The organism is Collinsella sp. AF04-24, from assembly GCF_003465685.1.
Classification (GTDB): Bacteria; Actinomycetota; Coriobacteriia; order Coriobacteriales; family Coriobacteriaceae; genus Collinsella; species Collinsella aerofaciens_AP.
The window spans coordinates 137,942-195,171 of record NZ_QSBK01000001.1 but is presented as its reverse complement, the minus strand read 5'-3'; the positions used below and the strand labels follow the sequence as shown (position 1 = coordinate 195,171).

Sequence of the window (57,230 nt, the reverse complement as noted above, 5' to 3'; positions counted from 1 at the left end):
AGAACCGGGTTTCTTTAGCAATGCTTGCTTTGCTCAGGCAGTAACTAAAAGCTACTCAGCCAGGAAGTCACGCTGAACAGCGGGATCGACCTTGACGCCAGGGCCCATGGTGGAAGACACGGAGATGGACTTGACGTACTTGCCCTTAGCAGAAGAAGGCTTGACGCGCAGGATCTCGGTGTACAGGGCAGCGTAGTTCTCGACGAGCTGCTGCTCAGAGAAGGACTTCTTGCCCAGGGGCACGTGGCAGATGCCGTAACGGTCGGCGCGATACTCAACGCGGCCGGCCTTGAGCTCGGAGACCATCTTGGCGACGTCCATGGTCACGGTGCCGAGCTTAGGGTTCGGCATGAGGCCACGGGGACCAAGGATCTTACCGATGCGGCCAACCTTGGCCATCATGTTCGGCGTAGCGATAGCAGCGTCGAAGTTGATCTCGCCCTTCTGGATCTGGGCGACGAGCTCGTCGGAACCGATGATGTCGGCGCCGGCAGCCTCGGCCTCGCGGGCCTTCTCGCCCTCGGCGAAGACGGCAACACGAACGGTCTTGCCGGTGCCGTGGGGCAGGGAGATGGAACCACGGATGTTCTGGTCAGCCTTACGAGTATCGATGCCCAGACGGAAGTGGGCCTCGACGGTCTCGTCGAACTTGGCGGTGTCGAGCTCCTTGATGAGCTTGGCAGCCTGAAGGGGGGTGTAGAGCGTGGCGCGGTCGATCTTCTCGGCAGCGGCGTTATAGCTCTTACCATGCTTAGCCATGTGCATTACCTCCTGTGGTTAAACGGGCGTGAGCCCTCCCACATCGTATCGTGTGCCCTATTGCACACATATAACGGGCGCCCCGGTCGGAGCACCCGTCATTACCTAAAGAAATCGCTACTCAGCGATGGTGACGCCCATGGAACGGGCGGTACCGGCGATGATCTTCTTGGCGGCGTCAATGTCGTTGGCATTGAGGTCCGGCATCTTGATCTCGGCGATCTTGGTGAGCTGCTCCTGAGAGAGCTGACCAACCTTGTCGGCCTGGGGCTTAGCGGAACCAGACTTGAGGTTCAGCTCCTTCTTGATGAGGTGAGCCGCCGGCGGGGTCTTGGTGATGAAGGAGAAGGACTTGTCCTCGTAGACAGAGATCTCAACGGGGATGATGTCACCCTTCTTGTCCTGCGTCTCGGCGTTAAAGGCCTGGCAGAACTGCATGATGTTCACGCCAGCGGCGCCCAGGGCGGGGCCGACGGGAGGAGCGGGGTTAGCTGCACCAGCAGGAATCTGGAGCTTAATGACGTTGGCAACCTTCTTCTCAGCCATGGTCATTCCTTTCGAATCACGAGTGTGAAGTACTTGCTATATCGTAAGCACGCACGTGTTAGAAGCACTCCTGAGATGAGCAGTCACAGAAGAAGCACGCTCGCGCGAACGGACGAAAACTTAAGCGATGACAGCGACCTGGTTAAAGTCGAGCTCGACCGGCGTCTCGCGGCCAAAGATCATCAGCGTGACCTTGAGCTTGCCAGCCTCGGTGTTAACCTCGGAGACCTTGCCATCAAAGTCGGTAAGCGGGCCATCGGTGACGCGGACGGACGTGCCGACCTGAATATCAACCGAGGTGCGCTTGGGCGAATCGCCCTTACCGGGACGACGAGTCATCTTGTTGTACTCGTCGCGGGAAAGCGGAGCGGGCTTGCCGTTGCCGCCCAGGAAACCGGTGACGCCAGGCGTGTTACGAACGCACGTCCAAGCATCGTCATCCATCTCCATGCGGACCAGGACATAACCCGGGAAGATCTTGGAATCCTTGGTCTCACGCTTGCCACCCTCTTTAATCTCGGTGACGCGCTCCATAGGAATCTCGATATCAAAGATACGGTCCTGCATGCCCATAGTCTCGATGCGATGCTCGAGATCGGACTTAACGCGGTTCTCGTATCCAGAGTAAGTGTGAACGACGTACCAACGCTTAGACATGGTTTAGCCCCTCAATCCAGAGAACAGAGCAAGAGCCTCGCCAAAGCCAGCATCGAGCAGAGCGATGACGACGCCGACGACGATCAGAGAAGCGCAAACGACGACCGAGTAGTTCACGAGCTCCTTCTTATCGGGCCACGTGACACGCTTCATCTCGGACTTCACCGAAGCGAAATACTTCTTGGTGCGGGCGAAGAAACCAGGCTTCTCGTTCTTCTTAGACTTCGCAGCCTTCTCGCTCTTCTTGGCAACGGCCTTCTTGGCCTCAACCTTGGAGTTGGCGGCAGCGTTGTTGGCAGGCGCCTGCTGCTGTGCCTTCTTCTTGTTCTTCTTGTTGGCCATTTGGGTTACCTCCGCGCAATGCGCTTATACATGAGTAAACCGTAAGCCCCCAAGTGGGAGCTTACGGAATAATGACTGGCACGCCAGGAAGGACTCGAACCCTCAACACTCGGTTTTGGAGACCGATGCTCTACCAATTGAACTACTGGCGTATATGACTAGAGACTAGCGAGTCTCTTTGTGCAGCGTGTGGTGACGGCACCAGGGGCAATACTTCTTGATCTCCATACGATCAGGCATGGTCGACTTGTTCTTGGTGGTCGTATAGTTGCGGCGCTTGCACTCAGTGCACGCAAGAGTAACTAGAGTACGCATGTATCCTGAACCTTTCATTTCCGCCCCGTACGGGCACGAGTTGTTACTTTATCAGCTCCACGTAAGTGCTGTCAATGAAAACCTCGAGTCAATTGGTTCTCGGTGGATCCATTCATATTTGGAACACATCAATGAAGCCATCGAGATCTAATCGACGGTGCATCCAGGACCATTATCGATCCTCTCGACACCAGCAACGGCTCAATATCCATTGCAGAAAAGAACCCGGCACCCAAATAAGTGCCGGGTTCTCTAAGTCAGCTATATCAAAGAGCTAATTTACTCAATGATCGTGGAGACGATGCCCGAACCGACGGTGTGGCCACCCTCGCGGATAGCGAAGCGCAGGCCCTCCTCCATGGCGATCGGGTGGATGAGGTCGCCCTCGATGGTGATGTGGTCACCAGGCATAGCCATCTCGGTGCCCTCGGGGAGCTTGACCGTACCGGTAACGTCGGTGGTACGGAAGTAGAACTGAGGACGATAACCATCGAAGAACGGGGTATGACGGCCGCCCTCCTCCTTGGTCAGAACGTAGATCTCACCGGTGAACTTGGTGTGCGGGGTAACCGAACCGGGCTTGCAGAGAACCTGGCCGCGCTCGATGTCCTCGCGCTTGATGCCGCGGAGCAGCAGACCGACGTTGTCGCCAGCCTCGCAGAAGTCCATGGACTTACGGAACATCTCGATACCGGTAACGACGGTGTTCTGGGTATCCTTGATGCCGACGATCTCGACGGGCTCGTTGAGCTTGAGCTCACCGCGCTCGACACGGCCGGTAGCAACGGTACCACGGCCGGAGATGGTCATAACGTCCTCAACGGCCATCAGGAACGGGAGGTCGTTGTTACGAGCAGGCGTCGGGATGTACTCGTCGACGGCGTTCATGAGCTCGCGGATAGCGTCCATCCACTTGGCGTCGCCCTCGAGAGCGCCCAGAGCGGAACCACGGATGACGGGGATGTCGTCGCCGGGGAAATCGTACTCGGAGAGGAGCTCACGGGTCTCCATCTCGACGAGGTCGATAAGCTCGTCATCGTCGACCATGTCGCACTTGTTCAGGAAGACGACGATGTAGGGAACGCCGACCTGACGGGCGAGCAGGATGTGCTCGCGAGTCTGAGCCATGGGGCCGTCGGTAGCAGCGATGACCAAGATAGCGCCGTCCATCTGAGCAGCGCCGGAGATCATGTTCTTGACGTAGTCAGCGTGGCCCGGGCAGTCAACGTGAGCGTAGTGACGGGAAGCGGTCTCGTACTCGACGTGGGAGACGGAGATCGTAATGCCGCGCTCGCGCTCCTCGGGAGCCTTGTCGATGTTCTCGAACGCAGTGAAGTCAGCCTTGCAGCCCTCGGTCTCGGAGAGAACCTTGGTGATGGCAGCGGTCAGCGTGGTCTTGCCGTGGTCGACGTGACCAATGGTGCCGATGTTAACATGCGGCTTAGTGCGCTCAAACTTCTCTTTGGCCATAAAGCCCTCCTCTTAACAGGTCGTCCCCGGACGGGACTTTGCCTTTATACCATAGTGGCCTCTCAACATACTATTGAGAAGCCACCGTGTTACCTATGGTAGCGGTGACTGGATTCGAACCAGTGACGCCACGGGTATGAACCGTGTGCTCTAACCAACTGAGCTACACCGCCGGATGGAGCCTGCAACCAGACTTGAACTGGTGACCTCTTCGTTACCAACGAAGTGCTCTACCGACTGAGCTATACAGGCACTTGACGGGTGGGAGCTATAGGATTCGAACCTATGTAGGCAGAGCCAACGGGTTTACAGCCCGTCCCCATTAACCACTCGGGCAAACTCCCAATCGTTCAAGTATCCGCAGGTTCTTTGGTCTTTTGGACCGCCGCCCCCGCGAACGAAAAAGATAATACGATGCAACCTTGGGGGCTGTCAACGAAAACCTCTAGATACACGGTTCCGGGCGTATCTATATACCTTTGACCTGCGGTTTTGTTGAGTTTGATTATGTGGAGTGATGAATTTGGCAATGCCGGCGTCATTTCCCAAGGGAACACTTTGGCGTAATGGAGTATGTCTGCAGTCTCGACCCTCGATAACGGATCCCTTGCGCTTATTACATAGGTCGTGATCGGGCTTCACCGGCACAATCGAGCGTGGATTTTCTCCCGTTTGACATCGAGCGTGGATAATCTCCCACTTTTGGCGTGTTTCTGAGGCCAAAGTGGCAGATTATCCACGCTCATTCTCCAGGCGGGAGATTTTCCACTCTCGTGTGTCCGAAAATCCTCGCTCGATGACGATGACCAACCTCACCCTGGCTTCTGTCTCGATCTGTAACAGTAAGAGGGTTATTCCTCCTCTATCTGTTACAGATCGAGATGTTTCCCTGGCGGCTTGTCTGTTTATCTAAATCTATAACAGCAAGAACGGCTTTCAGCCTCTTCGTGTTACAGATCGAGATGTTATCGGCCGTCCCTTGGCAATGTCTCGATCTGTAACTATAAGGAGGGTCTTCAGCCCACTCGTGTTACGGATCAAGACAAACCTGAAGCTTGGTTGGCGCCAAACACGCTGACTTATCGACATAAATAGAAACGGGCCCTGTCCCTCGGGGGGACAGGGCCCGAAACTCTCATGGAGCCAGTGACAGGAATCGAACCTGCAACCCACTGATTACAAATCAGTTGCGCTACCGTTGCGCCACACTGGCACACTTGGCGCTTTCGCGCGAAGCCAGTTAAGAATAAAGGAATTGCGGACGAGGCGCAACAGACCCTTCGACCGACCATATCTCAAAACTATTCGTCAGAACGAATAGTTTTATCCGTTCGCCAAAACCAAAAACTATTCGTTTTGGCGACGGCAACCCACAGTCCGTTGATTACAAATCAACGGGCCGGCCAATTGGGAAACGGGTCTCTATAGATAATCCCCTACCGTCCGCGCAACGCCTTGAGCTTGGCCAGGGCATCGGGGCTCAGGCGACTGCCCAGAGTCATCTTGATCTGCGGAGCTTCCTCTGCCTCGTGAACGTCGTTATCGATCTGCTTGATCTCGTCCACCAGCATGCGGCTCGAGATGCGCGTAACGCCCTTACCCATGACAACGGCCTGGATCGTGCCGTCGCTCGACACCACGGAGCACGCGCGGCCTTCCTCGCGCGCCTCGATGCAGAGCTTCTGCACCACGGTATCGGCAGAGACGCCCGTCGGCGAAAACTCAATGCGCACGCCGCGGGCCGGTAGGTTGGGGCGCTCGCTGGAGATGTTGCCCGCGCCGTCGAACACGATCACGGCCTCGTAACGGCCCTGGGCAAACGCCGCGACATCGTTGATGAGCGCAGTACGAGCCATATCGTGGACGTCGCTGGAATACGGATCGTCGGAATGGTCGTACACGAGCTTTTCGTAGCGCGGCGTGCAGTGAATCACGTTGTAGCCGTCGACCACCAGCAGCTCGGGCTTATTGGAGTGCACCGTCGAGACCGGATCGGCGATAGCCTGCGCAAACGCATTGCCGCCCACGCCATAGGTCGCGGCCGAAACAATTGGCTTGGCCGAGCCCTCGCCAAAGCGCTTGGCCTTGGACTTGGCGCGGTTCTTCTTGGACATGCGCTACTCCTCCCCCATGAGCTCGCCGGCATTGCGGCGCAGCCACTCAAAGCACAGCGCGGTGGTCGCCTGGGCCACATTGAGACTCTCGGTCATGCCGCGCTGGGGAAGCTTGGTCAAAAAGTCGCATTTCTCGAGCACCAGGCGCGAGATGCCGTCGCCCTCGGAGCCCATGACGAGCGCAACGCGGCCCTCGAAGGGAGCATCCCAGCAGCTGCCCTCGGCGTGCTCGGAAGCACCGCCCACCCAAAAGCCGGCGGCCTTGAGGTCGTCAAGCGCTCGGGCGATATTGGGAACCTGCGCGATGGGCAGGTGCATGACGGCACCAGCAGAGGTTTTGTAGCTGCCCACGGTCACACCGGCGGCGCGCTTGTTTGCAATGATGACGCCCGCCGCGCCCACGACCTCGGCGGAGCGCACGATCGCACCAAAGTTGCCATCGTCGGTCACATGGTCGAGCACGACGACGAGCGCCGGTCCGTCACCCGCGCGATCGAGGATATCGGCGACATCAGCATAGGGGAAATTACCCACCTCGAGCGCAATGCCCTGGTGAGCGCCATGGCTCGACAGCGCATCGAGCTGCGCGCGCGGCACATACTTAATGCGGACACCCGCGGCGTTGAGGTCGTCGACCAGGCGCGACAAGGCGGCATCGCGCTCCCCGCCCTCGGCAATGAGCGCGCACTTGATGGGAAAACCAGTGCGCAGCGCCTCGGCGGCTGCACGACGACCTTCGATAAACTCGCCCTTGGGAGCCTGAACGTTGTCGCGGTTGCGCTGCGGACGTGCGGCCTGGGTACGATCGCGCTGGCCCTTGGGAGCGGCAGCGCGGTCGTTGCGGCGAATCGGACGCGAGCCGGAAGCGGCCTGCTTGCCGCCACGAGGTGCACGCTTGCGATTGTCGGCCATAAGACGGCCTCCTTAAATAGAAAACGAACAAGAATCGACCGTCCGAGCCACGGCACCTTGCCTTTCAATCGTCGGGCATGACCACCAGGTCTATGCCCTCCTCTTTCAAGGCAATCTGCCGCACCTCGAACGGTCGACAAATACTAGAGACTCTTAATACGAGTACCGGCGGCAGTATCTTCAATCGTCAGGCCCAGGTCCTTGAGCTGGTCGCGGATGGCATCCGCCAGATCCCAGTTCTTGGCGGCGCGGGCCTCGGCGCGGGCCTCGAGAATCTTGGCAGCGGCCTCGTCCACGTCGTCACCCGTGTAGGCAACCAGGCCGGCAGCAACGCCCAGCAGACCCAGCGGCAACTCGACCTTAGGCTCGGGAAGCTCGACGCCAAACGTATCGAGCAGCTCGACCAGCGTATCGGCGGCGGCAAGCGCGGCGGCCTTGTCGGCAGCGTCGCCCGCCTGCTCCAGGTACTGGTTGCACTCGGTCACAAAGCCAAAGACGGCACCCATGGCACCGGCGGTGTTAAAGTCGTCGTCCATGCACTCCTTAAAGGTGGCACGGGTCTCGGCGGCCTTGGCGGCAAACGCCTCGGATGCTGTCTCATCGGCATCGGCCGTCGCATGGTTCGCGGCCCAGCGCAGGTTCTCGACCGTACCGGCGATACGCGTGAGCGAGTTCTCGGCACCCTCCAAGCGCTCCCAAGAAAAGTCGAGCGGCGAGCGATAGCTCGTCTGCAGCATCAGCAGGCGCAGGGCGGCAGCGGAATGCTGCTCGAGGACCTCGGCCAGCGTAAAGAAGTTGCCGAGCGACTTGGACATTTTCTCGCCGTCTACCAGCAGCATGCCCGTGTGCATCCAGGTGTTGGAGAAGCCCTGGTGCCAGGCGCAGGTGGCCTGGGCGCACTCGTTCTCGTGATGCGGGAAGGCAAGGTCGGAGCCGCCGCCGTGGATGTCGATCGGGGTGCCCAGGTAGCGATGCACCATGGCGGCGCACTCGGTGTGCCAACCGGGACGGCCCTCGCCCCAGGGGCTCGGCCAGCTGGGCTCGCCGGGCTTGGCAGCCTTCCACAGCGCAAAGTCGAGCGGGTCGTTCTTGTCCTCGTTCTCCTCGATGCGCGCGCCAACCATAAGGTCGTCGATGTTGCGGCCCGAGACCTGACCATAGTTGGAATCGCTGCGCACGGCAAAGTACACGTCGCCGTTATCGGCGGCGTAGGCGTGGCCCTGCTCGATGAGCGTCTTGATCATGGCGATCATGGGGCCGATCTCTTTGGTGGCGCGGGGGCGCACATCGGGATCGAGCACGTTGGCGGCACGCATGACGCCGATGAACTTGTCGGAGAACTCCGTCGCGACCTCGGCAGCCGTACGGCCCTGCTCGTTGGCACGCTTGATGATCTTGTCGTCGACGTCGGTGAGGTTCTGGGCGAACGTGACCTCGTAGCCGCTCGCGATGAGCCAGCGACGAATCACGTCAAAGCTGATGAACGTGCGGGCATTGCCGATGTGGATGTTGTCGTAGACCGTGGGGCCGCACACGTACATGCGGACCTTGCCGGACTCGATGGGCTGGAACTCTTCCTTTTTATGGGTAGCGCTGTTGTAGATACGCATTCGTTACTCCTTAACGGTTTTCTGTAGCAGGCAGACGGCCCAGGCGCCGATTCCCTCGCCCTGGCCTTCCCAACCGAGCTTTTCGGTCGTAGTGGCGGCGACGCCCACGTTTTCGACGTCGACGCCCAGGGCATGGGCAAGGTTGGCGCGCATGGCATCGCGGTGCGGGGTGATCTTGGGTTGCTGGCAGGCAATGGTGCAATCGGCATCGACAAACTCAAAGCCCAGCTCGCGCGCATAGTCCATCACGCGAGCGAGCAGCACCATCGAATCGGCACCCTCGTAGGCGGGATCGGTGTCGGGGAATAGCTTGCCGATGTCTCCCCCGCGGCAGGCGCCCAGAATGGCGTCGGCCAAGGCATGCGCGAGCACATCGGCATCCGAGTGGCCCAGCAGGCCGCGCTCGTAGGGAATGTCAACCCCGCCGATGATACATCGACGCCCCTCCACCAAACGGTGGACGTCGTAGCCGTGGCCAATGCGCAGGTTACTGAACATGGGGAAGGTCCTCTCCCTCGGCCATGCGGCCAAGCAGAATCGCGGTTACGGGACGCAGGTCCTCGGGCACCGTCACCTTAAGGTTATCGCGCGGGCTCTGGACACAGCGGACGCGCCCGCCCATGCGCTCGACCAGCGAAGAATCGTCGGTCCCGATAAAGCCCTCGGCGATAGCTGCGGTGTGGGCGCGCTTCATGGCGTCGACGCTAAAGATCTGCGGTGTCTGCGCGGCCCAGTAGAGCTCACGCGGCGGCGTCTCGACGATATTGTCGCCGTCGACGATCTTGAGCGTGTCGATCGCGGGCTGACCGCATACGACACCGTCGAGCGAGCGGTCGCCCACAAGCACGTCGATCGCATGATCGATGGCCTCGGTCGTGATGAGCGGACGGGCGCCGTCGTGGATGGCGACATATTCGAAACCCGCCGGAACCGCATGCACACCGGCACGGGTGGAATCCTGACGGGTATCGCCGGCATCGGCGAAGCTGATGGGCGTGTCATAGTCAAACGGATCGATGGCCAGGCGGCGCATCTCGGCACGGCGCTCGGCAGGACACACCACCACGATGTGGCCGACCTTGTCGCTACGATCGAACGCACGGATGGACCAGCTCATGAGCGGACGGCCCGCCACGTTAACGAGCTGCTTACCGCCGGGATTTCCAAAGCGCTGGCCGCTGCCGCCGGCAACGACCACGGCGCATACGGGCGCCATTATGCGTTCCCCTGTTTGGTGCCCTTCATGCGGTACAGCGAGTCCGCAAGAATGGCAGGGTTGTTAACGCCAAAGTCGCCCAGGCGCTCCGGATCCTCGCTGATGTCGTCCATGAGCTCCTGCAGCGATCCATACTCGTCGACGATTTTCTCGGCCACGCCGTCGCGCACGACGGACACGCGCGAAAGCGTGCGCAGGCCCAGCGGTGTCATGACGGAGTCCTCGTCCAGGTCGTCGTAACCCAGAACCGCCGCCACATGCTGCGGGTCGGACAAGTCCTTGGGCGTCATACGGCTCAGGTTGGCGCGGATCTTTTCGGCATTGGCCTCGGAAGAATCGCTCGCGTAGTCGCGAATCATCAGGTCGTACTCGGTATCCATGCTGGAGCCGGCGAGCTGCTCGAGCTGCATCTGCACGAGCTTGCCCTGGTTGCCCAACTTGACAATGCAATCCTTAAGCTCAGTCTTTGCCTGCTGCATGATCTCGAAACTCGAGAAAATGCCGGTGATGTCGGCGAGCGTAACGTAGTCGTCGAGCTCGAGGGCCGTCAGACGCAGCAGGGAGCGGTCGAGCGACTGACGGGTAGTCTGGAGCGTGGCGACGAGCTGGTTGACCGAGCTCATGATGGTGGTGACGGGCTGGATCTCGTAGCTCTTGCCGTGAACGTACACGTTGACGACGGCACGACGGGCCGAGACCGAGATCACGATGGCATCCGTGAGCACCGACATGCGGGCGGCGGTGCGGTGACGCATGCCCGTCTCACTCGTGGCGAGTGAGGGATCGGGATTGAGGTGGAAGTTGGCGCGCAGGATCTGGGTGAGGTCGCCGTCGATGACGATGGCGCCGTCCATCTTGGAAAGCTCGAACAGGCGGTTCGAGGTAAACGAAATGTTGAGCGGGAAGCCGTCGTTACCAGCAGCGAGCACGTTTTCGGTGTCGCCGACGCAAATAAGAGCGCCCAGGTGACCAGCGATGATCATGTCGAGGGCGGTGCGGATCGGCTGGCCAGGTGCCGTCAGGCGGATGGCCTGTTCCATACGCTTTTGCAGCTCGTTCTTATCCAAGGCATCGCTCCCATCGTATACGCTCCATAAACGTCAATAAGTTTCTCACGGTTTGCCTCTGTGACGCCCGCAAAATCCGATGCTTACAGAATGAGCGAACACAGCTGAGAGCCCCAATCCAAATGAGCTGCTTATGTGGTAGCATCGGGATTCGCATAAATGAGGGAGTAGTCGCGTGATCGGGTTCGCCTCCGGTGGCGCGGCAAGTCAACACACTGGCCGATGCGGCCTGGCTTGCCTTAATGAACGAGACTCGTGGCTGTGCGCGCAACGCGTACGCCACGGGTCTTTTTTGTTACTCCCCCAAGAGGTACACGCGGGCCCGCCCGCAGAGAGGGAGCCAGACTATGGGACTCGCAGAGCTCGTACTGCTCGCCGTTGGCCTTTCGATGGATGCCTTTGCCGTATCCATCTGCAAGGGCCTTGGCATGAAGAAGATCAACCTTAAAGTCGCCGTGGTGCTCGGCCTGTTCTTTGGCGGCTTTCAGGCCGGCATGCCCGTAATCGGATGGGCGCTCGGCAGTCAATTCATGGGCATCATCGGACCCATCGACCATTGGATCGCCTTTATCCTTTTGGCCTTCATCGGCGGCAAAATGCTGTGGGAAGCCTTTACCGATGACGAGGATGAAGGCGACGGCAAGGATGCCGAAAAGATTGACCTGGGCGAGTACCTGATCCTCGCCATCGCCACCTCAATCGACGCCCTAGCCGTAGGCATCTCATTTGCGGCGCTCTCAGTCGACATCATGCCCGCCGTGTCGCTCATCGGCATCACGACCTTTATCTTCTCCGTCGCCGGCGTAGCGATCGGCCACACCTTTGGCGCGCGCTACGAAAAGCCCGCCACCATCGTGGGTGGCGTCGTGCTCATCCTCATCGGGCTTAAGATCTTGCTTGAGCATCTGGGGATTTTGGCGCTGTAACGAATAACGGCCGCCCGGCATTACGCCAGGCGGCCGTTTTCATAGCCAGCCGTTTTAGAGCGGCTTAGCCAAAGCAACCTTTACGCAGCGAGGCGCTTGAGGACGTCGATGAGCAGCTCGTAGAAACGCTCGGCAGAAGCGAGCTCCATGCTCTCGTCCGGGGTGTGGACATCGGAGAGCGTCGGGCCCACGGCGATGGCGTCCAGGCCGTGCAGGGCCTCAGCAAACAGGCCGCACTCAAGGCCGGCGTGAATGGACTCGATGCGCAGCTCGGAGCCAAAGAGCTCGCGATAGCTCTCGACAAAAACGTCGCGGACCGGCGAATGCTCGGCATAGCTCCAGCCGGGATACTCGAACTCGAACTTGGCGTCGAAGCCCAAGACATCGGCCAGCGTCTGCAGGCGGTCCTTGAACTCGTTCTGCAGCGAGGTGATCGAGGAGCGCGGGGACAGCATGATCTTGACCTGGTCGTCGGAAGTGGCGACCACGCCGATGTTGGAGGAAACCTCGACGGAGCCGTCGGTGGCAACGTTGCGGCGAATCACGCCGTTAGGGGCAAGACGCAGGGCGCGGATGAGGGCAAGCGCGGACTTCTGATCCATGGCCTCGACCTCGGCGTCGTCGGCAATCTCGACGGTGCAGGTAAAGCCGGGGTCGAAGACCTCGAGCTCGGCAGTGACGTCGGCGATGATGTCCTTTGCGATCTGGGCCGCGGCCTCGGCGGCAGCGTGGTCGGCGTAAACCAGCTCGGCCTTGCACTCACGGTTGATGGCGTTGTCCTTAGTGCCGCCGTTAAAGCTAACGATGGCGGGCTCGCCGGCGACCATCAGGCGGTCGATGATGCGGGCCATGATGAGGTTGCCGTTGCCGCGCTCCAGGTTGATATCGTTGCCGGAATGACCACCCAGTAGGCCGGAGATGTCGAGCGTGAGGGTGCTGCCGGTCTTGTGCTCGCGCACGATGGGGCAGGTGTAGGTAACAACGACGCCGCCGGCGCAGCTGACGGTGGCAACGCCCTCTTCCTCGGAGTCAAGGTTAATCATGGTGCGGGCGCTAATCTGGGACTTGTCGAGCGTCTCGGCGCCGACCAGGCCAGTCTCCTCGTCGGTGGTGAATACGCACTCGAGGGCGGGGTGAGCAATCGAATCGTCGTTGAGCACAGTAAGCATCAGAGCAACAGCAATACCGTTGTCGGCGCCCAGGGTGGTGCCGTTAGCGGTGAGGACGCCGTCCTTGACGACCAGGTCGATACCGTCGGTCGTAAAGTCGTGCTCAACAGAGCCCAACTTGTCGCACACCATATCGATGTGGCCCTGCAGCATCACGGTCGGGGCATTCTCAGCGCCGGCAGAAGCGGGCTTGCGAATGATGACGTTGTAGACCTCGTCCTGGTACACATCGAGGCCGCGCTCCTTGGCAAACGCAACCAGGAAATCGCTGATGCCCTTCTCGTTGCCAGACCCACGGGGGATCGCGCTGACCTCCTCAAAGAAATGGAACAGCTGGGCGGGCTCGTAGCCGGTGATCTTGTAATCCATGGTGCCTCCTTGGCGCAACTGATTAGACAGTAAGACATGCGCCTTGTATATTCCCAGACTTTGCGTGCATAAACCAGTCGAAAACGCCGAGCGCCCTTGCATCATCGGCTAACGGCGGGGAAACGCTACTTTATTAGAATAAAGTAGGTTAGACGGGCCGCGCCAAAGGGACGTTGGACCCTTCAACCAACCTCAACGCTTGATCAACGTTTATGCATACGCCATTGATATGTTTAATGAGATCTACTTTGAACGAAGGGTCCTTTTTCAACAGAAAAAGGGCGCTCCTTTGGAACGCCCTCGTGGACACAAGGTTTTGTTACGCCCTACAGCGCGCCAGAGCCGGTTTGCATCATGCCGCCGGGGCCCGAGGTCACGCCGCCGCTCACGGGCGCGGCGTTGCCGGTGTGCGGTGCCGCCGGGGTGGTATCGCCACCGAGCGTGCCCGCCGGACGCGGTGCCGGGATCTCGCCCGTACCGTGGCTAAAGACAAACTTGCCATCGGCCACGTCGCACAGGACGGTATCGCCCTCGCCCCACTCGCCGGCCAGCAGCTCCTCGGACAACGGGTCCTCGATGAGCTTTTGGATGGCACGGCGCAGCGGACGCGCACCGTTGGTGAGGTCAGTGCCCTCGGCCACGATCTTGTCATAGGCCGCATCGGTGAGCTTGATGTTCATGCCGTTGGCAATCAGGCGCTGGCGCAGATCGTCCACAAGCAGGTGAGCGATCTTGGTCAGGTTCTCGCCCGAGAGCTTCTGGAACACCACGATGTCGTCGATGCGGTTGAGCAGCTCGGGGCGGAACAAGCGCTTGAGCTCGCCCATCGCGCGGCCGCGGATCTCACTCGACGTGAGACCCTGCTCGCCGGTGGTGCCAAAGCCCACGCTCGCATCCTGCGCAATCTCGCGGGCGCCCACGTTGGACGTCATGATGATCACGGTATTGCGGAAGTCGACCGTCTTGCCCTGGCTATCAGTCAGGCGGCCCTCCTCCAGCACCTGCAGCAGGATGTTGAAGATGTCGGGGTGCGCCTTCTCGATCTCGTCGAACAGCACGACCGAATACGGGTGACGACGAACGGCCTTGGTAAGCTGACCGCCCTCGTCGTGACCCACGTAACCCGGAGGGCTACCGATAAGCTTGGAGACCTCGAACTCGCTGCCGAACTCCGACATGTCGAAGCTGATGAGCGCGTCCTTGCTGCCAAAGAGGTACTCGGCGAGCGTCTTGGCGAGCTCGGTCTTGCCTGTGCCGGTGGGACCCAGGAAGATAAAGCTGCCGCCGGGGCGACGCGGGTCCTTGAGCGGCGAACGGCTGCGGCGCACGGCCTTGGCGACGGCCTCGACGGCCTCGTCCTGGCCGATAATGCGGGTCTTGAGCACGCTTTCGGTCTGCAGCAGGCGACGGCGCTCGCTCTCGGTGAGCGAGGAAACCGGCACGCCAGAGGTCACGGACACGATGTCGGCAATCTGACTCACGTCGATGGTGAGCGGGCTGGCGTCGAGCTCGGCGGTCCAGGCGGCCTTGGCTTCGGCGAGTTCAATCTCGGCGGCCTTCTGCTGCTCGGTGATCTCGGCGGCCTTGTTCATGTCGTCGCTCTCGGTAGCCTCCTGTGCGGCAGCCTTGAGTTCTTCGATGCGATGCTCGGCCTCGCGCACCGGCTCGGGTGCGCGATTCGCGGCGATGCGAGCGCGGGCACCGGCCTCGTCAATGAGGTCGATGGCCTTATCGGGCAGGAAGCGATCCTGAATGTAGCGGTTGGAGAGGTTCGCAGCGGCCTCGATGGCACCCTGCGTGTAACGCACGTGGTGGTGCTCCTCGTAGCGCGGCTTGAGCGCAGTCAGGATCTTGACCGTGTCCTCGACGCTCGGCTCCTCGACATCGATGGTCTGGAAGCGACGCTCGAAGGCTGGGTCCTTGGTGAGGTACTTGCGGAATTCCTCGGCCGTGGTGGCGCCGATAATCTGGAAGGCACCACGCGCGAGCACGGGCTTGAGCATGGAGCTTGCATCGATGGATCCCTCGGCAGAACCGGCACCGATGATGGTGTGCATCTCGTCGATAAACAGAATGACGTCGTCGGCCTCGGTCGCCTCCTGGATCACGTTCTTGAGGCGCTCCTCAAACTCACCGCGATACTTGGCGCCCGCGACAAGACCCGGCAGGTCAAGCGTCCAGATGTTCTGGTTCATAAGGTTCTCGGGCACATTGCCGGCAGCGATCTGCTGTGCCAGGCCCTCGACGATGGCCGTCTTGCCCACGCCGGGGTCGCCCAGGATAAGCGGGTTGTTCTTGGTGCGGCGCGAAAGAATTTCCATCATACGCTGGACTTCCTTTTCGCGACCAATTACAGGGTCGAGCTCGCCGTCGCGCGCCTTCTGCGTGAGGTTGGTCGCGAACTGCTTAAGCGTATCGGTGCCACTCCCCTTTTGCTGAGAGGCATCCGAGCCGCTAAAGAACGGCAGGCCCGCACCGGGACGACCAGCACCGGCGCCGGCGAGCGGACGCTTCTTGTCCTGGTCCTTGGCGGTGAGTTTCTCGATAGCCTTTTTGATGGAGGCGGACGACACACCCAAGCGCATGAGGATGTCCATGGCCATGCCGTTGCCCTCTTCGACGATACCGATGAGCAGGTGCTCGGTCGACACGTAGGTCTGGTTGTTCTCACGCGCCACGCGGAATGAACGCTCCATCACGCTAATGACGAGCGGCGTAAAGGCGAGCTTGGCTGCCTCGGTCTCCTCGCTGGGCTCGGGGACCGTGGTCTGGACCTCTTTGAGGGTATCCATGATGTCGTCGTAGGAGATATCGAGCGAACGCAGTGCCTCGGCGGCAATGCCCTCGTCCTCCTTGGCAAGCGCGAGCAGCAGGTGCTCGGTACCCACCTTATTTGAATGAAGATCGAGCGCCTCTTGCTTGGCCATGGACATGACCTTGCGCGCGCGATCGGTAAAACGGTCTAACATGCTAGTTCCTCTTAGACGAGCTAGTTTTTTCAAACGCAAAGCGCCGCCCCGCGGCAGCGCTTTGGTCTCTTTACCCATATGGAGTATATGTTAACCGTTGGGACCTTTCCCGCCCGTAGCCGCGTGACAACGTCTACAAAAAAGGAATTGCCAGGTGCGTCTGCATCGGCCCAACGAGCGTGGATTTTCGGACACCCATTCCACGAGCGTGGATAATCTCCCGTTTTGAGCCCGTAAACAGGCCAAAAACGGGAGATTATCCACGTTCATGTTTTGCGGATCAGTTTCATTTGCACCAATTAGCTGGTGTGGCGCCAGCGAGAGTCGGTGAGGGTTCTCGCCACGCCCAGGCCAACGGGCAGAAACGCCACAATGAGCACTGCACGCACAAACCAGCCGAGCATATTGACCGTGTCGAAGGTGCACATGTAATACATCGAGCGATACAGATACAAGCCCGGCACCATAATGACAATCGATGGCACCGTGAGGGCGATACGTGGGTAGGTGAGCTTGATTTCGGCTAAGCTCGCGAGCAGCCCCGATACCAGCGCGCCGATAAACGCTGCCGCCTCGGGAGGCATACCTACGCTCAGGCCCAGAAAGGGAAACAGCGTCGGCGCATCGACGAGCGTAAGGCGCAAGGTATTGGACACGGCGCCGATCAGCCCAGCTGCCGCGGCCATCTTTACCGGGCTGTTGAACATCACCGAGAAGCCGAATACGCCAACAAAGCTCATCACCACGCGCAGGAGCGTAAGGGCAAGCGGCGAAAGGCCGAGCGGGGCAAAATCATCCGGTGCCAGCCCCACACACTCGGCAACCATCCAGCCCACAAGGGTCGCCATCACAATAATCGACACGGCATACGAAAGACGCTCAATGCCGCTTCGCATATCGAGCTTAGCGATGTCGAGGCCTGCCGTAATGAGGGGAAAGCCGGGAATCACAAAGAGCATGGCGCCGATATAGCCTTCTTGGTGCGACATTGCCCCCGGTACGACCTGGCCAAGGCCGAGCAATGCCAGCAGATACGAAACGCAAGCGAGCGCAACGCCAATCGTCAGCGCGCTAAACTGGCCAAGACCCTGCTTGAGAATATGAGAGCGAGCAAAGTTGCCAACACCAGCGCCTACGAATGCGCAGGCCATCTCGATAGGGCCGCCGCCGAGCAAAAAGACGAAGGCGCCGCAAGCACAAGCTGCCGCAAGGCCCTGTTGCCAGGGAGAGTAATCGGGTTTTGAACTCTCAACGGTCTTGAGCATCTCGTGGTATTCGTGCACGGTAAACCGGCGCCCATACGTCTCGATTTCCTTTAGGAAGCTCTCCATCATCCAAATGCGATGGGTATTGACTCCCGTTGTGGGCAGGCTGACAACCTCGTTAAAGCAGTGGCCATCTTCGATGCAGGTGCACTCAAACGACAGAAGACTCAGGTCGACGTGAATCGTGACGCCGAGTACGGCAGCAACACGATTCATGGTATCGCGCACGCGCCAGGCACCTGTTCCGCTTGCCAGCATAAGCATGCCGGTGCGGCAGATGATGGATGATTTATCGGTGAGCGGCGCATCGACGGCAAGCTCATCGCCTGCCGTCACGATCTGGTGCCAATCAGTTTTCATATGGAGTGCGCCGGCACGAACACCGTGGTGCATGGGGGCTCTCGAAAGCAGCGAGTCAAGGCGCGAAGACTGTGGGGGCTCCGTTGATTCGTCCTCAACCTCATCAGTCTCTTCATCGACCAGATCAAAGGAATCAAGCGATGCCGGCTCGCGACGATCGATTAGCTCCTCATCCTCATCGTCAAAGTAATTGAACTGATCGAGCATGTCCTCTTCGATTGCACGCTCGCTCGCGTCGTCCATATAGACGCTCCCTTCCTACCGACTAACCCCCATCCTAGGCAGCGACGGCTAAAGGAAACATAAAAGAGACGACTGTCATGCGAGCCATGTGCTCAATAGCCATTGAGTAGTCGTTTAAGAACGTCCCCAATGACCACATCGATGTTTTGGCAACGCCAGCGAGCAGGCCGCATTCCAACCAGGACAACGCCGCAGGCAGAGGACGGACAGCGAGCCGCGTCCAGCTTGACAGCCAAGGCAACGCCGATGCCTTGGCAACGACAGCGAAAGCCCGCCAGAGCGAGCAAGGTGCCTTGAAACAAGGCGGCATTGACCTTCTGGTCATGCCGCCGAAGTTGAAAGGCAGATTGCCGCTCTGGCGGGCTTGCAGCGTCAACTGGTTACGCGGGTTGGTAAACCCGCGTAACCCCCTAGTACATCTTTGCGCCGGCGGGGATGGAGGCGTCGAGCTGGATCAGGTTGAGACGCTCCTCACCATCCTCCTCGTGGATAGCGCTGATGAGCATACCGCAGCTTGGGATGCCCATCATCTTGCGCGGAGGCAGGTTGGTGATGGCGAGCAGGGTCTTGCCGACCAGATCCTCGGGCTCGTAATAATCGTGAATGCCGGAGAGGATGGTGCGGTCGGTGCCGGTGCCGTCATCGAGCGTAAAGTTCAGCAGCTTCTTGGACTTCTTGACGGCCTCGCATGCCTTGACCTTCACGGCGCGGAAGTCGCTCTTGGAGAAGGTATCAAAGTCGACGAACTCCTCAAACAGCGGCTCGACGGCAATCTTGGAATAATCAACCGTGGGCTTGAGCGGCTTGACGAAGGGGCTCGCGGTGTTGCCGGCCTCGGCAGCTTTGGCAGCAGCGGCACCGGACTGGAAACCCTTCTCGGGCTTCATGTGCGGGAACAGCAGCACGTCGCGGATGGAAGCCTGGTTGGTGAGCAGCATGACCACGCGGTCGATACCGATGCCGATGCCACCCGCGGGAGGCATACCGTACTCGAGGGCGCGCACGTAATCCTCGTCGTACTCCATGGCCTCATCGTCGCCACCGGCCTTCTCGGCCATCTGGGCAGCGAAGCGCTCGGCCTGGTCGACCGGGTCGTTGAGCTCGGAGAACGCGTTGGCGTACTCGTGACCGGCGATGACCAGCTCAAAGCGATGGGTCAGGCGCGGATCATCCTCAAAGCGCTTGGCAAGCGGGCTAACCTCGATGGGGTAATCGCACACGAAGGTGGGGTTGACGATGGTGTCCTCGCCCAGCTCGTCATAGATCTCGGCGATGATCTTGCCGGCGGTCCACTCGGGCTTAATCTCCAGGCCCTTCTCGCGTGCGGCGGCAGCAAGCTCCTCAACCGGCGTGTCGATGGTGACCTGCTTACCAATCACGTCAGAGACGATATCGGTCATGGAACGGCTTGCCCACTCACCAGAAAGGTCGATGGTCTGGCCCTGGTACTCAATAACCTCGGGGTTGCCGATAGCCTTGTTAGCGGCCTTAATGACACCCTGGGCGAGCGCCTTCATGCCCTCGAGATCGGAGAAGGCGCGGTAGGCCTCCATCGTGGTGAACTCGGGGTTATGGGTAAGGTCCATACCCTCGTTGCGGAAGATGCGGCCGATCTCGAAAACGCGCTCAAAGCCGCCGACGATGCAGCGCTTGAGGTGCAGCTCGGTGGCGATACGCAGGTAGCACTCCTGATCGAGCGCGTTGAAGTGCGTGATGAACGGCTTGGCAGTAGCTCCGCCCTGGATGGTCTGCAGGATAGGAGTCTCGACCTCCATGTAGCCATCGGACTCCATAAAGCGGCGGAACGTGGAGAGGATCTGCGAGCGCTTGCGGAAGGTCTCGCGAACGTCGTCGTTGGCGATCAGGTCGACATAACGCTGACGATAGCGGGTCTCCTTGTCGGAGAGACCGTGGAACTTCTCGGGCAGCGGGCGAACGGCCTTGGACAGCAGCGTCGCGCTCTTGGGGGCAACGGAAAGCTGACCACGCTTGGTACGCACGACCACGCCGGTCACGCCCAGGATATCGCCCAGGTCGAGGGCCTTGAGCGTATTCCAGGCGGCCTCGTCCATATCGTTGATGCGGCAGAACAGCTGGATCTCGCCGGTCGCGTCGCGCACGACGATGAACATGATCTTGCCCTGACCGCGCTTGGCGACCACACGGCCGCCGATCTTCACGACGTCCTCGGTGTCCTCGCCATCGGCAAGCTCGGCATACTTAGCCTCGATATCGGCAACGTAGTCCTCAAGCTCAGAGTGCTCGGGATAGGGGTTCTGGCCCGCCTCGAACAGGGCGGCGCGCTTGGCCAGGCGGGTGGCGCGCTCGTCGTTGAGCGTCGATGCCTGATCGGCGGCGTTCTGGTTCTCTGCCATAAGTTAGCTCCTCAAATTAAATCGCTCCCCAGGATTCGGTCCCAGGGAGCGAAAACATACCTTTACGCGGGACCGTGGTCTAGCGTGCGATCTTTGCGATGGTGTAGACGCGGGTCTTGCCCGAAGGCGTAACAACCTCGACGGAGTCGCCCTCGCCGTGACCGATGATGGCATGGCCGACCGGAGACTCGTTGGAGATCTTGTGCTCGAGCGAGTTGGTCTCGGTGGTACCGACGAGCGTGACTTCCATGACCTCACCGTTGGGATCGATCAGAGAAACGGTGGAACCGATGGAGACGGTCAGATCGCCCGTGGTGGCAGCAACCTGAGCGTTGGCGAGGATGGCCTGAATCTCGGCAATGCGAGCAGCATTCTGGGCCTGCTTGTCCTTGGCGGCGTCGTACTCGGAGTTCTCCGAAAGGTCGCCGAACGCGCGGGCTTCCTTGATGTCCTCGACGATCTCCTTGGCGTAATCGCCCTCACGCCAAGCGAGCTCCTCGACGAGCTTCTGGCGGCCCTCAGCGGTCAGTACGATCTGGCTTGCGTCCATACGGATATCTCCCCAACTCTGATCAAACGATCAACTGTCAACAAAACGAAAAAGACCGGCTAGCCTGCGGGCAAGCCGGTCAGGTGCTCACCCCAAAGGGATGGGACTACTCTGCGTCCGCGTCGCTGTCCTCTGCCTTCTTTTGCTTGGCAGCAGCGAGCTTGGCCTCGAGCTCTGCGATCTCCTTGTCCTCCTTGGACTCCTCGACCACAACGTCCTCGGCCTGCTTGGTTTCGCCCTTATCGTCGCCCTCCATACCCTCGCGGATATTCTTGACGGTAGAGCCGAGGGACTTGCCGAGCTTCGGCAGGTTCTTAGGCCCGAAGATAATCAGGACAACAACGAGAATAATGATGAGCTCAGGAGCCCTCAGTCCAAACATGTAGACCTCCACAATACAGCGAGACAAGCTCGAATGAGTATACCGCGGGTGCCGCGGTATCACAACAATAGCTAAAAAAAGGGACCGCAAGAAGCGGTCCCTCCTCATGCTCTGGTCGGGTTGACTGGATTTGAACCAGCGACCCCTGCGTCCCGAACGCAGTGCTCTACCAAACTGAGCCACAACCCGTTAGCTCGACTATAGTAACAAAGATTTTCGCCGCGTGCTAGAGAAATTTTTATTTCTTTGGCGCTTCAATGCGAACCGTGTTGGGAATGAGCTCCGTCGCGCAGGACCACCAGCCGTTTTGCAGGGCAGCGTCGGCAAGCCTTTCGGCCGTGACGGCGGTGTCGCAAATGGCAAACGAGCAGGCGCCCGATCCGCACACATCTACAGCAACGGCGCCGTCCCGTTTACGCAGCCAATCGAGCACCGTTTGAATCTGCGGCTCCATCTGTGCGGAAATGACACCCAGGTTGTTATGGATGAGCGCATATGCCGTCTCGGCATCACCAGCACGCAAGGCAGAAGCTATCGCGCCGGGCTTGTCTGCAGGCACTGGGGCCTCGTCAAAACGTCGATAGGCTTCAATTGTTGAAACGCTTGCCTCGCGCGGCTTAACCAGCACGACGGGTGTCGCAGGTAGTACGGGGTACTCGGTGGCCAGCACGTCTCCCCCACCCACGTAAAACGCAGGGCTGGCATGCAAAAAGAAGGGAACGTCAGCGCCAATGCCCCGTGCAATGTCGTCGAGCGCGGGGTCGGTGCGATCAATTCCCCAGAGCTCCGCCAAGGCAACAATGACCGCGGCCGCATCCGTCGAGGGGCCGCCCAAGCCGGCGCACAATGGAATGCGCTTCTCAATCGTCACGCAGATGTTTGCCTCGCGACCATAATGCTCGGCCATAGCAGCGGCTGCACGATACGCCGTATTCTTTTGCATGGGAAAGTCGGATGCCGGAATCGTCTGGACGGTCAGCGCCTGCGCCGGCGTGACCGTCACGGTATCGGAAAGGTCGACGGCTGCCATCAGGGAATCGACCCTGTGGTAGCCGCGGGCGTCACGCTCGGTATGAACCCCCAGATAGAGGTTGATCTTTGCCGGCGCGGAAAGGGTCAGGGACCAATCGGTCACCGCTAGTGCTCCTCGAGCTGATTGCCGAGCGGAGTAAAGATGTGCTCACCGCTCTCGGGGTCGAACAGCTCGACCTGACCGGTAAGGACGTCGATGTACTGGTAGGACTGACGCGACTTGCGGCCGCGGCGTTCGTCAACCTCGACGATAAAGACTGCCGGATGGACGCTCTTGATGGTGCCCATGCGCTCGACGACGCGGGTGCGGCCCATGTTGGCCTTCACCTTAACGCGATCGCCCACCATATCGGTCAGCTTCTCGTGGATGTCGTCGACGTGATTGACTTCCATCTCTTCCATGAACAGGGCCTCCAGAAGGTGCAATTCAAAAAGGGGATAATACCCCTAAGATAGACAAAACTCTAATACTATAGCACCCTGTTGCGACCACGCGCAAGTAGCTAATTTGGCTACTTACAGATTGTCTGTGTCCAGAACGATGGTGAATGGACCGTCGTTGACGAGGTCGACCTTCATGTCGGCGCCGAAGATGCCATGCGCTACGTGCTCGACGTCCTCGCGCACAAGCGTCAGGAAGTACTCGTAGAGCTTGTTGGCAACATCGGGGGCGCCGGCATCCGTAAACGATGGGCGGCGGCCGTGACGGCAATCGGCGAACAGCGTGAACTGCGACACCACGAGAACCTCGCCGTCGACATCGGCAAGTGCCAGGTTGGTCTTGCCGTTCTCGTCCTCGTTAATGCGCAAGCCCCGGAGCTTGCCCCACAGCTTATCGGCCTCGGCGCGCGTGTCGCCGCGGCCCACGCCCAGCAGCACCAGATAGCCGCGCCCAATTTTGCCCACGCACTCGCCGTCGACCGTCACGCCGGCGTTGAGCACGCGCTGCACCACCGCACGCACGGCCTACTCCTCGCCCGTCAGTTTGGCGGATAGGTGCTCGAGCGCATGGAATCGGTGGCTGATGGCGTTCTTCTCGTCCGCCGTCAGCTCGGCCATGGTCTTGCCCGGCGTGTCGACCGGCAGGAACAGCGGGTCGTAGCCAAAGCCGTGATCGCCACGGCCCTCGTGCGCGATAACACCCTCGCAGGTGCCCTCACCATAGGTGACCAAACCGTCCGTGTCGATGAGCGCGACGACGCTCATAAAGCGCGCAGTGCGGTCCTCGTCGGCCACGCCCTCCAGATTCACAAGCAGCTTGGCATTGTTGGCGGTATCGTCGCCGTGAACGCCCGCGTAGCGCGCGCTATACACACCGGGCTCACCGTCCAGCGCGTCGACGACCAGGCCCGAATCGTCGGCAATGGCCATGAGCCCCGTCTCTTCGACGGCAGCCTGCGCCTTGATGATGGCGTTCTCCAAAAACGTCGTGCCGTTTTCCTCGGGGTCCTCAAAATCGCCCAGCTGGCCGAGCGCCACAAAGCGAACCTCGGGCATAACCTTGCCCAAAATGGCCTCGATCTCGGTGAGCTTATGGGCGTTGCCCGTTGCCACGACGATGGTCGCCGCCGGGTCGAGGGTGTCGATGTCGATCTTCTCAAGTGCCATGAGTGGTCTCCTTGTCTCTATAGCAATGCCGCGCCGAGGGCGACGAGGGCCTCCGCCTCTCCCCTCTCAATCAACGGCAGTCTTATACTTCGACGTTTTCCCAGATAAAACCTGCCAAAATAAACCTGTCCCTTTTTGGCAGGTTAGGCGATGGCTTGGCGCTGAAGCTCGATGAGCTCGGCGATGCCTTTGTCGCCCAAGTCGAGCAGGGCGTTGAGGCGCTTACGGTCAAAGGGCGCCTGCTCGCCAGTGCCCTGGAGCTCGATCATCTCACCGGTGTCGGTGGCGACGAGGTTCATGTCGACTTCGGCATGGCTGTCCTCGGAATAATCGAGGTCAAGCAGCGTATTGCCGTCGACAACGCCCATGGAGATGGCGGCCACCTGGCCGGTAAGCGGGATGCGCTCGATCTTGCCCGCCTCGACCCACATGGCGAGGGCGTCGTGCAGCGCCACCCAGGCGCCGGTAATGCTCGCCGTACGCGTACCGCCATCGGCCTGAATCACATCGCAGTCGACGGTGACGGTGTACTCGCCGAGCGCCTTCATGTTGACGACGGTACGCAGGCTGCGACCAATGAGGCGCTCGATCTCCATGGAGCGGCCTTTGCGGTTGGCGTGCTCGCGCTTGCAGCGTTTGCCGGTCGATGCCGGCAGCATGGCGTACTCCGCCGTTACCCAACCGGCCTTGGCGCCCTTGCGCCAGCCCGGCACGCCCTCCTCGATGGTGGCAGCGCACAGCACGCGCGTATCGCCAAACTCGGCCAGGCACGAACCGTGGGCGTGCTTCATAACGCCGCGAGTAAGCTTGATGGGGCGCAGCTCATCGGCGGCGCGGCCGTTGGCGCGGTTAACCTGCATGTACTCCATAGAAATATCCTTTCGGCAAAAGATGTGGCGAAGGCTTTGGCGGCTGCCTTACATCTATTTCAGCTCATCGATATCGATATGTTCGATGCTCTTGAGCGGCTGACCAAAGATAAAGCTGCCCGCCACCGCAAACTCGGCAATGTTATCGGCCGTCGTGGCAAAACGATGCTGCGGCTCGGCGGCGTCGCCCGCCAGCTGCTCGCGGCGCGTGAGGATATCGGTCAGCTCGCGCGTGGTCTCCTCGGCGGAACTTACGACGCGCACCCCAGGCCCCAGCGCATGCCGGATAGGTCCCACCAACAGCGGAAAATGCGTACAGCCGAGCACCACGGTATCGATACCGTGGTCGCGCAGCGGCTCAACCGTGGCACCCACCAGCGCACGCACGGCAGGCGTATCGAAGATGTCCTCGTTCTCGAGCCACTGTTCCTGCAGATGTGCACCCGAGGCGAGCTCGTGTTCGACAACCTCGACAAAGCTCGAGGCAGGACAACCGTATACATCGACGCCGGCATCTAGATCCTGAATGGCGCGCGTGTAGGCGCCCGAGCGAATGGTGAGGTTGGTGGCGAGCACGCCCACGCGACGCGAACGGGTGCTGTTGATTGCCGCACGGGCACCCGGCGCGATCACGCCGATCACGGGAACGTCGAGCACCTGCTGGGCCAGACGCAAGGCCGCAGCTGTCGCCGTGTTGCAGGCGATGACCATAATCTTGACGTCGTGCTTCGACAGCCAACGGCCCGCCTGCAACGCAAACGAGCGCACCTCATCCTCGGTGCGCGTGCCGTAGGGGCAGCGTTTGGTGTCGCCGAAGTAGTAGACGGACTCGTGCGGCAGCACCGTCGCGATGGCGCGCGCAACCGTCAGACCGCCCAAACCAGAATCGAACACGCCAATCGGGCGCGTGTCGCCTGTCGGATTCTCGATATCGGACATTACCTCACCAGTCTCTCTCGAAAAGACATGTCCAAGTGCGGCGACGCCGCGCTACGAACACGCCGCGACCAGCAGCTCTGCCGTCGCCGCCCAACCGTCGACAATTTTGCCGCGCGTAACGAAAGCGTTCTCGCAAGCAGCCAGGAACTCGGGCGCGCCGGCGCTCGTCAGGCCATTCTCGACCAGGCAGAACGTGCCCACGTGATCGGCCATGTAGAAGTCGGACTCGGAATCGCCGAGCGCGAGCGTCTCCTCGCGCTCAATCCCCAGGTGCTCGCAGAAGCGCGCGATGGCAACGCCCTTGTTGAGGCCGGCGGGATTGATGTTAAACGCGCGACCGTCCTCGACGCGATCGAGCTCGAGCGTCGTCGGCTTGGACAGATGCGTCAGGTGACCGTTACAGGCCCACACCAGGCCGCAGCCGGCCTCGTCCAGGATGGCCTGGACCTCATTGTCGGGCACATCGCCGCGCATGCCGACGGTGACCTCGCGGTACTTGTAGCCGGTCGACATGTCGTTGTGATACTCGATCTTGTGCGGCCAGCGGGCAAGAATCTTCTCGCACACGCCGGTCTGCTCGATCACCTGGTGCGGAGTAAGGCCGCAGGCGGGGTCGTAAGGCATGTCGCCAGTCAGATACTCCCAATCGTTGGCTTTGAGGTCGTACATGACCAGGCCGCCCATCTCACCGATGTAGGAGTTGAGGCCGAGCACGCGCGCATCCTCGTGGATCATGGTACGGTTGCGGCCCGAGGTGGGAACCACCTGAATACCAGCGCGGGCAAGTGCCACGACGGCCTCGACGAGTTTGGTCGAGGGGTTACCGTCGTTGTCGCGCAGCACGCACGAGCCGGGCGCGAGCATCGTGGCATCCAGGTCGGTAAAGACGTACTTGACCTTGGCCAAGCGCTCGCGCATCTCGCCCGAAAGCTCGGCAACGGTCGGCAGGGTGTTGTGGGACATGGTTACTCCGTTTACGTAGAAGGGTTTGGACTTGGACGGCATGTTTTGATTGAGGGAACACGCTTATGGCGACAGCGCACTCAGGGCGCCGCCGCCATCATGGTTCATTAGTCAAACTGGGTAACATCGATCAGGCGATTGGCCAGCGAAAGGTCGCTCTCGATGGGCACGAACTCGTCGCCCACGTGCATGAGCTCCTCGTCACCCTTTGCCAGCAGCAAGACAATGGTGGGAGCATCGGGGTTGACGTACTCCTCGCGCGCCGCCTTGAACGCCGCATGCACAGCGGCTTCGCGGTCGAGGATGATCTTGTTCGGCGTATCGTCGGGAACATGCTCGGCAAGCTCGCGACAGACCTTCATCGGGTCCTCGTGAGCCGGGTCCTCGTTGGCAAAGATCATCAGGTCGGAATATGGTGCGGCCTCGCGCGGAAGCTGCTCGCGGCGCTCCTGCGCCTTGCCGCCGGCAGCGCCAAACACTGCAATGACTGGACTAGCGGGAAACGCGCGCTTGACCGACGAGAAAAGCGAACGGAACGAAAGCTGGTTGTGCGCATAGTCAACGACGCAGATCACGCGGCCGTCCTTCGACTCCACGACCTCCATACGGCCCGGCACACGCAGTTTGGAGAGGCCCTTCTTGATAGCCTCGATACCGATGCCGATCTCGCGCGCAGCGGCGATAGCGACCAGCGCGTTTTCCACGTTAAAGTCGCCCGCGATGCCCAGCAGGACCTTCTCCCCCGCCTCGGACTCGTCGGCACACAGGCCATGCAGGTTAAACTCGATGTTAAAGCCGACCATGCGCACATCGCTCGCCCACAGGCTTGCCTCGGGATGCTCGACGCCAACGGTCACCAAGCGCTCGGCCGTCGACGCTGCCTCCAACACACGGTCAACCTCTTCGGTGCCCAGATTCACCACGGCGGTCTTTGCCTGGTCAAAGATCCTGAGTTTGCTCTCAAAATAATCCTCAAACGTGGGGTGTTCGATCGGTGAGATGTGGTCACGGCCGATGTTGAGGAAGCACGCCACGTCAAACGGCAGATTCTCGACGCGTTGGTACTTGAGCGCCTGGCTCGAGACCTCCATGACCATGGACTGGCGACCTGACGTGCGGCAGTTGGCGATATGGCGCCAGACCTCTGGGGCCTCGGGCGTAGTATTGGTGCTCTCGTAGCACTCGATGCCATCGTCGGTACTCACCGAGCCGATCATGCCGCAGGACTCGCCCGCCGCTTTGATGATGGACTGGAGCATAAAAGCGGTCGTGGTCTTTCCCTTGGTACCGGTGATACCCACGATCTTGACGTCGTGGTCGGGACGGTCGTAGACCTCCGGCGGCAACAGGGCCATGGCCGTGCGAACGCTATCAACAACCAGCATCGCAGCACCGCTCTCCTGCGCCAGCGGCTCCAGAGACTCGACCAGCGACTCCTCGCACACAAATGCGACGGCGCCCGCATCGAGCGCCATGCTCAAAAACGCGGGCTTAAAGGCAGTGCCTTTGCAAAAGAACACGTCACCCGCCGAGACCGTACGCGAATCAAACGAGCAGCCGGTCACGGCACGCTCGTCAACCTGCTCTGACGCGCGCAGCTCGCCGCACACATCGAGAAGCTTGGCAAGCGTATCGACCGTGGTCACGGTCGCGGAATCCGAATGGTGCATCTTTCACCTTTCTCAGCCATTTGGCAGGGACGGTTTTTATAGTAACTGAAACGCACCACGCAAAAACGGCTCCCGGAGGAGCCGTTACGCGCAGGCGTTCGTAAGCCGAGGCTAGGCAGCCTGAACAGCGGGCTGGTCCTCGTCGATAAAGAAGCGCTTGTACCACACCAGGAACACGAGCGGCGTATAGATCTTGCGCTGGAAATCGCCCTTGCCCGCAAAGTGCAGATCGAGCAGGTGCATGAGCTCGTCGGTATCGAAGAACTCGCTTGCCCACGGCGCGGTGAAGTACTCCTTGACATAGTCGTACCACTTTTGCTCGCGCAGCCAGTAGACAATCGGCACCGGGAAGCCCACCTTGGGACGGGTGGCCCACTCATCGGGCAGCGACTTGTTGGCAGCGTGGCGGAGTACCTGTTTGTTGCCGTTCTCGTTGATGCGGTAGCGATCGGGAATGTGCTCGGCGAACTCCATGACTTTGCGGTCCAGGAAGGGCACGCGCAGCTCCAGCGAGTGCGCCATGCACATCTTGTCGGCCTTGAGCAGAATGTCGCCCGGGAGCCACATGTTCATATCCAGGTACTGCTTCTTGACCAACTCGGGCTGACCCTTCACGCGCGCATAGATGGGGGCGGCAAGCTCGAAGGCGCCATCGCCGGTGTTGTACTCGGGCTTGAGCACGCCGTCGACCTCGCGCTCCGGCCATACCAGAGCCTGTCCCAGGAACGACTTCTCGGGGATCTCGGCACCCTTGACCAGGAAGTTATGTCCCTTGAAGTACGGCATATGCAACGCCAGGTTACCGAGCGCGCGACGGATGGGCAGCGGCGCCATCTTTTTGTACTTGCGCACCGGAACCGTGTCCTCGTAGTAGGCGTAGCCGCCAAAGAGCTCGTCGGCGCCTTCGCCCGAAAGCACGACGGTGACGTCCTTGCGCGCCATCTCGGCCAAGAACCACAACGGCACGGAAGACAGGTTGGACTGCGGCTCGTCCATGTGATACTGGATGTCCTCGAGCGCACCGAAGAACTCGTCGGCGGTAATCATCTTGCGAACGTTTTCGACGCCGAGCTTATCGGAAAGCTCCTTGGCGTAGTTAGTCTCGTTGAAATTCTTGTAATCGAAGCCCACCGAGAAGGTCTTGTCGGGCATGAGGCAAGCGGCGATGTAGCTGGAGTCGACGCCGCCGGAGAGGAACGACGCGACCTTGACGTCGGCGATGCGATGGGCCTCGACGCTCTCGTGCACGACCTCGTCCAGCTCGTCGACGTACTCCTCGAACGGCTTCTCGACGGCAGAGTAATCGCAATCCCAGTAGCGCTCGATGTTCATCTTGCCGGTCGGGATGTCTACGGTAAAGTAATGCGCCGGCGGCAGCTTGTAGACACCCTCGAAGAAGGTCTCCTCTGTTGCCGAATACTGCAGCGTCATGTACGGACGCAGAGCCTTTTTGTTGACCGCCTTGTGGAAGTGCGGGTAGTCCAGGAAGCTCTTGATCTCGGAACCAAAAAGCACGCCCGGAGCGCCGTCGCCCGCATCGGCCATGGGATAGTAGTAGAGCGGCTTGATGCCAAAGATATCGCGGGCGCCAAAAAGTTTGTTCTTCTTCTTGTCCCAGATGACGAAGGCGTACATACCGCGCAAGCGATCGAGTACCGCCTCGCCCCACTCCTCGTAGCCGTGCAGGAGGCTCTCGGTGTCGGCGCCGCAGTGGAACTGGTAGCCCTTGGCCTCGAGCTCGGAGCGAAGCTCCTGGAAGTTGTAGATCTCGCCGTTGAAGACGATAACGACGCTGCCGTCCTCATTGGCCATGGGCTGAGCGCCGGCCTCGGTCAGGTCGAGGATCGACAAGCGGCGGAAGCCGAGGGCAACGCGGCCGTCGATAAACTGACCGCCCATGTCGGGACCGCGATGGACGATGCGGTCCATCATCTTGGTGAGCACCTCGGATTGGTTATCCGTCCCACCGACAAAACCGACAAAACCGCACATATACTATCCCCTCTGCTGTTGCTGGGCATCAAACCGAATCAGTAGCTTTTGAGTATACCCGAGGGCGTAAAGAGGGGCGGAATGTTCAGGCAATCTCAACTGAATCAGCTCCGCTGTGACACGCGACGGTTACCTTTAATGGATATGAGATGAATGAGGCGATTGTTTTGCTATACTCTCTCCGCACGGGCGATTGGCGCAACGGTTAGCGCAGGTGCTTTACACGCACAAGGCTGGGGGTTCGAATCCCTCATCGCCCACCATTGAATTGGAAACGGTCCTCGCAAGGGGACCGTTTTTGTTTGGGCCCAGCGCATGGGATTCGAACCCGACAGGGTGCGAAGCTGAGGAAACGCGAAGCGTTTTCCAGCGCAGCACGCGAGGGCCGTAGGCCCGAAGCGAGAGCGGACGGCGTCAGCCGCACGCGGACATCCCTCATCGCCCACCACTGATTTGATAGGCCTCCAGCTATGGAGGCCTTTCTTTTTAGGGCCCATTACTGAGGGATTCGAACCCACCAGCACGTCTGTCACAAAGGCCGTGGCCAGAAAATGGCAAAAATGAGTACTGCTACCTTGCTTACAACATATCAGAAGATAATATTTGCTTAAGTTACGCAACATATGTCCATTATAAGGACTAGCAATTGGATCAAAATCGTACATTCATCGCCATTTCGACTAGCTATCTGGCCTTATTAGTCCAAAATTGCTGTTACCAAATCGGTAACAGTACTCATATTTGATGTTTTTTGACCAGCAGGTCTCCCCGCCTTAGCAAATCTAAGGCAAAACGGGCTCCAGACCGCCGAATCGTGCCGCATATGGCACATCCGCAGTCCGGAACCCGGTCCAAATTGAGTTATTGCGCCGCGTTAGCCCAAGACACCCGCCAGGATCTCGATTAGGCTGTCCACGTCGGCCTCTTCGCACACGAGCGGCGGCAGGAAACGCAGCGTATGAGCACCCGTAGCGTTAGTCACGGCACCGGCGGCCAGCGCGCGGGCAACAATATCATGCGCGTCGCCCGCGGCATCATCCAGATCACAGCCGAGCATCAAGCCGCGGCCACGCACCTCGGTCACGTGCGGCAGCTTGGCGAGCTTTGCCTCCATATAGGCTCCTACCTTGGCAACATGGTCGGCATAATCGCCGTGCACGAGCGCGGAGAGCGTCGCGGCGCACGCCGCGATGGCCAAGCAGCTACCGCCAAAAGTCGAACCGTGGTCGCCCGGCTTAAACACGTCGGCAATCTCCTTCTTTGCTACGACGGCACCCATGGGCACGCCATCAGCAATGCCCTTGGCAAGGCTCATGATGTCGGGTTCCACGCCATAGGTTTGGAATGCAAACGGCTTGCCGGAGCGGAAGATGCCGCACTGGACCTCGTCGGCTATAAGCACGGCGCCCACTTCGTGTGCCAGGTCGCGCGCTGCCGCCATAAACTCCTCGGTCATGGGGTGCACGCCACTCTCACCCTGGATCGGCTCGAGCATCACGGCACATATTTCGCTCCCCAGCTGCTTAAAGATCGCACGCAGTTCATTGATATCGTTGGGCGTGCAGGCCACAAAGCCACCCGGCAGCGGGCGGAAACTATCCTGCAGCCAATCCTGCATAGTGGCGGCAATGGTCTCGAGCGTACGGCCGTGGAAGCCGCCGCGCATGCACACGATGGTGTTGCCGCCGTTACCGGCACGCTTGGCGTACAGGCGCGCGAGCTTCATCGAGCCCTCGTTGGCCTCGGCGCCGGAGTTGGCAAAGAAGGTCTCCCAAACCTGCTCATCCGCAGCCGGGGCACCAAGAGCAGCTGCCGTGGTCTCATCGCCGGCGACAATGGCATCGGCAAGCACGCGCGCACCATCTACGTCGTCGTTAGCAAGCTTGGACAGCAGCGCCGCGACCTGTCCACGCTGCTCGATGTAGAAGTAATTGGAGACATGCATGAGCTTTTTGGTCTGTGCCTCGAGCGCCGAGAGCACAGCCGGGTCGCCATGACCTAGGCTGCACACGCCGATGCCGGCAAGAAAGTCGAGGTACTCACGACCATCGTCGCCGGTGAGCTTCATGCCGTGACCCTCGACAAACTCGACCGGAGAGCGGCCAAAGGTATGCATAACGTAATGGGATTCAAGCGATTGCTGAGCTGCAAGTGACATGGGATGCCTTTCGTTGAGCGCCGGACGGCGCAGGCCTATGGGTGCAGAAATGGGGCGGCTGAGGGTCAGTTAGACCGTCTGAAGCTTCTCGACCTCGTCGAGGTTCTCGGTCAGACGCGCAGCAAACGTCGAAAGCGGATGCGGATGCGTATCGAACTCGTAAGCCGTCTCGGTGGAATGGATCACGGTGCCGACGCCGGCATCGGTCAGCAGCTCCAGCAGCAGCGAATGCGGCGTGGTGCCGTTGATGATGTGAGCGCGAAATACGCCGCCGGCAAGCGCATCGACGGCCGCGTGCAGCTTGGGAATCATGCCCTTATCGACCTCGCCGCCGTAGAGCATTTCGTTAACCTCGTCGAGTGTTAGGTTGGAGATGAGTGAGTCTTTATCGCTAAAGTCCTTGTACAGGCCGTCGACGTCGGTCAAAAAGATCGCCTTGTGCGCGTGGAGCGCTGCCGCAACGGCACCGGCGGCGGTATCGGCGTTGATGTTGAAGAAACCACCGTCCTCCCCCGCCGCGACGGTAGCGATGACGGGGATGTACTCGCTATCGAGTAAGCGCTCGATATAGTCGGTGTTGACGTGCGTCACTTTGCCCACGCGACCGAGCTCGGGGTCGAGCGGCTCGGCGATGAGCGTGCCGGCATCGCTGCCCGACACGCCCACGGCCAGGTTGCCGTGGTGGTTGATGGCAGCAACCAGCTCCTGGTTAACCTTGCCGCCCAGCACCTCGCGCACGATATCCATCGTCGCCGGCGTGGTCACGCGCTGGCCGTTCTTAAACTCGACGGGAATATCGTAATGGCTCAGCGCCTCGTTAATAGCCTTGCCGCCGCCGTGCACGATGACGGGGCGCATACCGATGATCTTGAGCAAAACGATGTCGCTCATCACGTCGCGGCGCAGCTGCTCATCAACCATGGCGGCTCCGCCATATTTGATAACACCCGTCTTGCCGGTCAGGTTCTTAATCCACGGCAGCGCTTCGAACAGCAGCTGCGCGGTTGCTTCGTTGGATTCGCTCGAACGACAATCGCGTGCGAATTTCATAATCTGCCTCGTCTTTCATATCGTTATCGCGCCGTGCTCCGCTGTCCGCAATCGCGGCAAGATGCGCAGCGTGCCCGGAATCTAGGAACGGTAGTCGCCGTTGATGGAGATGTACTCATGCGTGAGGTCGCAGGTCCACACGGTCGTTGCCGCGTCGCCTGCGCCCAGGTCGGCCGAGATCACGATCTCGGGCGCCTCGAAACGTCGTAGAGCCTCGTCCTCGTCAAAGGGAACAGTCAGACCGTCGCGACAGACAGGCATGCCCATCATGTCGATGGAAACGTCTTCCTGATTAAACTTCACGCCGCACTTGCCAAGCGCCATAGCAACGCGGCCCCAGTTGCAGTCGTGGCCGGCGATGCAGGTCTTAACGAGCGGCGAGTTGGCAACGGCACGGGCGGCGATATCGGCCTCCTCGTCGTTCACGGCGCCGGTAACGTTGACTGTAACAAGCTTGGATGCGCCCTCACCATCGGCGGCAATATTGCGCGCCAGGCTCTCGCACACCTCGTGCACGGCAAATGCCAACTCGTCAAAAGCATCGGAGCCCTCGACGATAGGCTCGGCATCTGCGGCAGCGGCACCGGAGGCAAGCATGATGCAGGTGTCGTTGGTCGAGGTGTCGGAATCGACCGTTACCTTGTTAAAGGTCTGCTTGACGGTCGAGAGCAGCAGGGCATGAAGTGCCGCAGGCTCGACGGGAGCATCGGTGGTGATAACTGCGATCATGGTGGCCATGTTGGGCATGATCATACCCGAGCCCTTGCACATTCCGCCTACCGTATAGACATTGCCCGCATGACCCGCAGCCTCACTGACGTAGGACACGGCGTACTCCTTGGAGTGCGTGTCGGTCGTCATGATGGCGCGAGCGGCATCGGCGCCACCGTGGGCGGAGAGCGCCTCGTAGGCAGCAGGAATGGCGGTCTCAAACGTGTCGATCGGCAGAATCTGGCCAATTACACCCGTGGAGGCAACCAGAATCTGCTGAGGCTCGCAGCCGATGACCTGCGATGCGATGCTGCACGTCTCGCGCGCGCATGCAAGGCCGGTCTCACCCGTGGCGGCGTTGGCATTGCCAGAGTTGACCGAAATGCCGGCGATGATACCGTACCCCTTGTCGGTACCGCCCAGGTTGGCACGGCTCACCTGCACGGGCGCCGCGCAAAAGCGATTGGTGGTAAACACGCCAGCACCGGGACAGGGTTTATCGGGCACGACGAGCGCGTAATCCAGACGCTCGGGGTTCTTGCGGAACCCAGCGTGGATGCCTGCAGCCTTAAAACCAGCCGCAGCCGTAACGCCACCCTCGACGGCGCGAATCTTGATATCAAACAGCTCGGTATTCATCGTCTTTATGACTCCTTATGTCAAACAAAAAACGGACATCGGTTGGTGCGCCATGCCAGTCGTGATCATGAAACCAGCTTAAGAGTGGCGCCCCACTCGATGCCCGACTACCAAATCGTTAACAATCGAATGTGCTACACCGGGCACGCCACTGTGGGCAAGCCTCGTCGCTCGTCAAAGCCAAAGACGATATTGGTGCACTGGACCGCTTGGCCCGCAGCGCCCTTGCACAGATTGTCGATGGCGCCCGTCGCCACCAGCACGCCCGCGCGCTTGTTGAGCGCGAGGCCAATCTGGGCAGCGTTGGTGCCGACGACCGAAGCCGTCTTGGGCTGCTGGCCGGCATCGAGCACGCGCACAAAGGTGCGACCGGCGTAGAACTGCTTGTAATGGTCGACGACATCCTCAAGAGCCAGCGTGTCGAGAGCCTGCGGCGCGAGCGGCAGCGTCACCGTGGAGAGCAGACCGCGCTTGAGCGGTGCCAGGTGCGGGGTAAAGACGACGCGATCGGTCAGGCCAAGGATTTGCCCAATCTCGGGCGTGTGGCGATGCTTGCCCACGCCGTAGGCCTCCAAGTTCTCGTCGGCGCTGCAAAAATGGGTGCGGGCGTTGCAGGACTTACCGGCGCCCGTCACGCCGCTAATGGCATCGACAATCACGGGGCCGTTCTCGGCCACCCAGCCCGCGCGCACGGCGGGCGCGGCGGCAAGGCTCGTTGCGGTGGGATAGCAACCGGCGCAGGCGACCAGCACGGGCTTGCCGTCGGCATGGTCGGATGCGGCGGTCTCCAAGTCCTGGCAGAACAGCTCGGGCAGACCGAAGGCACGGGTCTTGAGCAGCTCGGGGCTCGTATGCTCGGCGGCATACCAAGCCTCAAAAACGGACGCGTCGTTCAGACGGTAGTCGGCCGAAAGATCAAAGCAGGAGACGCCCGATGCAAGCAGCGCGGGCACCTGTGCCATGGCAGCCGTGCGCGGCACGGCCAAAAAGACCGCGTCGCAGTTCTTGAGCTCAGGGGCATCATGCGTCGTAAAGACAAGATCGCTTACGCCGGTGAAGCTCGGGTACACCGCAGACAACGGCTGGCCGGCATCGGCGTTGGACGTAATGGCAGCAAGTTCAAACTCGGGATGACCGAGGACGAGGCGAATGAGCTCGGCTCCGGCATATCCAGCCGCGCCGACGATTCCAACCTTCAAAGACATATCAGACTCCTTGTCTGCGATTTATGCACCGATGCGCATTTCGCAGCAGTCGTTATGAAGTGAGTTGAAACTTTAGCACCAAAAGATGCATGAATACGTAAATGGCTTGCATATTCATGCATTGAAACATTCCCGACACATTCGCTTGAAGGAATTGACAAATGGAGCGGGCCCCGTATTGACCGGCGCTCCTAACGGCGCCGGGCAATACGGGGCCCGCCCATGCGAAAACCAAGTTGTTAGGATGAGCCAGCTGGCTAGAGCTCGACCGGCACCCATTCGTCGTGATTGCAGATAAAAGCCTCGGGATCCTCGACGCTAAAGAAGACGAGCGTGGGGTCGTTAGGCCCCTCATAGTGCTCGCCCAGGTGCTCTAGATGCTTCCACCCGGCTTCGCGCATTTCGCCTAAAGCCCGGTCATCCAAGCCGGCACGCCCGCGCAAGATGAGCCAGCCATGGCCCGGCCACCAACTCGTGGCCTCAAAGCGCTGGTTTTGCAGCAGCTCTTGCCACACATCTTTGGTGCGCGCTGTTACAAACCACAGCTTGCCATTCTGGATCTGCGCAAACGAAAACGGACGCACATGAGGCTGTCCGTCAACGCTCGTCGCCAAATACCATGCCGGCACCGACGTCAGATACTCCAACACCGTATTCAATCCGTCCATGTGTCCTCCTGGCGCTAGCTAATTCGGAACGGGTAGTTAATTTGAGACGCGCTAGAGCTCCAGGCGCTCCTCGCTGCCGTCGATATCACAGAAGCGCGCGGCAATGTTGCGGACCGAAAAGAAAGCAAGGCGGCCGTCGTTGGCACTCTCGTGTTCCTCGCCGATGCCCACCATGTGCTTAAAACCCGCTTGACGCACCTTGTCGCTCGCAACCGCGTCGTCCTCAAGTGCGGCCTCGCCGGTCAACACGATCCAACATTCCCCCGGCTTCCAGCCCGAGAGCTCAAACTTGGGATTCGCACTCAGCTCCGCCCACACATCCTTGTCGCGCGACGTGCAAAACCACAGCTTACCGTCATCGACCATGGCAAACGAAAACGGCCTCACGCGAGGCTGATGCCCGTCGGTCACATCGGTCGTGGCCAGATACCACGCCGGAATGCGCCTGAGATACGAACAGGCGCGCTCAAGCTGAGCCGTGCGGTCGTTGTCGGTCATAGGGACCCCTTTCTTGCGCTCGAATCGCGCCTAAACAAGTTGAAGGTTGACGACGATGACACACGCAAACAGCAGCATCGTCACAACCGCAGCCAGCGCATCCCCGCGGCGAAATGCAAGTGCATGCAGACGCGTGCGGCCCTGCTCGCCGTGATAGCAGCGTGCATCCATGGCGGCAGACAACGTCTCGGCATGACGGAACACGCCCGTGAACAGTGGAATCGCCACACTGCCGAGCATACGCACGCCGCCGAGCGGGCCACCCGTTACGCGTGCACCGCGGCTTGCCTGCGCGTCCGCCGTCTGCTTCATCTCGGTGGCAAACTGCGGCATAAAGCGCAACGCGATGCCCATGATCATGCCGAGCTCATGCGCAGGGAGCCCCACGCGCGCAAACGGTGCGAGCAGACGCTCAAAGCCCGCGGTGAGGTCGAGCGTAGGCGTGGTGAGCGTAATGGCGCTCATGCCGGCCATCATCAAGCTCAGGCGGCACGCCATAAAGGCGGCGGAATGCAGCGAGCCCTCGCTTATCTGCAAAAAGCCAAGCTGCCACAGAATGCGCCCGCTCTGGTCGGAAAACAGGTTGAGCACTGCGACCACCACGACAATCGCCAGCAATGGTGCCATCGATGATAGGACCCGGCGCAACGGCACCCGGGACACGGTATAGATCAGGACAACGAAGATTGCGACCGGGGCCAGTCCGCGGAAGCTGCTGACCGTGAGCGTCGTGATCAGAAACACAAAGCCCAAGAGCAACTTAGTTCGCGGGTCCAGGCGGTGGATCGCACTATCGCCGGGATAGTAGCTGCCAAACGAAAACGCCTCCATTAGCAGCCCTCCTCTCGCGCGACCGTCTTGGATTTAGCAATGTCCGCGACGTTAGAAGGACCGTCTGAGCGACCGATCAGCAAATCTGCCAGCTCGTCGGCCAGCGACTCAACCGTATAGAGCCCGCCGCAACGCAGCGGCACGCCCGCCTCCGCGAGCGCCAACGCCATGCGCTGAGCAGCAGGTACGCCCAAGCCGATCGACTTGAGCTCATCGGCATGTGCAAACACCTGCGCGGGGGTTCCCTCGGCAAACACCGCACCTTCGTTCATCACGACGATGCGGTCGCAGCAGTTGGCCAGGTCATCCATACTATGCGAAACCATGACAACGGTCAGGCCATCGCGGTGAAGTCGATCGATAAGCTCAAGGAAATCCCTGCGCGCCGCCGGATCGAGCCCCGCCATGGGCTCATCGAGTACTAGGACCTCGGGCTCCATGGCAAGCACGCCGGCAAAGGCCACGCGACGCTGCTGACCGCCCGAAAGCTCGAAGGGACTCTTGTCGCCGACCGTGGAAAGGTCGAGGCCCACGCGCGAGAGCGACGACTCGACGCGACGGTCGACTTCATCTTGCGGCAAGCCAAGGTTGTGCGGACCAAACGCCACGTCCCGCGCCACGGTTTCGGCAAACAGCTGACGCTCAGGATATTGAAACACCACGCCGACCTTGGCCTTAACCGCGGCGGCGTCTTTCTTGTTTGACAGATCGAGCCCCAGCGCGCGAACGGATCCCTCCTGGGGGCGAATCAAACCGTTGAGATGCTGGACCAGCGTCGACTTACCCGAGCCGGTATGACCTGCCAGCCCCAGAAACTCCCCGCGATGCACCGTCAGCGAAACATCGCGTAGCGCCCAGGGGCTGTTTGGATCGTTGCCCCAAAGAGCCTGTTTGCTCGATGCGTCCGCAGTGGCCGAGCGCTTGTGCCAGCGGCGACGCTCGCGAGCGCTCAGCGAGTAACTATACGAGAGGTGGGAAATCTCGATAACGGGCTCCGAAACATTTGTCTCGTCGGTCTCGGAGGAGGCATTGTCGGGCACGCGAGCATCGGGCACGGAAGGCCGCTCCGTGGCGCCCGCCACATTTCGCTCAACATAAGCCTGCGCAATCTCGGCGACCATATCCGCCTCGCGCACCTGTGCACAAACGGGCACGCCCCTCGCAGATAGTGCCCTGCCCAGACAGCACGACGCCGGCATATCCAGGTTGAGCTGCGCGAGTTCGTCCGCCCGCGTCAAGATTTCCTCGGGCGTGCCCAACACGGCAACGCGCCCCGCCCGAAATACCGCGACACGATCGGCCTCGGAGGCCTCTTCCATAAAGTGCGTAATCATCACGATGGTCATGCCGCGTTCGTGCAGCACGTGACAGGCCTTCATAAGGCCCTTGCGCCCGCGCGGATCGAGCATCGAGGACGCCTCGTCCAAAATGAGCACGCGCGGTTCCATGGCGAGCACACCGGCAAGCGCCACACGCTGCTTTTGACCGCCCGAAAGCGCATGGGTCTCGTGGCGCTCAAAGCCCACCAGGCCCACGCCCTTCAGCGCCTCGCGTACGCGCTGCGCAATTTGCGCCGATGGCACGCCAAGGTTTTCGGGACCGAACGCAACGTCATCTTCGACAAGCGTTGCCACCAGCTGGTCGTCGGGATTCTGGAACACCATGCCTGCGGTCGAACGAATGTCGTAGACCAGCTCGGGATCGGACGCATCCATACCGTTGATACGTACCGTGCCCGCATCGGGCTGCAGCAGCGCATTCAGATGCTTGGCAAACGTCGACTTGCCCGATCCATTGCCACCGAGGATGCAGAAAAACTCCCCGTCCTCGATGTTCAGATCGACACCGTCGAGTGCCGACACGGCACCGTCATAGCTAAAGGAAACGCCCCGACACTCAATCATGCGCGGCCTTTGACCTGGTCCTTTTTAGGCGTGATGAGGTTGGAGACTGCTTTATACACCGCTAGCGTCAACACCGAGTTAAGCACGGTCTTGATAAGGTTGAACGGCAGCACGGCAGGAATCATAAGCGGGGCGATCACATCGACCGAGCCATACCAGAACCATACGCCAATGGTAAGGTTTGCGACCATAGACAACGCCGTAGCGGCAATGACACCGAACACTAGGCCAATCACGGCACCCTTATAGGTATGCATCTTCTGGTACACGATAGCCGCGGGCAGAATGTAGCCCAGCGTAGCAACCAGGTTCATAAGTGCGCCGACCCAATCGCCCGTGGTAAGCGCATGGATAACAATCGCCATAGCGGCAACAGCAGTACCGGCGCCAGGACCATACGCAAAACCGCACACCATCGCCGGCACCAGCGACGGGTCATACGTCAAAAACGGCGCCGAAGGAAGGATAGGCAGCTGCACGTACATAAACAGGGCGCCCAAGGCACACATCAGCGCCATGGTAACGAGCTGTTTGGTGCTCCACCTATTCGTGTTCTCAAAATGGATATGCTGCGACTGTTCAGACATAAGATCACCTGCCTCTTTCATCCGGACTCTAACCGTTGGTACTGGGATCTCACCAGTTCAGCCGGTATGCGAACCAACGCACACACGGGTCGCGGACTCATCGGCACGAACGCAGGCACCTCGCCTACGCCACGGCACCCCTTTGGCACCGCCCGATTTACCGCCAGTGGGGAATTTCACCCCGCCCTGAAACAGCAATTGCAAGTGTAGCACGAGCAATCGTTCGCGCAAGTATGCCAAGGGTAATTTGTGGTGGGGAAACGCTCCAGAAATGCGGTAGGGACAAGTTAGCGCAACAACCACGTCCTCCATCCGCCCCAAAGTAGCGCGCCTTTCGCGGCAGAGCCGCGAAACAGCGACCGGGACACGCATCCCCCACAACCACGTCCTCCTCCGCCCGCCGACCTCAAGGCCGTAAACGCAGGGAATCCGGGGGCGTGACGGGGGCTTCCCTCCGGAACATTCCGCAGGACGCAAAGAGGCTCCGCAGCGCGAAGCGCGATGCGGAGCCTCTTTGCATGTCCGAGGACGTTCCGGAGGGAAGCCCCCGTCACGCCCCCGGATTCCCGGTGGGAGTTCTAGACCTTGTCGGCCTTAGTACATACCGCCGCCCTGCTGACCAGCGGTGGCAGCAGCGATAGCGTCCTCAAGCTGAGTGTTCTTGGGCACATCGGAGACGGTAGCCTCGGTGATGAGGATCAGGCTGGCGACAGAAGCAGCGTTCTGCAGGGTGACGCGGCTGACCTTGACGGGGTCGAGGACGCCCATCTCGATCATGTCGCCCCACTCGCCGTTGGCAGAGTTGAGACCCTGGCCGGCGGGCAGCTCGGCAACCTTGTCGACCACGACAGCGCCCTCAAAGCCAGCGTTCTTGGCGATGGTGGCGACCGGAGCGGTCAGAGCCTTCTTGACGATATCGACGCCAATCTTCTCCTCGGGGTCGTCGATCTCGACAGCATCGAGCGCAGGAGCAGCGTCCATGAAGGCGACGCCACCGCCGGCGACAATGCCCTCCTCGACAGCAGCGCGAGTTGCCTGCAGGGCGTCCTCGACGCGGTGCTTGATCTCCTTGAGCTCGGACTCGGTAGCAGCGCCGACCTTGATGACGGCAACGCCACCGGAGAGCTTGGCCAGGCGCTCCTGGAGCTTCTCACGGTCGAAGTCAGAGGTGGTGTTCTCCATCTCACCCTTGATCTGAGCGATACGAGCGTCGATGGCCTCCTTGGAGCCAGCGCCACCGACGACGACGGTGTTGTCCTTGGAGATGGTGACGGACTTAGCGGTACCGAGCATATCGGCAGTGATGTCAGCAACCTTCACGCCCAGCTCGTCCAGGGCAGCCTGGCCACCGGTGAGGACGGCGATGTCCTCGAGGATGCGCTTGCGGCGATCGCCGTAGCCCGGAGCCTTGACGGCGCAGACGTTGAGGGCGCCACGGATCTTGTTGAGGACCAGGGTCGGCAGAGCTTCGCCGTCGATGTCCTCAGCGATGATGAGCAGGCCGCGGCCAGCGCGCTGGACAGCCTCGAGAACGGGCATAATGTCCTGAACGCTGGAGATCTTCTGGTCGGTGATGAGGATGTACGGATCCTTCATCACGGCCTCCATGCGGTCGTTGTCCGTGACGAAGTAAGCGGAGACATAGCCCTTGTCGAACTGCATGCCCTCGACGGTGTCGATGGTGATGTCGAACGTCTGGGAATCCTCGACGGTGATGACGCCGTCCTTGCCCACGACCTCCATGGCCTCGGCGATCTTCTCGCCGACCTCGGGGTCACCGGCAGAGATGGTACCGACGGAAGCGATCTGCTCCTTGGTCTCGACCGGCTTGGCCTGCTTCTTCATCTCGGCGACGGCGGCGTTTACAGCCTTGTCGATGCCGCGACGGATGGCCAGCGGGTTGGCGCCAGCGGCGACGTTGCGCAGACCGTCGTTGACGATGGCCTGAGCGAGCAGGGTTGCGGTGGTGGTGCCGTCGCCCACGGTGTCGTTGGTCTTGGTGGCGACCTCCTTCACCAGCTGAGCGCCCATGTTCTCGATGTTGTCCTCGAGCTCGATCTCCTTAGCGACGGAAACGCCGTCGTTGGTGATGGTCGGGGCGCCGAACGTGCGCTGCAGCGCAACGTAACGGCCCTTGGGGCCCATGGTGACGGTAACGGCGTCGGCCAGAGTGTTGACACCCTTGGCGAGCTTAGCGCGGGCATCGGTGTTGAACGTAATGTTCTTTGCCATGGTAGGTAATCCTCCAAAAGAAATGTGACTCGCGTCGCCGCTTCCGAGTCCTATGCGGCGGGCGCGTTCAAAGACGAATCAGAGATTCTGACGAGACTAGGCCTCGACGACGGCATAGATGTCGTCGGCGCGCATCAGCAGATACTTCTCACCGTCGACCTTGACCTCGTTGCCACCGAACTTACCGTAGATGACAACGTCACCGACCTTGACGTCCATGGGGATGCGCTCACCCTTGTCGTTGACCTTGCCGGCGCCAACGGCAACGATGGTGCCGCGCTGCGGCTTCTCCTGAGCGTTGCTGGCGATATACAGACCAGAAGCGGTCTTCTGCTCGGCCTCGTCGGGCTTGACCAGAACACGATCTGCAAGCGGCTTCAAAGACGACATGCTTGTCTCCTCCTTTTTGGGCCGCGCGGTTATACCACGCGAATTAACCCTTTTTGTTTGCGTACGCGTTGAATGGTACCCACGAATGGCGGGTTATACAACACGGAGTCAAAAAATCTTATTTTTTGGCACTTAGATTTTCTGAATGCCGGGGGATAACCTAACGGTGGCTCCCGGGGCGGACCGGAGGGCATGTAGTTTGCTGCTCTACAGTCCTGCGCAAGACGGAAAGCACATTAAGTGCTTTCCTTTGCGTGCGGAACTCGCGACAAACTTCATGCCCTCCGGTCCGCCCAGGGAGCCAGGTTAACTAATTCGGGCCCGGCATTCAGAAAAGTCAGTGCAGCAAAATGGCGATGCAGATGGTGCGAACAAGAAAGGGGCACGTTGCAGAAACGCGCCCCTTATGGGTGGGGTATGGGGCTAGCGCTCGTAGATCAGGTTGCCGGCTAGGTAGGTGGCTTGGACTTTGGTGGCTTGGAGTTCTTGGGGGTCGATGGTGAGCAGGTTTTGGTCCAGGACTACCAGGTCGGCGTATTTGCCGGGTTCTAGGCTGCCGAGGTTTTGCTCGTCGCCCGCTGCATAGGCGCTGCCCAGGGTGTAGTTGCGCAGGGCTGTTGCTGCATCGATGCGCTCGCTCGGCAGCCAGCCGCCCTCGGGCCAGTGGCTTTTGGGGTCTTGGCGCGTGATAGCCGTGTAGAGCACGTTCATGCTGGTAACGGGCGTGATAGGGCTGTCAGTACCGAAGGCTTGGCGAATGCCGCGCTGCTTATAGGTTGCAAACGGCCACATGATGCGGCTGCGCTCCATGCCCAAATCGCGCTCGGGGCCGCCCGGGTCGAGCGTAATGTGACAGGGCTGACTCGAGGCAATCACGTTGAGCTTGCGCAGGCGGTCGATGTCCTCGGGCAGGAGGTTCTCCAGATGCTCGAGTGTGTTATGGCCGTGCTGGGGCAGGCCGTACAGGTCGGCGGCCTCCTCGAAGATATCCAGCGCGGCATGAATCGCACCGTCGCCGATAACGTGGATACGCACAGTGTGGCCGCGCTCCGCAGCCGCCAGAACCAGCTTACGCATGCGCTCGGCAGGAACTGTCAGACGGCCCTGGTCGCCCGGGAAGCGCGGATTGGTATAGGGCTCGGTGAGATATGCCGTGTGTTCGCTCGACACGCCGTCGAAGAACTGCTTAAAGCCTGGCGCCGAGAGCAGCGCGTTGTTCGCGTAGCGGGTCTGCAGCTCTTCCAAGCGCAACTGGTCATCCAGCAGCGTGGGGAACAGATGGGCTCGGATGCCCAACTTGCCGGCTGCCTGCAGTTTGTCGTAGACATCGTCGCGGATAAAATCGCAGCCCGGCATGGGCATGAGCGACATGTCGCAGATCGAGGTGATGCCCTGCTCGGCCATACGCCTCATTTGATCGGCGTAAGCGCTTGCAATGCGATCCTCCCCCAGCCACTCAAGGCAGCGCGGAAGCAGCTGCATAGCGGCCGCCTCGTGAGCGATACCCGTGAGCTCGCCGTTTGCATCCTTGTCGTAGCTACCACCCGCCGGAGGCTCGCTGTCGCGTGTCACGCCGAGGGCTTCGAGTGCGCGGCTGTTGAGCCACAGCGTGTGCCCGTCGCCCGAATACATAACGCAGGGGCGATCGGGGAATGCCGCATCGAGCGACGCCTTGGTAGGATGCGCGGGCGGGTCCCAACGGTAGTCGCGCCAGCCCTGCGTCACAACCCAAGCGTCATCGGGCAGGTCCTGGGAAAACTCGAGCGCGTGCTGCACCAGCGCCGCCTCGGACGTGCCCATATCCATGAGCATGTACGGCGAGGAACCGACCGAGGTATGGAAGAAGTGCAGATGAGCGTCATGGAAACCGGGGCAGACAAACTGCTCGCCGTAGTCGATAACCGGCGTGGCGGCGGGAGCGGCGGCGATCACGTCATCGGGCTTGCCGACTGCGACGATACGGTCGCCTGCGATGGCAATCGCCAGCTCGCGGGCAGTATCGATGCCGTCTTGCGCGGTAAAGACGTTCTTGGAGCGGATAATCCGATCGATATGTTGCATGGGCATCCCCATCTCTGGCAGGAAATTCAACACCCCCGAGTGTACTCCCCCGCCCTTGCAACAAAACCCCAAGCGGCAAACGGCAACTTTACCAGCCCTAGCGGCAGGTGGCATACTGGAGAGAGCCTGTACGATTTTGCGATCAACCCAGCAAGGAGCAAATCGACCATGACGAAGACCAAGGCACAGCAGATTATGGCGGCGACCGAGGCTCGTGCGGCTGACGACGTCACCGCAGCCATCAAAGATATCGCTACCGAGTTTGAACCCTATATCATCAAGCAGCGCCGCCACTTCCATAAGCACCCGGAGCTGAGCCTTGCCGAGGAGCGCACGACTTCTGACATCGCCAACCAGCTCGACGCCATGAATATCCCCTACGAGCGTCCCCTTAAGACGGGCCTTGTGGCAACCCTTCGCGGCACCGCGCCCGACGCCTATCGCGAGGACGGCACGCCACGCCGCCGCATCCTGCTGCGCGCCGACATCGACGCCCTGCCCGTCACCGAGCAGACCGGCGAAGAGTTCGCCAGCGTCAACGAGGGCTGCATGCACGCCTGCGGCCACGACTGCCATATCGCCATGATGCTCGGCACGCTGCAAATCCTGCGCCATATGACCGACGACATCCACGGCGAAATCCGCATCGTCTTCCAGCCCAGCGAGGAAAACGGCCAGGGCGCCAAGCTCATGATCGGCACGGGTGTGCTCGACGGCGTCGATGGCGCCTACGCCGCGCACATCTGGAGTGAGGTCGACGCCGGCACTGTGAGCTGCGAGCCCGGACCGCGCATGGCCAATACCGACTGGTTCCGCATCGACGTCCGCGGCACCTCGTGCCACGGCGCCATGCCCCAGCGCGGCCACGACGCCGTCATGGTGGCCGCCGAGATCGTCAATGCCCTGCAGACCATCGTTTCGCGCGAGATCAGTCCCTACGAGCCGGCCGTCATTACCGTCGGCGAGCTGCACGGCGGAACCGCGCGCAACGTTATCGCCGGCACGGCCTACCTCGCCGGCACGGTGCGCACCTACGGAGATTCGACCCACGAGGAAATGCCGGAGCTTATGCGTCGCATCGTGGAGCATACCGCGGCCGCCTTGGGCGCCGAGGCAGAGCTCACCGACTACACCATCGCCAATTACAAGGTCGAAAACGATGCCGCCTCGAGCGAGCGCTGCCGCCAGGCAGTAATCAAATGCCTGGGCCCCACCGGCCAAGGCCATTATCGCGGCACACTCTCGGGTGAGGATTTTTCGGAGTACCTGCGCCGCGTACCGGGCGTGCTCGCCTTTGTTGGCACGCGCAACCCCCAGATTGGCGCCACGTACGCCCAACATTCTTGCTTCTACAAGATTGACGAGTCGGTACTGGCCAAGGGCTCCATGGTGGCCGCCCAATATGCCATCGACTTTTTGGCCGAGCCCACACAAGAAGAGCTCGACGGCCCCACGATTGCCGCGGTCGCCGAGACCAATCCCGACCTGGCAGCCAAACTGCGCTCTGCCAAGGCCACGGCCGCCGAGGCCCGCGACGCCATGCACGATGCCCGCACCGCCCGACACGCCGCAATCAAGGGCATCCACGATGCACGTGCCGCCGCTCGCCGCGAGGAGAAGCACGACGAGTAGTCGATCCACGACCATCTCGCAGTCATAGCCGCATCGCGATATCAAAGCGGGGGCGGACGCTTCGGCACGTCCGTCCCCGCTTATTTGTCAAGCGCTATTTCTACCGTTTCTACCCCGTCCCCAAATGGCAGGTGGCAGGGTTACTCGTCCTGCGGGTCCTCGTCGGAGCTTGGCGCAGGCTCGGGCTCAGGCACGGGCTCAGGCGCAGGCTCGGGCTCCGGTTCCGGCATGGGCGCGGGCTCGGGCTCAGGCACGGGCTCAGGTTCAGGCTCAGGCACGGGCTCGGGCGCGGGCTCGGGCTCGGGCTCGGGCGCAGGCGCCGCAGCGGAATCGGATACGGGCGCTGCGTCGGTGCTAAAACCAGCCGGAGCAGACTTCTTCTCAAACGGCAGCACAAAGGTCAGGACGTCATCCTTATCCTCATCAGCCCATTCAGCTGCATAACGCGCTACCCAATAGCCAACGGCACGATGCTTGAGCATCTTGCCAAAGACCGTAAGGAATACCGTGACAAACGCCGTCAGCACCAAGAACAATACGAGCGTGATGCCACCGCCGGTAACAAGCGCCTCAATAGCCGAAGGACGGTAGTAGTAGTTATACATACCGACAGAGGCAATGGCGCCGAAGACGAGCGTCAGGATCCATGTGACAACGTTGGCGACCAGACCCGTCAAAAACTCGGGAAGGAACGAAGCGCAGAACAGCTTGGTCTTGTTGTGCTTAAACGCCGCCCAGACCTTGTCGAGCGAAAACGCGCTCTCGACACGACCGGTCACCGCAAAGTGCATCACGGCAATGTCGGCGAACATCTTAAAGAAGACCCCCAAGACCGCCGTGGCAATCATAGCCAGGACAAGCAGGCCAAGCGAGCCAAACAGCGCTGCCTCGAGTGCATAGGAGCCGTAATACGAATACGAGCCCGCGGCGCCAATTACCACGCTCTCCACCAGCGAAAGCACTACACCGATAACGGGAATGGCAGCGATAACCTCGAGCACGACCGAGATAACGCTCGAAAAGACTCCGAGGCCAAACGACGTGGAACGCATGAGTGGACGATCCATACCGCCATCAACCTTGAGCGACAGATCGCGACCCCACTCAATACCAAAGCCGGAACCACACACGCTCGCAATGCAAGCTGCCAAAAAGCCGATGGCAGCTGCAATGCCGCCAATAACGGGAATAAACAGCACGAGTACCGACACAACACAAATCAGCGCCGGTAAAAAGGCAATCTGGCACACGCGCTGCAGCACGCCCGGAGTCTTGGTCATATCCTCAAACGCCTGAGCCACACAGCCCTTGGACGCATTCGCCACGGGCGGTTGCGGAACAAACTGCTGGGGCTGACCCTGAGGGGCAGAGGCTGCGGCACCGGCATTGGGGGCACCACACGCACCACAGAACTTATCGTTGTCGCCCATGGGGGCACCACACTGCGAACAGAACATCGAGATCATCCCTTCGTATCTTGAGCGAATCATCTGGATCGCAAACGATGTCTTTAGCATCATTATCACCCAATGTGGGGACAAATACTCCAACATGACGCATTTGCAATGCGCAGGGCGCTATTCGATTGTTTGATGAGCTCGACCGCGTTAGTTCGTTCCGCGGAAACCCTTGCCGACGATCTCGGAGCTGTCGACAATCGTGATAAAGGCACCCGGATCGACTTCGCGCGCATAGCGGCGCAGCTGCACGGCCTCGCGACGGCTTAGCACGCTCATGATCACCGTCACGCACTTGCCCGAGAAAGCACCGTAGCCGCGGCTGATAGTCGCCGTACGGTTGAGATGCTTGACGATAAACTCCTCGACCTTAAGGGGCTCGGAACAAATGACCGTGCAGACTTTGCGCAGGTGAATGCTCTCGATGGCCTTGTCGACCACAAGCGTCTTGGCAAACAGGCCGAGCACGCAGTACAGACCGACGCGCGGACCGTACAAGAAGGCCGCGATGGTCACGATGCCGATATCGACCAACAGCAGCGCGCGGCCGATCTCAAGCGTGGTGCGGCGTTTGAGAATCATGGCGAGGATGTCCGTGCCGCCCGTCGAGGCACCAATATCAAAGACGATGGCGCTGCCGAGCGCCGGCAGAATCACGGCAAAGCACAGGTCGAGCCACATATCGCCCGTCATCGAGACATCGGTCGGAATAAAGAGCTCAAACAGCGAAACATAGGCGGACAGCGCAAACGAGGCAAAGACACTCCACAGGATTGCCTTGCGCTCCAAAAAGATAAAGCCCAGAACGACCAGGACCGCATTGATAATCCACATAAAGACGCCGACGGGCAGGGTCGGGAACAGCGTGGACAGAATGACCGACACGCCCGAGGTGCCGCCAAAAGCAAAGTGATTAGGGGTTTTAAACGCGACGATGGCAAAGGCCGTGAGGATCAGGCCCAAATTGAGCTCGGCAAAAAAGCGCGGAAAGCCCGGCTCCTGGCTGCGCTTGCGACCAGCGCGCTCGCCCCGCTCGATAACATCGCGATCGACCACGCGTTCCATCGGCACTACGGGAGGACGATGCACCTCCTCGGCAGCACGCGACGCCGCCTCTGCCGCAGCGGCCTCAATTGCCCATGCCTTGCTTTCTGTTTCGTGCTCGTCGGCCATTACGGCAACCCCTCGTTAACAATTTGGAAACAATGCGCCCATTAGAGTAACGCGGAACGTGGGGATTGCAACCCTTAGTTAGACGAGCGGTATGACTATATCGGGAGCGTACAAAAACGGCCGGCCACGCTTTTGCTTGCGCGGTCGGCCGTTTAATGTTTTCGCAGATAAAACCTGCCAAAACAAACCTGTCCCTTTTTGGAAGGTTATTCGTGCTGGCTGGTGCGGTGCTCGTACTCCTCGGGGGTGATGACATCCTCGATGCGCAGGTTGACGCCCGCCACCTCAAGGCCAGTCATCGCGGCAAGGCGCTCGGTGACACGTGCCTTAACATCGTCGAAGATCGCGGGCGCATAGGCGCCGTACTCGATGATGACGGAGATGTTGACGACCACGCGATTATCGTCGGTGACCTCGACCGTCACGCCCTTGGTCAGATTCTCGGCACCAAACTGCTCCTGCACAAAGTGCATGAGGTTACCCTTCATGCCCAGAACGTGCGGAACCTCGCGGGTGGCCATGGCAACGATCTTCTCGATCACGCCGTTGGAATAGGTCAGCGAGTCCTCGGACTCATCCGCTTCCTCGTCGTCCTCATCCGTATCGGACTCGGCCTCGACGAGAGCCTCATCCTCGAGCGTCACATCCTCAGCTTCGGCGACGACCGCCTCGTTCTCCTCGAGCTCGGTATCGGCTACATCGACCTTCGTATTAAAAGCCATGGTTCCTCCTTATGCCCGCCGCGGATGCGACAGTCGAATACATATTAGCGGCCGCTAAACAGACGGCCGAAGAAGTTGACGATCCCGTTCTCGCCGTCGCGAATTTGGCCGATCACAGCGCCGATCAGCACGAAGAATGCAATGACGAGCGTGTCCCACAGGCCCAACGTGAGCACCAACACGGCGAGGATAAAGCCGGCGACGGCGCCGAGCGTGGTGTTGGGATGACGCACAGCATAGCTCCAGACGGCAGCGCCCGTACCCTTGATGAGACCCATAGCCTCGTCAAAATCCGCGGCTGCCGCGTCTTGTAACTCGGTTGCCTCTGCTTTGGAATCAACAGGTTCGCTCGCCGACGTGGCGCTCTGGTCAATCGTCAGGCGCGGCGTACGAGCGGTCTTATCTTGATTGGTATCACTCACCGGAAACCTCCACGGTCTGGACGGTAGTCTTGGACGGCAAAAAACGGACGCGCGCGGTCGTACCCGGCGCGCCGAGCATGGTATCGCAGGCTTCTTCGATGCGCTGCTGCATCGCGGTAGCCAGAGATGCCACGTCCTTATCGTCAAGCGCGATAGCCTCGACCTTAAAACGGACGTGCGAATCGTCGGGGCCTTGGACGCGAGCCTCGACATGCTCGACCATCACGCGGTCGTCGCGCTCGGCAGCAACCCTGGCGCACGAAGAAAGCGCCGCAAGGGTAACCTCGATATTGCTCTCCCCCGCCGGATGCACGCAGGACGGTTCGCGACGGGCGAACATCAGGCGGAAAAAGCTCAGCAGTACGCCGATCGCCACGACGCCGGCGCACGCCGTCACGACGATGCGCGGCATGGGGTCGCGCATCAGCAGCATAAAGCGATACGTATACGGCCCCCAAAACTGGCAGACAAGCGTACCCAGTGCCACGATGGTGGCGGCAAGATACACGATCGCTAGGGCTCGTTTGAGTACGCGCACGCGGCGCTCCCTTCAAATCTCGGCTCTCGAAATGCAAAACGGTTCGCATCATTATAAAAGAGCCGGGTCCGGTGCTCTACGCACGCGGATCCGGCTCATCTATTCCACGAGGCTTGCATGCTCGCTTCATTATGCCCAGATATGCACGGCTTAACCCGTGCAGGCGCTACTCCTCCTCGAGGGCAGCGATGACCTCGTCGGTCATGTCCATGGTGCTGTAGACGTCCTGGACGTCGTCGAGCTCCTCGAGACGGTCGATGAGGCGCTGAACCTTCTTGGCGTCGGTACCGGAGACCTCGGTCGGAGTGGTCGGAACCATGGTGGTCTCGGAACCCTTGACCTGGACGCCCTGCTCCTCGAGTGCCTTGGAGACAGCCATGACGTCGTTAGCAGCGGTCCAGACGATCCACTCCTCGCCGGCGTCCTCGTAGTCCTCGCCACCAGCCTCGGCGATGGCCATCATGAACTCATCCTCGTCACCGGCAGCACCGTTGGCGATCATGGTCTCCTTCTTGGCGTTCTCGTCCAGGATCTCCTTGGCGACGACGATCTGGCCCTTGCGCTCAAACTGGAAGGCGACAGAGCCGGAGGTGCCCAGGTTGCCACCAGCGTGGGAGAAGGCGGAACGGACATCAGCGGCGGTACGGTTGCGGTTGTCGGTCAGGCAGTCAACATAGACGGCGACACCGGCGGGACCATAGCCCTCGTACACGATGTTCTCGTAGACGGCGGCATCGGCACCCGAACCAAAGGCCTTGTCGATAGCGGACTTGATCTTGTCCTTGGGCATGGACTGAGCCTTGGCCTTAGCAACGGCAGCGGCGAGGCTGGCGTTGTTCTCGGGCAGCGGGTCACCGCCGAGACGGGCAGCAACGGTGATGTTGCGGCTCAGCTTGGAGAAGAGGGCGGAACGCTTGGCGTCCTGCGCGCCCTTACGATGCTTGGTTGTGGCCCACTTAGAGTGTCCGGACATACGTGTCTCCTATCGGTTTTGACCTAAAGCCCAGCGCAGATGCTCGGGCAATATAAACAAACGTCGTTATGATATACCTACTGGCCTGCGAGATAAACCCCAAAATGAAGGCGTCGTGATGATGCCATCCTTTGGTGCAAAGCAACCTGTCCCCTTTGCACCAAATTAGGACCAGAGAAGGTCGCTGCGAGTGATGGTGGCGCCGATGGCAAAGGGCATGCAGGCGATAACCGGATACAGGTAGCGCATATAGGTCGAACCGTTGCAGGGACCGATCAGACACACGGCGAGCACGCCCAGCAGCGGCACCCAAATGGCCAGCCCGCGCCACGAATGGCGGCGCAACAGGTAGACCACCACGGCGATCATAATCCACACATAGGTGGCCGAGCTCATGGTGAGCGAGATAAACGGAATGCGCTGCACCGCCACGCGATACAGGTTGATCAGGTGGTCGCACCAGCGCACAACCTTGCTATCGACCGGATGGAAGTCAAAGTACTTGAGGTTATCGGGCTTCGCCATAATCTCGGCACTGCGCGCCGTGCTGTAGACCCACGCATCGCGGGCACTCGGATAAAAGTAGCCGTAGTAGTTATTGATGAGCGCCGAGATGTAGCACTCGGGATCCTTTTTGAACATCTGCGCCCAGACCTCAAAATAGGCCTTGATGTCCTCCTGCGAGGCGTACTCGTTAAAGCAATTTTTGACGGCGTCCGACTTATCCGGGTTGTAGCGGCGGCCCAGATTGTCGTACTTGAGCACACGGTCGATCACGGCACGCTCATCGTCGGTCACCAAGCCGTCGCAAGGAGCCTCCACGATAGTACCGTCCTCCTTAACCGTAGGGTTGACACCCGAGTTGAGGCCGTCGTGCTTTTGGACAAAACGAGCCGTCTGCTGGAACGGAATCGAGAGGATTTCGCGCTTGGAACCAGGCGTAATGTCGTGCGCCGGCATAAAGACCTTGGTGAAGTACATATTAGAGGCAAGGCAGAGTCCAAGCACCGCAAGAACTCCCACCCAGCGGAAACGCGAGATGGCGCCCGAAGGCGCAGCACCGGCCTGCTTGACTGCACGACGAGCCACATGCGCGTCCCATGCGCAAAACGCCGCCGCGATTACGCATGCCGCCAGGGGAAACACCAGGCCGCCGTTGCGCAGAAACGTGGAACCCATGGCACCCAGAGCGAGCAGCAGCCAGTCATGGCGCGCAAAGAGCACGGGCCTCTGTTCGCCCGCACGCTCGGCATTGGCATCGCGACGGGGCAGGCCGCAGGCCACGAGCTTCACGGTCTGCACCAACAGCACCAAAAACGCGTCGGCAAACAGCACATCTTTGGTAAGCAGGGCCGCGTAGTTGGAGAACATGGGCATAAACACAAAGAACAGCAAGATCACGCCGCGGATCGGCAAGCTCACGCCCAGCTTGCGCAGCGACGAGATGGAATAGGCCATGCAGGCGGCCGTAATGACGAACTGAGCGCAGGTGTAGATGGCAAGACCTGCGTTGGCACTGTTGAACAGTGAAAGCCCCAGCTGGACGCACGAACCGATGATAGCCGTGTGCACCACGGGGTGATGTCCGTTGAGCAACACATTGGGATTGAGCAGACGCAGGTAGTCACTCGTGCCGTTGGGGTAGTTGAACCACTGGCGAATCTGCGCACCCGTATCTCCCATAAAAAGGCCGGGCAGCGAAGCGATGAGCGTGGGCGCCCAGGCGACCATAAGCACCAGGAAGGGCCCGGCAAAGGGATGGACCGAGAGCGCGGCGTGAGCCATACGCCATACGCGGCCAAAGTGCGCTTCGGAAAACGGAATGCGCCGAGAGCTCAGCCAATCTAGACACTCAAAAGCCAGGTAGAAGGCAACGACCGCCAAGAGCATCCAGCCCGCACCGCCTATCCAGGCGCAGATGATGCGAGCCTTGTCGCCGAGTACGATCTCGGCAGAATCGGTGAGGTCGTAGCTGCGGCCAAACACCATGCAGACGGCAAAGAACAGCGACGGAAGGATCACCGAAGGACGCCAAGCATCGCCGCGGCCAAAGAATACGTAGCGAAACGGCAGAGTGAGCAGGCAGGCAAGCGCAAGCAGCATGACCGCGTCGGTATGGCCGGCAAACGAGAGGAGCACCTCGTAGCACACGTACAGCATGCCCGAGGCTTTGGGGTCAATCGCCAAGACTGCGTTGCTCGAGACCGGCGCGGGATCGATGGAAAACGCCGTGGTCGCCAACAGCGCGAGCAGAAATGCGATGAGCGTCTGCTTGGCGGGGTAGCGCTTAAACCAGACGATGCGGGCAGCGTCGCGCGCAGCCGTTGTGGAGAGGTCGGAATCCTTCACAGTCCAAAGAGCCTTTCTAGAAACCCGCCAAAAAGGGACAGGTTTATTTTGGCAGGTTTTATCTGGGAAAACGTTACGGTCCTGTCATCGTTGCCTAGCAAACCACCACAAAGGTGCCTGTCCCCTTTGTGGTGGTTAGACGTCGAGGTAGATGCGCTGGGGGCGATTGCGGTGTAGGGCGAAGATGATGAGCACCAGGCCGGCAATCACGAGCGGCAAACTCAGCAGCTGGCCCATGGTGATAACGCCTCCCAGCAGATAGCCCAGCTGGGCATCGGGCACGCGCACGAACTCAACGAGAAAGCGGACGATGCCGTACCCCATCACGAACACGCCCATAAACGTGCCCTGGGGCAGCAGCGGCTTTTTGCGACTGAGCACCTGTAGGATGCAAAAGAGCACGATGCCCTCTAGAAACGCCTCATAGAGCTGGGAGGGATGGCGCGGCATATCGCCCGCAGTGCCGCCAAAGACCACACCCCAAGGCAGATCGGTCGGCTTACCCCACAGCTCGCCGTTGACGAAATTGGCACAACGGCCCAGGCACAGGGCCAGCGGGGCGCCGATCACGGCAAGGTCGGCGACGGTCCAGGCGTCGAGCTTATACATGCGACACACGATGATGCCGCCCAAGATGCCGCCCACCAGGCCGCCGTGGAAGCTCATGCCGCCCTCGTTGGTGGCAAAGATCTCGAGCGGGTGGGTCCAATAGTAGCCATCGCCGTAAAAGACGACGTAAAACAGGCGCGCGCCGATGATGAGGCCAAAGACCGCGCCGACCACGACACTCGTCAGGTCGTCAATCGTGATGTTAAAGCCCCAGCGACGCTGCGTGCGGTACATGACGACCGCCGTGAGCAGGGCGCCGACCACATAGGCCAGACCATACCAGTAAATCGTGATGGGCCCCGCCGAAATCGCGACGGGATCAAGCATATGGTAGAAGTCGTTGAGCATGTCGACCCTCCTACTCCCTACATACCAAATGCGGCCGCGGGCCTTGCGCTCGCAGCCGCATATTTGGGCGTAACGTCTATGCGGAGTATGCCGTCCGCAGCTTTCGCAGCTTAGAACGGCGCGTACTCGTCGTACAGGTCCTCGGCCTCGCCGGAGGCATTGACCTGCTCGACACGGGTAACGCCGGGCACATGCTCCTTGAGGATACGCTCAATACCCATGGACAGGGTCAGCGAGCTCATGGGGCAGCCGGCGCAAGCGCCCTGCAGCTCCAGTTTGACGACGCCCTCGTCGTCAACGCCCACATACTCCATATCGCCGCCGTCGGCCTGCAGGTTGGGGCGAATCTCTTCAAGAACCTTCTTAAGCAGCTCTTCGTTAACAGCCACAGGGGCTCCTTTCTCACAATTACGCGGGCGCGCCCGCGGACAGAAGCTATGTTACTACAGCCGTGTACCCGCTCACGAGCCGTCCATGCGCGCAGACGCGACTTTCACGAGTAGTCAATTTGGGACGGGGCTCTTTTGGCTGCCTTTTGTTGCCAGCTGGCGTTGCCACGCGCTACTGCTGAGCCTGCCCCTCGGTGCCGATGTGAACATCGACGATAACCTGGCGGTAGCTAATGCCGCAGGAGTCGAGGATGCGGCGGCTGATGCGTCCGTCATCGGTGTCGGCGTACTTGTTGTCCAGGTAGACAACCTCGCCCACGCCCACCTGCGCCAAAATCTTGGCGCAGTCGTGGCACGGGAACAGCGTGACGTAGACCGTGGAACCCTCGAGGTCCTTGAGCGAGCCACGGTAGTTGAGCACGGCGTTGGCCTCGGCATGGACCACGTAGTTGTGCTTGTCCTGCAGCGGGTCGTCGCTCGTACCCCACGGGAAAAAGTCGTCGTTGAGCGCCGAGGGCGTACCGTTGTAGCCCACCGAAAGGATACGGTGGTTGGTGCTGGCGATGCACGCACCCACCTGCGTGTTGGGGTCCTTGCTGCGGCGCTGTGCGGCGATGGCCACGCTCATAAAGAACTCGTCCCAGCTAATAACGTCGCGGCGCTTGCCCGACGCGGTTTGATGAAGATCGTCCGACATGGCAGACACCTCCGCAATCGCAATAGTTTGGCCCATTGTAGCAGGTGAAAGGTGGGGGCGCTTATCCCACAGCCCCTCGCCCTACGCGCGGCGGGGCTTTTGGCTGATGCGGTAGAGCTCGGCGAGACCCCGCAACGTCAGCGCGTCGTCTACCGTCAGGCTATGGCCGACCAGCGCCGCAAGTGCCTCGGCATCGTCGCCGGTAATGACGATGGGCACATCGCCCTCCCCCGCGGCCTTGGTCGCGCGCATCTCGGCAAGCACCATGTCGAGCATTCCGTCGATGCGGGCTACCTCG

General features: G+C 60.4%; 52 protein-coding genes, 7 tRNA genes and 1 riboswitch (1 of these 60 cut by a window edge). Of the genes, 3 read left to right on the top strand and 56 right to left on the bottom strand.

All coding sequences use genetic code 11. The features are described from left to right. Positions 1-51 precede the first annotated feature (51 nt). The 17 genes from rplA to disA form a co-directional block, all read right to left on the bottom strand. Positions 52-759: a 50S ribosomal protein L1 gene (rplA, locus tag DWV32_RS00895; protein ID WP_022093892.1), complete on the bottom strand. Its 708-nt coding sequence runs from the start codon at positions 757-759 to the stop codon at positions 52-54. Between the two features lie 117 nt (positions 760-876). Next, positions 877-1,305 (bottom strand): 50S ribosomal protein L11, encoded by a 429-nt coding sequence (gene rplK, locus DWV32_RS00890; protein WP_022093893.1) that lies wholly within the window; start codon positions 1,303-1,305, stop codon positions 877-879. Between the two features lie 120 nt (positions 1,306-1,425). Beyond that, positions 1,426-1,962 carry a transcription termination/antitermination protein NusG gene (gene nusG / locus DWV32_RS00885; protein ID WP_006234984.1) on the bottom strand — a complete coding sequence of 179 codons (537 nt, stop codon included), beginning with the start codon at positions 1,960-1,962 and terminating at the stop codon, positions 1,426-1,428. Positions 1,963-1,965: 3 nt separating this feature from the next. Further along, on the bottom strand, positions 1,966-2,304 hold the full coding sequence (secE, locus tag DWV32_RS00880) for a preprotein translocase subunit SecE (protein WP_089572519.1): 339 nt from the start codon (positions 2,302-2,304) through the stop codon (positions 1,966-1,968). A gap of 76 nt (positions 2,305-2,380) precedes the next feature. Continuing rightward, positions 2,381-2,456: transfer RNA gene (locus DWV32_RS00875), tRNA-Trp, on the bottom strand. A gap of 13 nt (positions 2,457-2,469) precedes the next feature. After that, a complete protein-coding gene (gene rpmG / locus DWV32_RS00870) occupies positions 2,470-2,619 on the bottom strand; it encodes a 50S ribosomal protein L33 (protein WP_022093895.1) in 150 nt (49 codons plus the stop codon). Positions 2,620-2,898: 279 nt separating this feature from the next. After that, positions 2,899-4,089 carry an elongation factor Tu gene (gene tuf, locus DWV32_RS00865; RefSeq protein WP_089572520.1) on the bottom strand — a complete coding sequence of 397 codons (1,191 nt, stop codon included), beginning with the start codon at positions 4,087-4,089 and terminating at the stop codon, positions 2,899-2,901. Between the two features lie 96 nt (positions 4,090-4,185). Next, positions 4,186-4,262: transfer RNA gene (locus tag DWV32_RS00860), tRNA-Met, on the bottom strand. Between the two features lie 3 nt (positions 4,263-4,265). Then, a tRNA-Thr gene (locus DWV32_RS00855) sits at positions 4,266-4,341 on the bottom strand. Positions 4,342-4,351: 10 nt separating this feature from the next. After that, a tRNA-Tyr gene (locus DWV32_RS00850) sits at positions 4,352-4,433 on the bottom strand. Between the two features lie 794 nt (positions 4,434-5,227). Continuing rightward, positions 5,228-5,302 (bottom strand) — tRNA-Thr (locus DWV32_RS00845). 223 nt (positions 5,303-5,525) lie between these two features. Next, entirely contained in the window at positions 5,526-6,203 is a 678-nt protein-coding gene (locus DWV32_RS00840) for an NYN domain-containing protein (RefSeq protein ID WP_006234978.1), read from the bottom strand. Positions 6,204-6,206: 3 nt separating this feature from the next. Beyond that, the gene (gene rlmB / locus DWV32_RS00835) at positions 6,207-7,115 is read right to left on the bottom strand and encodes a 23S rRNA (guanosine(2251)-2'-O)-methyltransferase RlmB (protein WP_117756902.1); all 909 of its coding nucleotides are present in this window, start codon (positions 7,113-7,115) and stop codon (positions 6,207-6,209) included. A gap of 143 nt (positions 7,116-7,258) precedes the next feature. Beyond that, positions 7,259-8,725, bottom strand: a complete 1,467-nt coding sequence (gene cysS, locus DWV32_RS00830) for a cysteine--tRNA ligase (RefSeq protein WP_117756901.1) — start codon at positions 8,723-8,725, stop codon at positions 7,259-7,261. 3 nt (positions 8,726-8,728) lie between these two features. Next, the gene (gene ispF, locus DWV32_RS00825; RefSeq protein ID WP_006234975.1) at positions 8,729-9,223 is read right to left on the bottom strand and encodes a 2-C-methyl-D-erythritol 2,4-cyclodiphosphate synthase; all 495 of its coding nucleotides are present in this window, start codon (positions 9,221-9,223) and stop codon (positions 8,729-8,731) included. Next, positions 9,213-9,941, bottom strand: a complete 729-nt coding sequence (gene ispD, locus DWV32_RS00820) for a 2-C-methyl-D-erythritol 4-phosphate cytidylyltransferase (protein ID WP_117629251.1) — start codon at positions 9,939-9,941, stop codon at positions 9,213-9,215. Before ispD ends, ispF begins: the two co-directional genes overlap by 11 nt. Then, positions 9,941-10,981 carry a DNA integrity scanning diadenylate cyclase DisA gene (gene disA, locus DWV32_RS00815; protein WP_369831362.1) on the bottom strand — a complete coding sequence of 347 codons (1,041 nt, stop codon included), beginning with the start codon at positions 10,979-10,981 and terminating at the stop codon, positions 9,941-9,943. Before disA ends, ispD begins: the two co-directional genes overlap by 1 nt. Before the next feature lie 374 nt (positions 10,982-11,355). Between disA and DWV32_RS00810 the strand changes: the two genes are divergently transcribed. Further along, on the top strand, positions 11,356-11,934 hold the full coding sequence (locus DWV32_RS00810; protein WP_117756900.1) for a manganese efflux pump MntP family protein: 579 nt from the start codon (positions 11,356-11,358) through the stop codon (positions 11,932-11,934). Positions 11,935-12,014: 80 nt separating this feature from the next. Here DWV32_RS00810 and DWV32_RS00805 read toward each other — a convergent pair whose 3' ends face one another. From DWV32_RS00805 to asnB, 16 genes are all read right to left on the bottom strand, one after another. Next, the gene (locus DWV32_RS00805) at positions 12,015-13,472 is read right to left on the bottom strand and encodes an aminoacyl-histidine dipeptidase (RefSeq protein WP_117563799.1); all 1,458 of its coding nucleotides are present in this window, start codon (positions 13,470-13,472) and stop codon (positions 12,015-12,017) included. A 326-nt stretch (positions 13,473-13,798) separates the two neighbouring features. Beyond that, a complete protein-coding gene (locus DWV32_RS00800) occupies positions 13,799-16,441 on the bottom strand; it encodes an ATP-dependent Clp protease ATP-binding subunit (protein ID WP_117756899.1) in 2,643 nt (880 codons plus the stop codon). A 299-nt stretch (positions 16,442-16,740) separates the two neighbouring features. Beyond that, the gene (locus DWV32_RS00795; RefSeq protein WP_199576974.1) at positions 16,741-18,309 is read right to left on the bottom strand and encodes a threonine/serine exporter ThrE family protein; all 1,569 of its coding nucleotides are present in this window, start codon (positions 18,307-18,309) and stop codon (positions 16,741-16,743) included. A 410-nt stretch (positions 18,310-18,719) separates the two neighbouring features. Beyond that, positions 18,720-20,684 carry a lysine--tRNA ligase gene (gene lysS, locus DWV32_RS00790; RefSeq protein ID WP_117756898.1) on the bottom strand — a complete coding sequence of 655 codons (1,965 nt, stop codon included), beginning with the start codon at positions 20,682-20,684 and terminating at the stop codon, positions 18,720-18,722. Between the two features lie 79 nt (positions 20,685-20,763). Then, on the bottom strand, positions 20,764-21,234 hold the full coding sequence (gene greA, locus DWV32_RS00785) for a transcription elongation factor GreA (RefSeq protein WP_006234960.1): 471 nt from the start codon (positions 21,232-21,234) through the stop codon (positions 20,764-20,766). A 106-nt stretch (positions 21,235-21,340) separates the two neighbouring features. Beyond that, entirely contained in the window at positions 21,341-21,616 is a 276-nt protein-coding gene (gene tatA / locus DWV32_RS00780) for a twin-arginine translocase TatA/TatE family subunit (protein ID WP_152073393.1), read from the bottom strand. A 112-nt stretch (positions 21,617-21,728) separates the two neighbouring features. After that, positions 21,729-21,805: transfer RNA gene (locus DWV32_RS00775), tRNA-Pro, on the bottom strand. A gap of 49 nt (positions 21,806-21,854) precedes the next feature. Beyond that, on the bottom strand, positions 21,855-22,751 hold the full coding sequence (gene ispE, locus DWV32_RS00770) for a 4-(cytidine 5'-diphospho)-2-C-methyl-D-erythritol kinase (protein WP_117756896.1): 897 nt from the start codon (positions 22,749-22,751) through the stop codon (positions 21,855-21,857). A 2-nt stretch (positions 22,752-22,753) separates the two neighbouring features. Continuing rightward, positions 22,754-23,050 (bottom strand): Veg family protein, encoded by a 297-nt coding sequence (locus DWV32_RS00765; protein ID WP_006234957.1) that lies wholly within the window; start codon positions 23,048-23,050, stop codon positions 22,754-22,756. Positions 23,051-23,164: 114 nt separating this feature from the next. Next, positions 23,165-23,611, bottom strand: coding sequence for a D-aminoacyl-tRNA deacylase (dtd, locus tag DWV32_RS00760; protein WP_117756895.1), 447 nt, complete (start codon positions 23,609-23,611; stop codon positions 23,165-23,167). A 3-nt stretch (positions 23,612-23,614) separates the two neighbouring features. Next, the gene (gene rdgB, locus DWV32_RS00755) at positions 23,615-24,256 is read right to left on the bottom strand and encodes an RdgB/HAM1 family non-canonical purine NTP pyrophosphatase (RefSeq protein WP_117756894.1); all 642 of its coding nucleotides are present in this window, start codon (positions 24,254-24,256) and stop codon (positions 23,615-23,617) included. Between the two features lie 143 nt (positions 24,257-24,399). Then, the gene (gene rph, locus DWV32_RS00750) at positions 24,400-25,125 is read right to left on the bottom strand and encodes a ribonuclease PH (protein ID WP_117756893.1); all 726 of its coding nucleotides are present in this window, start codon (positions 25,123-25,125) and stop codon (positions 24,400-24,402) included. Positions 25,126-25,179: 54 nt separating this feature from the next. Further along, entirely contained in the window at positions 25,180-26,064 is an 885-nt protein-coding gene (murI, locus tag DWV32_RS00745) for a glutamate racemase (protein WP_117641054.1), read from the bottom strand. Positions 26,065-26,115: 51 nt separating this feature from the next. Continuing rightward, positions 26,116-27,027: an HAD family hydrolase gene (locus tag DWV32_RS00740; RefSeq protein ID WP_117756892.1), complete on the bottom strand. Its 912-nt coding sequence runs from the start codon at positions 27,025-27,027 to the stop codon at positions 26,116-26,118. Positions 27,028-27,134: 107 nt separating this feature from the next. Next, positions 27,135-28,697, bottom strand: coding sequence for a Mur ligase family protein (locus DWV32_RS00735; RefSeq protein ID WP_117756891.1), 1,563 nt, complete (start codon positions 28,695-28,697; stop codon positions 27,135-27,137). A 111-nt stretch (positions 28,698-28,808) separates the two neighbouring features. Beyond that, positions 28,809-30,689, bottom strand: coding sequence for an asparagine synthase (glutamine-hydrolyzing) (gene asnB / locus DWV32_RS00730; RefSeq protein ID WP_117756890.1), 1,881 nt, complete (start codon positions 30,687-30,689; stop codon positions 28,809-28,811). Positions 30,690-30,876: 187 nt separating this feature from the next. On the opposite strand from asnB, the gene DWV32_RS00725 reads away from it, so the two are divergent. Then, a tRNA-Val gene (locus tag DWV32_RS00725) sits at positions 30,877-30,952 on the top strand. Between the two features lie 611 nt (positions 30,953-31,563). Here the strand turns inward: DWV32_RS00725 and DWV32_RS00720 are convergent. From DWV32_RS00720 to DWV32_RS00665, 12 genes are all read right to left on the bottom strand, one after another. Next, positions 31,564-32,847, bottom strand: a complete 1,284-nt coding sequence (locus DWV32_RS00720; protein WP_117756889.1) for an aspartate aminotransferase family protein — start codon at positions 32,845-32,847, stop codon at positions 31,564-31,566. A 69-nt stretch (positions 32,848-32,916) separates the two neighbouring features. Next, positions 32,917-33,897: an acetylglutamate kinase gene (gene argB / locus DWV32_RS00715; protein ID WP_117756888.1), complete on the bottom strand. Its 981-nt coding sequence runs from the start codon at positions 33,895-33,897 to the stop codon at positions 32,917-32,919. 81 nt (positions 33,898-33,978) lie between these two features. Next, complete coding sequence (gene argJ, locus DWV32_RS00710; RefSeq protein WP_187361796.1) at positions 33,979-35,247, bottom strand: bifunctional glutamate N-acetyltransferase/amino-acid acetyltransferase ArgJ; 1,269 nt, start codon at positions 35,245-35,247, stop codon at positions 33,979-33,981. A 134-nt stretch (positions 35,248-35,381) separates the two neighbouring features. After that, entirely contained in the window at positions 35,382-36,452 is a 1,071-nt protein-coding gene (gene argC / locus DWV32_RS00705) for an N-acetyl-gamma-glutamyl-phosphate reductase (RefSeq protein ID WP_117756886.1), read from the bottom strand. 257 nt (positions 36,453-36,709) lie between these two features. Then, positions 36,710-37,120 carry a pyridoxamine 5'-phosphate oxidase family protein gene (locus tag DWV32_RS00700; RefSeq protein WP_117756885.1) on the bottom strand — a complete coding sequence of 137 codons (411 nt, stop codon included), beginning with the start codon at positions 37,118-37,120 and terminating at the stop codon, positions 36,710-36,712. 51 nt (positions 37,121-37,171) lie between these two features. Next, positions 37,172-37,618: a pyridoxamine 5'-phosphate oxidase family protein gene (locus DWV32_RS00695; protein ID WP_117563813.1), complete on the bottom strand. Its 447-nt coding sequence runs from the start codon at positions 37,616-37,618 to the stop codon at positions 37,172-37,174. 30 nt (positions 37,619-37,648) lie between these two features. Then, positions 37,649-38,449, bottom strand: a complete 801-nt coding sequence (locus tag DWV32_RS00690; protein WP_055252301.1) for an energy-coupling factor transporter transmembrane protein EcfT — start codon at positions 38,447-38,449, stop codon at positions 37,649-37,651. Beyond that, positions 38,449-40,353: an energy-coupling factor transporter ATPase gene (locus tag DWV32_RS00685; RefSeq protein WP_117756884.1), complete on the bottom strand. Its 1,905-nt coding sequence runs from the start codon at positions 40,351-40,353 to the stop codon at positions 38,449-38,451. The genes DWV32_RS00690 and DWV32_RS00685 overlap by 1 nt, the downstream gene beginning before the upstream one ends. After that, positions 40,350-40,940 carry an ECF transporter S component gene (locus DWV32_RS00680; RefSeq protein WP_117563816.1) on the bottom strand — a complete coding sequence of 197 codons (591 nt, stop codon included), beginning with the start codon at positions 40,938-40,940 and terminating at the stop codon, positions 40,350-40,352. Before DWV32_RS00680 ends, DWV32_RS00685 begins: the two co-directional genes overlap by 4 nt. A gap of 5 nt (positions 40,941-40,945) precedes the next feature. Further along, a riboswitch (FMN riboswitch) is annotated at positions 40,946-41,138 on the bottom strand. Between the two features lie 396 nt (positions 41,139-41,534). Next, positions 41,535-43,172 (bottom strand): chaperonin GroEL, encoded by a 1,638-nt coding sequence (groL, locus tag DWV32_RS00675; RefSeq protein ID WP_006234938.1) that lies wholly within the window; start codon positions 43,170-43,172, stop codon positions 41,535-41,537. A gap of 96 nt (positions 43,173-43,268) precedes the next feature. Further along, positions 43,269-43,562: a co-chaperone GroES gene (gene groES / locus DWV32_RS00670; protein WP_022094351.1), complete on the bottom strand. Its 294-nt coding sequence runs from the start codon at positions 43,560-43,562 to the stop codon at positions 43,269-43,271. Between the two features lie 423 nt (positions 43,563-43,985). Further along, positions 43,986-45,629, bottom strand: a complete 1,644-nt coding sequence (locus DWV32_RS00665) for an amidohydrolase (RefSeq protein WP_233540369.1) — start codon at positions 45,627-45,629, stop codon at positions 43,986-43,988. A 162-nt stretch (positions 45,630-45,791) separates the two neighbouring features. Here DWV32_RS00665 and DWV32_RS00660 point away from each other — a divergent pair, with 162 nt between their 5' ends. Then, on the top strand, positions 45,792-47,255 hold the full coding sequence (locus DWV32_RS00660) for a M20 family metallopeptidase (RefSeq protein ID WP_117756883.1): 1,464 nt from the start codon (positions 45,792-45,794) through the stop codon (positions 47,253-47,255). A gap of 140 nt (positions 47,256-47,395) precedes the next feature. On the opposite strand, the gene DWV32_RS00655 is transcribed toward DWV32_RS00660, so the two are convergent. The 11 genes from DWV32_RS00655 to DWV32_RS00605 all read right to left on the bottom strand — a co-directional run. After that, positions 47,396-48,712 carry a zinc-ribbon domain-containing protein gene (locus tag DWV32_RS00655; protein WP_158551633.1) on the bottom strand — a complete coding sequence of 439 codons (1,317 nt, stop codon included), beginning with the start codon at positions 48,710-48,712 and terminating at the stop codon, positions 47,396-47,398. A gap of 150 nt (positions 48,713-48,862) precedes the next feature. Then, a complete protein-coding gene (locus DWV32_RS00650) occupies positions 48,863-49,885 on the bottom strand; it encodes a YitT family protein (protein ID WP_117584120.1) in 1,023 nt (340 codons plus the stop codon). A 206-nt stretch (positions 49,886-50,091) separates the two neighbouring features. After that, entirely contained in the window at positions 50,092-50,607 is a 516-nt protein-coding gene (locus DWV32_RS00645; protein ID WP_055251999.1) for an Asp23/Gls24 family envelope stress response protein, read from the bottom strand. A 44-nt stretch (positions 50,608-50,651) separates the two neighbouring features. Further along, positions 50,652-51,029: a DUF2273 domain-containing protein gene (locus DWV32_RS10345; RefSeq protein ID WP_233503061.1), complete on the bottom strand. Its 378-nt coding sequence runs from the start codon at positions 51,027-51,029 to the stop codon at positions 50,652-50,654. Beyond that, positions 51,022-51,567 carry a hypothetical protein gene (locus DWV32_RS00635; RefSeq protein ID WP_147346198.1) on the bottom strand — a complete coding sequence of 182 codons (546 nt, stop codon included), beginning with the start codon at positions 51,565-51,567 and terminating at the stop codon, positions 51,022-51,024. The genes DWV32_RS10345 and DWV32_RS00635 overlap by 8 nt, the downstream gene beginning before the upstream one ends. Positions 51,568-51,733: 166 nt before the next feature. Continuing rightward, positions 51,734-52,540 (bottom strand): YebC/PmpR family DNA-binding transcriptional regulator, encoded by an 807-nt coding sequence (locus DWV32_RS00630; RefSeq protein ID WP_055251993.1) that lies wholly within the window; start codon positions 52,538-52,540, stop codon positions 51,734-51,736. Positions 52,541-52,705: 165 nt separating this feature from the next. Further along, positions 52,706-54,889 (bottom strand): DUF6020 family protein, encoded by a 2,184-nt coding sequence (locus tag DWV32_RS00625; protein WP_233540368.1) that lies wholly within the window; start codon positions 54,887-54,889, stop codon positions 52,706-52,708. A gap of 135 nt (positions 54,890-55,024) precedes the next feature. Continuing rightward, positions 55,025-55,846 (bottom strand): prolipoprotein diacylglyceryl transferase, encoded by an 822-nt coding sequence (gene lgt / locus DWV32_RS00620; RefSeq protein WP_117756881.1) that lies wholly within the window; start codon positions 55,844-55,846, stop codon positions 55,025-55,027. Positions 55,847-55,956: 110 nt separating this feature from the next. Beyond that, positions 55,957-56,235, bottom strand: coding sequence for a NifU family protein (locus DWV32_RS00615; protein WP_035137589.1), 279 nt, complete (start codon positions 56,233-56,235; stop codon positions 55,957-55,959). 172 nt (positions 56,236-56,407) lie between these two features. After that, positions 56,408-56,932 carry a dCMP deaminase family protein gene (locus DWV32_RS00610; protein ID WP_117756880.1) on the bottom strand — a complete coding sequence of 175 codons (525 nt, stop codon included), beginning with the start codon at positions 56,930-56,932 and terminating at the stop codon, positions 56,408-56,410. 81 nt (positions 56,933-57,013) lie between these two features. Continuing rightward, positions 57,014-57,230 carry the end of a type III pantothenate kinase gene (locus tag DWV32_RS00605; protein WP_117756879.1) on the bottom strand. It continues 635 nt past the right edge of the window, so the window shows 217 of its 852 coding nt (coding positions 636-852); the start codon falls outside the window, past its right edge — the gene reads right to left on this strand; it ends in the stop codon at positions 57,014-57,016.

What these genes read in the sequence shown, in the direction of transcription:
- rplA (WP_022093892.1), bottom strand. Translation starts at nt 759, where the DNA reads ATGGCTAAGCATGGTAAGAGCTATAACGCCGCTGCCGAGAAGATCGAC.
- rplK (WP_022093893.1), bottom strand. Translation starts at nt 1,305, where the DNA reads ATGGCTGAGAAGAAGGTTGCCAACGTCATTAAGCTCCAGATTCCTGCT.
- nusG (WP_006234984.1), bottom strand. Translation starts at nt 1,962, where the DNA reads ATGTCTAAGCGTTGGTACGTCGTTCACACTTACTCTGGATACGAGAAC.
- secE (WP_089572519.1), bottom strand. Translation starts at nt 2,304, where the DNA reads ATGGCCAACAAGAAGAACAAGAAGAAGGCACAGCAGCAGGCGCCTGCC.
- rpmG (WP_022093895.1), bottom strand. Translation starts at nt 2,619, where the DNA reads ATGCGTACTCTAGTTACTCTTGCGTGCACTGAGTGCAAGCGCCGCAAC.
- tuf (WP_089572520.1), bottom strand. Translation starts at nt 4,089, where the DNA reads ATGGCCAAAGAGAAGTTTGAGCGCACTAAGCCGCATGTTAACATCGGC.
- DWV32_RS00840 (WP_006234978.1), bottom strand. Translation starts at nt 6,203, where the DNA reads ATGTCCAAGAAGAACCGCGCCAAGTCCAAGGCCAAGCGCTTTGGCGAG.
- rlmB (WP_117756902.1), bottom strand. Translation starts at nt 7,115, where the DNA reads ATGGCCGACAATCGCAAGCGTGCACCTCGTGGCGGCAAGCAGGCCGCT.
- cysS (WP_117756901.1), bottom strand. Translation starts at nt 8,725, where the DNA reads ATGCGTATCTACAACAGCGCTACCCATAAAAAGGAAGAGTTCCAGCCC.
- ispF (WP_006234975.1), bottom strand. Translation starts at nt 9,223, where the DNA reads ATGTTCAGTAACCTGCGCATTGGCCACGGCTACGACGTCCACCGTTTG.
- ispD (WP_117629251.1), bottom strand. Translation starts at nt 9,941, where the DNA reads ATGGCGCCCGTATGCGCCGTGGTCGTTGCCGGCGGCAGCGGCCAGCGC.
- disA (WP_369831362.1), bottom strand. Translation starts at nt 10,981, where the DNA reads ATGGAACAGGCCATCCGCCTGACGGCACCTGGCCAGCCGATCCGCACC.
- DWV32_RS00810 (WP_117756900.1), top strand. Translation starts at nt 11,356, where the DNA reads ATGGGACTCGCAGAGCTCGTACTGCTCGCCGTTGGCCTTTCGATGGAT.
- DWV32_RS00805 (WP_117563799.1), bottom strand. Translation starts at nt 13,472, where the DNA reads ATGGATTACAAGATCACCGGCTACGAGCCCGCCCAGCTGTTCCATTTC.
- DWV32_RS00800 (WP_117756899.1), bottom strand. Translation starts at nt 16,441, where the DNA reads ATGTTAGACCGTTTTACCGATCGCGCGCGCAAGGTCATGTCCATGGCC.
- DWV32_RS00795 (WP_199576974.1), bottom strand. Translation starts at nt 18,309, where the DNA reads ATGGACGACGCGAGCGAGCGTGCAATCGAAGAGGACATGCTCGATCAG.
- lysS (WP_117756898.1), bottom strand. Translation starts at nt 20,684, where the DNA reads ATGGCAGAGAACCAGAACGCCGCCGATCAGGCATCGACGCTCAACGAC.
- greA (WP_006234960.1), bottom strand. Translation starts at nt 21,234, where the DNA reads ATGGACGCAAGCCAGATCGTACTGACCGCTGAGGGCCGCCAGAAGCTC.
- tatA (WP_152073393.1), bottom strand. Translation starts at nt 21,616, where the DNA reads ATGTTTGGACTGAGGGCTCCTGAGCTCATCATTATTCTCGTTGTTGTC.
- DWV32_RS00765 (WP_006234957.1), bottom strand. Translation starts at nt 23,050, where the DNA reads ATGGAAGAGATGGAAGTCAATCACGTCGACGACATCCACGAGAAGCTG.
- rdgB (WP_117756894.1), bottom strand. Translation starts at nt 24,256, where the DNA reads ATGGCACTTGAGAAGATCGACATCGACACCCTCGACCCGGCGGCGACC.
- rph (WP_117756893.1), bottom strand. Translation starts at nt 25,125, where the DNA reads ATGGAGTACATGCAGGTTAACCGCGCCAACGGCCGCGCCGCCGATGAG.
- murI (WP_117641054.1), bottom strand. Translation starts at nt 26,064, where the DNA reads ATGTCCGATATCGAGAATCCGACAGGCGACACGCGCCCGATTGGCGTG.
- DWV32_RS00740 (WP_117756892.1), bottom strand. Translation starts at nt 27,027, where the DNA reads ATGTCCCACAACACCCTGCCGACCGTTGCCGAGCTTTCGGGCGAGATG.
- DWV32_RS00735 (WP_117756891.1), bottom strand. Translation starts at nt 28,697, where the DNA reads ATGCACCATTCGGATTCCGCGACCGTGACCACGGTCGATACGCTTGCC.
- asnB (WP_117756890.1), bottom strand. Translation starts at nt 30,689, where the DNA reads ATGTGCGGTTTTGTCGGTTTTGTCGGTGGGACGGATAACCAATCCGAG.
- DWV32_RS00720 (WP_117756889.1), bottom strand. Translation starts at nt 32,847, where the DNA reads ATGTCACTTGCAGCTCAGCAATCGCTTGAATCCCATTACGTTATGCAT.
- argB (WP_117756888.1), bottom strand. Translation starts at nt 33,897, where the DNA reads ATGAAATTCGCACGCGATTGTCGTTCGAGCGAATCCAACGAAGCAACC.
- argJ (WP_187361796.1), bottom strand. Translation starts at nt 35,247, where the DNA reads ATGAATACCGAGCTGTTTGATATCAAGATTCGCGCCGTCGAGGGTGGC.
- argC (WP_117756886.1), bottom strand. Translation starts at nt 36,452, where the DNA reads ATGTCTTTGAAGGTTGGAATCGTCGGCGCGGCTGGATATGCCGGAGCC.
- DWV32_RS00700 (WP_117756885.1), bottom strand. Translation starts at nt 37,120, where the DNA reads ATGGACGGATTGAATACGGTGTTGGAGTATCTGACGTCGGTGCCGGCA.
- DWV32_RS00695 (WP_117563813.1), bottom strand. Translation starts at nt 37,618, where the DNA reads ATGACCGACAACGACCGCACGGCTCAGCTTGAGCGCGCCTGTTCGTAT.
- DWV32_RS00690 (WP_055252301.1), bottom strand. Translation starts at nt 38,449, where the DNA reads ATGGAGGCGTTTTCGTTTGGCAGCTACTATCCCGGCGATAGTGCGATC.
- DWV32_RS00685 (WP_117756884.1), bottom strand. Translation starts at nt 40,353, where the DNA reads ATGATTGAGTGTCGGGGCGTTTCCTTTAGCTATGACGGTGCCGTGTCG.
- DWV32_RS00680 (WP_117563816.1), bottom strand. Translation starts at nt 40,940, where the DNA reads ATGTCTGAACAGTCGCAGCATATCCATTTTGAGAACACGAATAGGTGG.
- groL (WP_006234938.1), bottom strand. Translation starts at nt 43,172, where the DNA reads ATGGCAAAGAACATTACGTTCAACACCGATGCCCGCGCTAAGCTCGCC.
- groES (WP_022094351.1), bottom strand. Translation starts at nt 43,562, where the DNA reads ATGTCGTCTTTGAAGCCGCTTGCAGATCGTGTTCTGGTCAAGCCCGAC.
- DWV32_RS00665 (WP_233540369.1), bottom strand. Translation starts at nt 45,629, where the DNA reads ATGCCCATGCAACATATCGATCGGATTATCCGCTCCAAGAACGTCTTT.
- DWV32_RS00660 (WP_117756883.1), top strand. Translation starts at nt 45,792, where the DNA reads ATGACGAAGACCAAGGCACAGCAGATTATGGCGGCGACCGAGGCTCGT.
- DWV32_RS00655 (WP_158551633.1), bottom strand. Translation starts at nt 48,712, where the DNA reads ATGTTCTGTTCGCAGTGTGGTGCCCCCATGGGCGACAACGATAAGTTC.
- DWV32_RS00650 (WP_117584120.1), bottom strand. Translation starts at nt 49,885, where the DNA reads ATGGCCGACGAGCACGAAACAGAAAGCAAGGCATGGGCAATTGAGGCC.
- DWV32_RS00645 (WP_055251999.1), bottom strand. Translation starts at nt 50,607, where the DNA reads ATGGCTTTTAATACGAAGGTCGATGTAGCCGATACCGAGCTCGAGGAG.
- DWV32_RS00630 (WP_055251993.1), bottom strand. Translation starts at nt 52,540, where the DNA reads ATGTCCGGACACTCTAAGTGGGCCACAACCAAGCATCGTAAGGGCGCG.
- lgt (WP_117756881.1), bottom strand. Translation starts at nt 55,846, where the DNA reads ATGCTCAACGACTTCTACCATATGCTTGATCCCGTCGCGATTTCGGCG.
- DWV32_RS00610 (WP_117756880.1), bottom strand. Translation starts at nt 56,932, where the DNA reads ATGTCGGACGATCTTCATCAAACCGCGTCGGGCAAGCGCCGCGACGTT.